This window comes from Polaribacter marinus (assembly GCF_022662535.1).
GTDB lineage: Bacteria > Bacteroidota > Bacteroidia > Flavobacteriales > Flavobacteriaceae > Polaribacter > Polaribacter marinus.
In genome coordinates this window covers 288,358-346,028 of sequence record NZ_JAKQYM010000003.1, presented here as the reverse complement: position 1 = coordinate 346,028, position 57,671 = coordinate 288,358, and the positions used below count along the sequence as shown (strand labels likewise).

The 57,671-nt window shown below is 29.7% G+C and carries 56 protein-coding genes and 1 pseudogene (2 of these 57 only partly in view); 36 read left to right on the top strand and 21 right to left on the bottom strand.

The window, feature by feature from the left end; translation table 11 throughout:
* From MC378_RS06605 to MC378_RS06580, 6 genes are all read left to right on the top strand, one after another.
* Positions 1-379 carry the 3' portion of a helix-turn-helix domain-containing protein gene (locus MC378_RS06605; RefSeq protein ID WP_242177958.1) on the top strand. The gene continues 191 nt to the left of window position 1, outside the view, so 379 of the gene's 570 nt are visible here — the last part of the coding sequence; its start codon lies off the left edge, out of view; it ends in the stop codon at positions 377-379.
* Between the two features lie 91 nt (positions 380-470).
* Positions 471-2,684 (top strand): heavy metal translocating P-type ATPase, encoded by a 2,214-nt coding sequence (locus tag MC378_RS06600; protein ID WP_242177957.1) that lies wholly within the window; start codon positions 471-473, stop codon positions 2,682-2,684.
* A gap of 12 nt (positions 2,685-2,696) precedes the next feature.
* Complete coding sequence (locus tag MC378_RS06595) at positions 2,697-2,906, top strand: heavy-metal-associated domain-containing protein (protein ID WP_242177956.1); 210 nt, start codon at positions 2,697-2,699, stop codon at positions 2,904-2,906.
* A 155-nt stretch (positions 2,907-3,061) separates the two neighbouring features.
* Positions 3,062-4,351, top strand: coding sequence for an APC family permease (locus MC378_RS06590; RefSeq protein ID WP_242177955.1), 1,290 nt, complete (start codon positions 3,062-3,064; stop codon positions 4,349-4,351).
* Entirely contained in the window at positions 4,339-4,956 is a 618-nt protein-coding gene (locus MC378_RS06585; RefSeq protein WP_242177954.1) for a MarC family protein, read from the top strand. Before MC378_RS06590 ends, MC378_RS06585 begins: the two co-directional genes overlap by 13 nt.
* A gap of 98 nt (positions 4,957-5,054) precedes the next feature.
* Positions 5,055-5,939: a sterol desaturase family protein gene (locus MC378_RS06580; RefSeq protein ID WP_242177953.1), complete on the top strand. Its 885-nt coding sequence runs from the start codon at positions 5,055-5,057 to the stop codon at positions 5,937-5,939.
* 48 nt (positions 5,940-5,987) lie between these two features.
* Here the strand turns inward: MC378_RS06580 and MC378_RS06575 are convergent, their stop codons facing one another.
* On the bottom strand, positions 5,988-6,821 hold the full coding sequence (locus tag MC378_RS06575; RefSeq protein ID WP_242177952.1) for a universal stress protein: 834 nt from the start codon (positions 6,819-6,821) through the stop codon (positions 5,988-5,990).
* A gap of 83 nt (positions 6,822-6,904) precedes the next feature.
* Positions 6,905-7,930 carry a glycoside hydrolase family 113 gene (locus tag MC378_RS06570; protein WP_242177951.1) on the bottom strand — a complete coding sequence of 342 codons (1,026 nt, stop codon included), beginning with the start codon at positions 7,928-7,930 and terminating at the stop codon, positions 6,905-6,907.
* 133 nt (positions 7,931-8,063) lie between these two features.
* On the opposite strand from MC378_RS06570, the gene MC378_RS06565 reads away from it, so the two are divergent.
* The 8 genes from MC378_RS06565 to MC378_RS06530 are packed head-to-tail and all read left to right on the top strand — an operon-like array spanning position 8,064 to position 16,974.
* The gene (locus tag MC378_RS06565) at positions 8,064-9,413 is read left to right on the top strand and encodes an NAD(P)/FAD-dependent oxidoreductase (RefSeq protein WP_242177950.1); all 1,350 of its coding nucleotides are present in this window, start codon (positions 8,064-8,066) and stop codon (positions 9,411-9,413) included.
* Between the two features lie 5 nt (positions 9,414-9,418).
* Complete coding sequence (locus tag MC378_RS06560; RefSeq protein WP_242177949.1) at positions 9,419-11,041, top strand: 4Fe-4S binding protein; 1,623 nt, start codon at positions 9,419-9,421, stop codon at positions 11,039-11,041.
* Positions 11,041-11,523: a toxin-antitoxin system YwqK family antitoxin gene (locus MC378_RS06555; protein WP_242177948.1), complete on the top strand. Its 483-nt coding sequence runs from the start codon at positions 11,041-11,043 to the stop codon at positions 11,521-11,523. The genes MC378_RS06560 and MC378_RS06555 overlap by 1 nt, the downstream gene beginning before the upstream one ends.
* A complete protein-coding gene (locus MC378_RS06550) occupies positions 11,520-12,212 on the top strand; it encodes a glycosyltransferase family 2 protein (protein WP_242177947.1) in 693 nt (230 codons plus the stop codon). Before MC378_RS06555 ends, MC378_RS06550 begins: the two co-directional genes overlap by 4 nt.
* On the top strand, positions 12,212-13,702 hold the full coding sequence (locus MC378_RS06545) for a cellulose synthase family protein (protein ID WP_242177946.1): 1,491 nt from the start codon (positions 12,212-12,214) through the stop codon (positions 13,700-13,702). The genes MC378_RS06550 and MC378_RS06545 overlap by 1 nt, the downstream gene beginning before the upstream one ends.
* Positions 13,702-15,084: an MptA/MptB family glycosyltransferase gene (locus MC378_RS06540; protein WP_242177945.1), complete on the top strand. Its 1,383-nt coding sequence runs from the start codon at positions 13,702-13,704 to the stop codon at positions 15,082-15,084. The genes MC378_RS06545 and MC378_RS06540 overlap by 1 nt, the downstream gene beginning before the upstream one ends.
* A 58-nt stretch (positions 15,085-15,142) precedes the next feature.
* Complete coding sequence (locus MC378_RS06535; protein WP_242177944.1) at positions 15,143-16,156, top strand: LacI family DNA-binding transcriptional regulator; 1,014 nt, start codon at positions 15,143-15,145, stop codon at positions 16,154-16,156.
* A 2-nt stretch (positions 16,157-16,158) separates the two neighbouring features.
* Positions 16,159-16,974: an HAD family hydrolase gene (locus MC378_RS06530; RefSeq protein WP_274704111.1), complete on the top strand. Its 816-nt coding sequence runs from the start codon at positions 16,159-16,161 to the stop codon at positions 16,972-16,974.
* Here the strand turns inward: MC378_RS06530 and MC378_RS06525 are convergent.
* Positions 16,971-17,762, bottom strand: coding sequence for a DUF2797 domain-containing protein (locus MC378_RS06525; RefSeq protein WP_242177943.1), 792 nt, complete (start codon positions 17,760-17,762; stop codon positions 16,971-16,973). The two genes, MC378_RS06530 and MC378_RS06525, sit on opposite strands and share 4 nt — an antisense overlap.
* 83 nt (positions 17,763-17,845) lie before the next feature.
* Between MC378_RS06525 and MC378_RS06520 the strand changes: the two genes are divergently transcribed.
* On the top strand, positions 17,846-19,354 hold the full coding sequence (locus MC378_RS06520) for a GH3 auxin-responsive promoter family protein (RefSeq protein ID WP_242177942.1): 1,509 nt from the start codon (positions 17,846-17,848) through the stop codon (positions 19,352-19,354).
* An 88-nt stretch (positions 19,355-19,442) separates the two neighbouring features.
* Positions 19,443-21,851: a TonB-dependent receptor gene (locus tag MC378_RS06515; protein WP_242177941.1), complete on the top strand. Its 2,409-nt coding sequence runs from the start codon at positions 19,443-19,445 to the stop codon at positions 21,849-21,851.
* Here MC378_RS06515 and MC378_RS06510 read toward each other — a convergent pair.
* From MC378_RS06510 to MC378_RS06475, 8 genes are all read right to left on the bottom strand, one after another.
* Positions 21,844-23,721, bottom strand: coding sequence for an OmpA family protein (locus tag MC378_RS06510; RefSeq protein WP_242177940.1), 1,878 nt, complete (start codon positions 23,719-23,721; stop codon positions 21,844-21,846). The genes MC378_RS06515 and MC378_RS06510 overlap by 8 nt on opposite strands.
* A gap of 64 nt (positions 23,722-23,785) precedes the next feature.
* Positions 23,786-24,763, bottom strand: a complete 978-nt coding sequence (locus MC378_RS06505) for a polyprenyl synthetase family protein (RefSeq protein ID WP_242177939.1) — start codon at positions 24,761-24,763, stop codon at positions 23,786-23,788.
* Between the two features lie 48 nt (positions 24,764-24,811).
* Positions 24,812-25,852, bottom strand: coding sequence for a dual-specificity RNA methyltransferase RlmN (rlmN, locus tag MC378_RS06500; protein ID WP_242177938.1), 1,041 nt, complete (start codon positions 25,850-25,852; stop codon positions 24,812-24,814).
* Between the two features lie 67 nt (positions 25,853-25,919).
* Positions 25,920-26,969 (bottom strand): tRNA preQ1(34) S-adenosylmethionine ribosyltransferase-isomerase QueA, encoded by a 1,050-nt coding sequence (gene queA, locus MC378_RS06495; RefSeq protein ID WP_242177937.1) that lies wholly within the window; start codon positions 26,967-26,969, stop codon positions 25,920-25,922.
* A 72-nt stretch (positions 26,970-27,041) separates the two neighbouring features.
* Positions 27,042-28,271, bottom strand: a complete 1,230-nt coding sequence (locus tag MC378_RS06490) for a 3-phosphoshikimate 1-carboxyvinyltransferase (RefSeq protein WP_242177936.1) — start codon at positions 28,269-28,271, stop codon at positions 27,042-27,044.
* A 195-nt stretch (positions 28,272-28,466) separates the two neighbouring features.
* Complete coding sequence (locus tag MC378_RS06485) at positions 28,467-28,715, bottom strand: hypothetical protein (RefSeq protein ID WP_242177935.1); 249 nt, start codon at positions 28,713-28,715, stop codon at positions 28,467-28,469.
* A complete protein-coding gene (locus MC378_RS06480; RefSeq protein ID WP_242177934.1) occupies positions 28,715-29,041 on the bottom strand; it encodes a nucleotide pyrophosphohydrolase in 327 nt (108 codons plus the stop codon). Before MC378_RS06480 ends, MC378_RS06485 begins: the two co-directional genes overlap by 1 nt.
* Positions 29,042-29,200: 159 nt before the next feature.
* Entirely contained in the window at positions 29,201-29,590 is a 390-nt protein-coding gene (locus MC378_RS06475) for an ankyrin repeat domain-containing protein (protein ID WP_242177933.1), read from the bottom strand.
* A 218-nt stretch (positions 29,591-29,808) separates the two neighbouring features.
* Here MC378_RS06475 and gpmI point away from each other — a divergent pair, with 218 nt between their 5' ends.
* The 5 genes from gpmI to MC378_RS06450 all read left to right on the top strand — a co-directional run bounded on the left by gpmI (position 29,809) and on the right by MC378_RS06450 (position 34,045).
* Positions 29,809-31,326 (top strand): 2,3-bisphosphoglycerate-independent phosphoglycerate mutase, encoded by a 1,518-nt coding sequence (gene gpmI / locus MC378_RS06470; RefSeq protein ID WP_242177932.1) that lies wholly within the window; start codon positions 29,809-29,811, stop codon positions 31,324-31,326.
* 16 nt (positions 31,327-31,342) lie between these two features.
* Positions 31,343-31,867, top strand: coding sequence for a thioredoxin family protein (locus MC378_RS06465; protein WP_242177931.1), 525 nt, complete (start codon positions 31,343-31,345; stop codon positions 31,865-31,867).
* Positions 31,868-31,870: 3 nt separating this feature from the next.
* Positions 31,871-32,272, top strand: coding sequence for a BT0820 family HAD-type phosphatase (locus MC378_RS06460; protein WP_242177930.1), 402 nt, complete (start codon positions 31,871-31,873; stop codon positions 32,270-32,272).
* A gap of 59 nt (positions 32,273-32,331) precedes the next feature.
* Positions 32,332-33,141 carry a type I methionyl aminopeptidase gene (map, locus tag MC378_RS06455; RefSeq protein ID WP_242177929.1) on the top strand — a complete coding sequence of 270 codons (810 nt, stop codon included), beginning with the start codon at positions 32,332-32,334 and terminating at the stop codon, positions 33,139-33,141.
* Positions 33,142-33,274: 133 nt separating this feature from the next.
* Complete coding sequence (locus MC378_RS06450) at positions 33,275-34,045, top strand: class I SAM-dependent methyltransferase (protein WP_242177928.1); 771 nt, start codon at positions 33,275-33,277, stop codon at positions 34,043-34,045.
* 3 nt (positions 34,046-34,048) lie between these two features.
* Here the strand turns inward: MC378_RS06450 and MC378_RS06445 are convergent, their stop codons facing one another.
* Both MC378_RS06445 and MC378_RS06440 read right to left on the bottom strand, forming a co-directional pair.
* Positions 34,049-35,329, bottom strand: coding sequence for a hypothetical protein (locus MC378_RS06445; protein WP_242177927.1), 1,281 nt, complete (start codon positions 35,327-35,329; stop codon positions 34,049-34,051).
* Between the two features lie 34 nt (positions 35,330-35,363).
* The gene (locus MC378_RS06440; protein WP_242177926.1) at positions 35,364-36,341 is read right to left on the bottom strand and encodes an FAD:protein FMN transferase; all 978 of its coding nucleotides are present in this window, start codon (positions 36,339-36,341) and stop codon (positions 35,364-35,366) included.
* A gap of 112 nt (positions 36,342-36,453) precedes the next feature.
* Here MC378_RS06440 and MC378_RS06435 point away from each other — a divergent pair, with 112 nt between their 5' ends.
* Positions 36,454-37,305 (top strand): OmpA family protein, encoded by an 852-nt coding sequence (locus MC378_RS06435; RefSeq protein ID WP_242177925.1) that lies wholly within the window; start codon positions 36,454-36,456, stop codon positions 37,303-37,305.
* Positions 37,306-37,426: 121 nt separating this feature from the next.
* Here MC378_RS06435 and MC378_RS06430 read toward each other — a convergent pair whose 3' ends face one another.
* A complete protein-coding gene (locus MC378_RS06430) occupies positions 37,427-37,792 on the bottom strand; it encodes a Na(+)-translocating NADH-quinone reductase subunit F (RefSeq protein WP_242177924.1) in 366 nt (121 codons plus the stop codon).
* On the bottom strand, positions 37,792-39,144 hold the full coding sequence (locus MC378_RS06425; RefSeq protein WP_242177923.1) for a DEAD/DEAH box helicase: 1,353 nt from the start codon (positions 39,142-39,144) through the stop codon (positions 37,792-37,794). The genes MC378_RS06430 and MC378_RS06425 overlap by 1 nt, the downstream gene beginning before the upstream one ends.
* 196 nt (positions 39,145-39,340) lie before the next feature.
* Here MC378_RS06425 and MC378_RS15445 point away from each other — a divergent pair.
* The 6 genes and pseudogenes from MC378_RS15445 to MC378_RS06400 all read left to right on the top strand — a co-directional run.
* Positions 39,341-39,502: pseudogene (locus tag MC378_RS15445) on the top strand (hypothetical protein); the annotation flags it as partial.
* 186 nt (positions 39,503-39,688) lie between these two features.
* A complete protein-coding gene (locus MC378_RS06420; RefSeq protein WP_242177922.1) occupies positions 39,689-40,927 on the top strand; it encodes a T9SS type A sorting domain-containing protein in 1,239 nt (412 codons plus the stop codon).
* 54 nt (positions 40,928-40,981) lie between these two features.
* Complete coding sequence (locus MC378_RS06415) at positions 40,982-41,746, top strand: TatD family hydrolase (RefSeq protein ID WP_242177921.1); 765 nt, start codon at positions 40,982-40,984, stop codon at positions 41,744-41,746.
* A 3-nt stretch (positions 41,747-41,749) separates the two neighbouring features.
* The gene (locus MC378_RS06410) at positions 41,750-42,229 is read left to right on the top strand and encodes a methylated-DNA--[protein]-cysteine S-methyltransferase (protein WP_242177920.1); all 480 of its coding nucleotides are present in this window, start codon (positions 41,750-41,752) and stop codon (positions 42,227-42,229) included.
* Positions 42,230-42,287: 58 nt separating this feature from the next.
* Positions 42,288-45,665 (top strand): hypothetical protein, encoded by a 3,378-nt coding sequence (locus MC378_RS06405; protein WP_242177919.1) that lies wholly within the window; start codon positions 42,288-42,290, stop codon positions 45,663-45,665.
* An 87-nt stretch (positions 45,666-45,752) separates the two neighbouring features.
* Positions 45,753-46,226 (top strand): hypothetical protein, encoded by a 474-nt coding sequence (locus tag MC378_RS06400; protein ID WP_242177918.1) that lies wholly within the window; start codon positions 45,753-45,755, stop codon positions 46,224-46,226.
* A 92-nt stretch (positions 46,227-46,318) separates the two neighbouring features.
* On the opposite strand, the gene MC378_RS06395 is transcribed toward MC378_RS06400, so the two are convergent.
* Both MC378_RS06395 and MC378_RS06390 read right to left on the bottom strand, forming a co-directional pair.
* On the bottom strand, positions 46,319-47,860 hold the full coding sequence (locus tag MC378_RS06395) for a glycine--tRNA ligase (RefSeq protein WP_242177917.1): 1,542 nt from the start codon (positions 47,858-47,860) through the stop codon (positions 46,319-46,321).
* Positions 47,861-47,905: 45 nt separating this feature from the next.
* On the bottom strand, positions 47,906-48,466 hold the full coding sequence (locus MC378_RS06390; protein WP_242177916.1) for a class I SAM-dependent methyltransferase: 561 nt from the start codon (positions 48,464-48,466) through the stop codon (positions 47,906-47,908).
* Between the two features lie 53 nt (positions 48,467-48,519).
* On the opposite strand from MC378_RS06390, the gene MC378_RS06385 reads away from it, so the two are divergent.
* From MC378_RS06385 to MC378_RS06375, 3 genes are all read left to right on the top strand, one after another.
* Positions 48,520-49,206 (top strand): ComF family protein, encoded by a 687-nt coding sequence (locus MC378_RS06385; protein ID WP_242177915.1) that lies wholly within the window; start codon positions 48,520-48,522, stop codon positions 49,204-49,206.
* 55 nt (positions 49,207-49,261) lie between these two features.
* A complete protein-coding gene (locus tag MC378_RS06380; RefSeq protein ID WP_242177914.1) occupies positions 49,262-50,878 on the top strand; it encodes an Ig-like domain-containing domain in 1,617 nt (538 codons plus the stop codon).
* Positions 50,879-50,941: 63 nt separating this feature from the next.
* A complete protein-coding gene (locus MC378_RS06375) occupies positions 50,942-51,733 on the top strand; it encodes a THC0290_0291 family protein (protein ID WP_242177913.1) in 792 nt (263 codons plus the stop codon).
* A gap of 67 nt (positions 51,734-51,800) precedes the next feature.
* On the opposite strand, the gene MC378_RS06370 is transcribed toward MC378_RS06375, so the two are convergent.
* The gene (locus MC378_RS06370; protein ID WP_242177912.1) at positions 51,801-52,946 is read right to left on the bottom strand and encodes a cystathionine gamma-synthase; all 1,146 of its coding nucleotides are present in this window, start codon (positions 52,944-52,946) and stop codon (positions 51,801-51,803) included.
* Positions 52,947-53,075: 129 nt separating this feature from the next.
* Positions 53,076-53,531 carry a DinB family protein gene (locus tag MC378_RS06365; protein ID WP_242177911.1) on the bottom strand — a complete coding sequence of 152 codons (456 nt, stop codon included), beginning with the start codon at positions 53,529-53,531 and terminating at the stop codon, positions 53,076-53,078.
* 41 nt (positions 53,532-53,572) lie between these two features.
* Between MC378_RS06365 and MC378_RS06360 the strand changes: the two genes are divergently transcribed.
* Positions 53,573-53,920 (top strand): arsenate reductase family protein, encoded by a 348-nt coding sequence (locus MC378_RS06360; RefSeq protein WP_242177910.1) that lies wholly within the window; start codon positions 53,573-53,575, stop codon positions 53,918-53,920.
* 21 nt (positions 53,921-53,941) lie between these two features.
* Here MC378_RS06360 and MC378_RS06355 read toward each other — a convergent pair whose 3' ends face one another.
* The gene (locus MC378_RS06355; protein ID WP_242177909.1) at positions 53,942-54,418 is read right to left on the bottom strand and encodes a DUF4252 domain-containing protein; all 477 of its coding nucleotides are present in this window, start codon (positions 54,416-54,418) and stop codon (positions 53,942-53,944) included.
* Positions 54,419-54,542: 124 nt separating this feature from the next.
* Between MC378_RS06355 and MC378_RS06350 the strand changes: the two genes are divergently transcribed.
* Both MC378_RS06350 and MC378_RS06345 read left to right on the top strand, forming a co-directional pair.
* Positions 54,543-55,151: a DUF4254 domain-containing protein gene (locus tag MC378_RS06350; RefSeq protein ID WP_242177908.1), complete on the top strand. Its 609-nt coding sequence runs from the start codon at positions 54,543-54,545 to the stop codon at positions 55,149-55,151.
* Positions 55,152-55,159: 8 nt separating this feature from the next.
* Complete coding sequence (locus MC378_RS06345; protein WP_338048440.1) at positions 55,160-56,170, top strand: glycosyltransferase family 9 protein; 1,011 nt, start codon at positions 55,160-55,162, stop codon at positions 56,168-56,170.
* Here the strand turns inward: MC378_RS06345 and MC378_RS06340 are convergent.
* Positions 56,167-56,946 (bottom strand): hypothetical protein, encoded by a 780-nt coding sequence (locus MC378_RS06340; protein WP_242177907.1) that lies wholly within the window; start codon positions 56,944-56,946, stop codon positions 56,167-56,169. The two genes, MC378_RS06345 and MC378_RS06340, sit on opposite strands and share 4 nt — an antisense overlap.
* Positions 56,947-57,046: 100 nt before the next feature.
* On the opposite strand from MC378_RS06340, the gene MC378_RS06335 reads away from it, so the two are divergent.
* On the top strand, positions 57,047-57,670 hold the full coding sequence (locus MC378_RS06335) for a thymidine kinase (protein WP_242177906.1): 624 nt from the start codon (positions 57,047-57,049) through the stop codon (positions 57,668-57,670).
* Positions 57,663-57,671, top strand: partial view of an alanine racemase gene (gene alr / locus MC378_RS06330; protein ID WP_242177905.1) — the 5' end (the start) only. Its footprint extends 1,089 nt past the window's final position; only the first 9 of its 1,098 coding nucleotides appear in the window; the start codon lies at positions 57,663-57,665; the stop codon falls past the right edge of the window. Before MC378_RS06335 ends, alr begins: the two co-directional genes overlap by 8 nt.

Here is a 57,671-nt window from a genome sequence, read left to right as displayed (position 1 = left end):
GCTAGAGGATAAAAATCAAAAAATAATAACGCAGATTAAAGCCTTAATAATTGCACAAGTACATCACTCAAAAGAACCTTTACATATCAATTTTTCAGATTATATTTCTGATGAATTACATCATGATTATGCTTCTCTTAGTAGGCTTTTTTCTTCTGTAGAAGGGATTACTATAGAACGTTTTATTTTAAAACAGAAAATAGAACATGTAAAAGAATTGCTTTTTTACAAAGAATATACGCTATCAGAAATTGCTTTTCAAATGAACTATAGCAGTATAGCACACCTTTCCTCTCAATTTAAAAAAGAAACCGGCATGTCACCATCTCAATTTAAAAAAAGGAAAGATCCCAATCATCAACCTTTAGATTTGCTTTAGGAAAAGCATAATTATGCAAATAATCGTCATAATTTTGTAATATAAACAGTAAAGTGTAGCTGTACTTTTGTAGTACAATAAAAGTGATAGCATGAAAGAACAATATAAAGTAGCAGGTATGACTTGTGCCTCTTGTGCCATTAGCATAGAGACGTATTTAAAGCCGCAGGAAGGAATTCTTGAAGTTGCTGTAAATTATCCCAATCAATCTGTAACGATAGCCTATCAAGAAAATATTATTTCGATTGAAAGCATCGAAAAAAAAGTAAAAGAAATTGGTTTTAAACTGATTATAGGAACAAAAGACGATACTAAAAAAGAGTTTGAGGCAATAGAAGTAAAAAGATTGACTGTACTTAAAAAGAAGTTGATTTTCGCCGCCATATTTTCGGTGCCTATTTTTATCATGTCTATGTTTTTAATGGGTAAAATACCTTATGAAAATTGGATTATGATGGCGCTTGCACTACCTGTTTTATTTTATAGTGGTGCAGAGTTTTACACCATTGCGTGGAAAAGGTTAAAGAGTTTTTCTACAAATATGGACACATTGGTGGCATTAAGTACCGGAATTGCCTTTTTGTTTAGTGTGTTTAATACCGTAAATCCGCAGTACTTTTTAAGCAAAGGTTTGGTGCCTCATGTGTATTTCGAATCGGCAGTAATTATTATTACTTTAATTTTATTAGGACGTTTTTTTGAAGAAAAAGCAAAAAGTAAAACCTCTTCTGCCATTAAGAAACTAATGGATTTAAAACCTAAAAAAGTAACCGCCATTAGAAATGGAGAGGAAAAAGTAATTTCTTATGATGAAATTCTAAAAGGAGAATTGATCATTTTAAAACCTGGAGATAAAATTCCTGTAGATGGAAAAGTAAAAAAAGGAACTTCTTTTATAGATGAAAGTATGATTTCTGGAGAACCGATTCCGGTTGAAAAAGTAAAAGGAAGTAAAGTTTTTGCAGGTACTATCAATCAGAAAGGATCTTTAAGAATTATTGCTACTAAAATTGGTGATGAAACTTTACTGTCTCAAATTATTAAATTGGTAGAAGAAGCACAATCTAGCAAGCCTGCTATTCAAAAATTGGCAGATAAAATTGCAGGTATATTTGTGCCTATTGTAATTGGTTTAGCCGTTGTAACTTCCGTTTTATGGTATTTCTTAGGGCCAGATCCTTCTATAACATATGCATTATTAACACCAATTACTGTTTTAATTATTGCTTGTCCGTGTGCTTTAGGTTTGGCAACTCCAACCGCTTTAATGGTGGGTATTGGTAAAGGAGCACAACAAGGAATTTTAATAAAAGACGCGCAAGCATTAGAAACTGCTTATAAAATTGATACTTTAATATTAGACAAAACAGGAACCATCACCGAAGGAAAACCAAAAGTAACCGATTTAATTTGGGATAAAAATACAGTTTCTCCCGAACTAGAAAAAGTAGTATTTGCTATAGAATCACAATCAGAGCACCCTATTGCAGAAGCAATTGTGGCACATTTAAAAACGATAGATACAGAAAAAGTTCCCATCGATTCTTTTACAAGTATTACCGGTTTGGGTGCAGAAGCAACCTTTAAAAACGAACTATATAGAATAGGGAATGAGCGTTTAATGATTCAAAAGGAAATTACAATTCCTACCCAATTGAGTTCGAAAGCAAATAGCTTAAAGTCAGAAGCAAAAACAGTAGTGTATGTAGCGCATAAAAACACCGTAGTCGGTCTTATTGCAGTAGCCGATAAAGTAAAAGAAACAACGCTTGCTGCGATTCAGAAACTACAACAAATGGGCATAGAAATACATATGTTAACTGGCGATAATGAGCAAACTGCAAAAGCAATTGCCAACAAAGTTGGGATAAAAAACTATCAAGCCAATGTAATGCCTGCAGATAAAGGTGCTTTTGTTAAAGAACTACAAGCAGAAGGAAAAGTAGTTGCCATGGCAGGAGACGGCATAAATGACTCGCATGCTTTGGCACAAGCAGATGTTGGTATTGCTATGGGAAGCGGAACAGATATTGCTATGGAAAGTGCAGGAATCACGTTAATGCATTCCGATTTAAAACAAATTTCTAAAGCGATTCAATTATCTAAAGCAACGATGAAAACCATCAAACAGAATTTATTCTGGGCATTTATTTACAACCTTATTGCCATTCCTATTGCTGCAGGAGCGCTGTATCCCATCAACGGCTTTTTATTAAACCCAATGATTGCTGGGGCAGCAATGTCTATGAGTTCTATATCTGTACTCTCTAACAGTTTAAGATTAAAAAATAAAAACATTCATTAAAAATAAAAAAAGATGACAACCGTAAAATACAAAACAAATATCCATTGTGGAAATTGCATTAAATCTGTAACGCCTGTATTAAATAATTTAGATAACGTAGATTTTTGGAAAGTAGATTTAGAGCATGAAGATAAAATTTTAGAAATCACATTAGACAATGAGGATAAAACAAGCGTAGTAAAAGCTGTAAAAAGTGCAGGTTTCGAAATTGAAGAAATTTAATAGAAACTAGATAAAGTACAAAGTAATTTCTACAAATTACACATTTTATAAGCTCAAAACACAATTACTTGGTGTTTTGAGTTTTCCTTTTTATAAGGATTTCTTAGTAGAAAATTATTAAATAAAATTTACCTTTATACTTTAAATTTCCATCAATGAATAAAAAAATAGGATTAAAAGAAGCCATTTCTATTGGTATTGGAGGAATGGTAGGGGGTGGAATTTTTGCAGTTCTTGGACTTGCTGTATCACTTGCAAAAGGAGGAACACCTATTGCTTTTTTATTAGCAGGAATTTTAGCTTTAATTACTTCTTACAGTTATGTAAAACTCTCAAAAACTTACCCTAATAGAGGCGGAACAGTAAAATTTATCAATCAAGGTTTTGGTAAAACCATTTTTAGCGGAGCCATTAGTAATCTTTTATGGGTTAGCTATATTATAATGCTTTCTCTGTATGCTTCTGCATTTGGTTCTTATGCCCCTAATTTATTAAAATTAACACATCATACAACCATCGATTTTCATATTTACGCTAGCGCTATAATTATATTAGCAACATTGATAAACTATTACAGTGTTGCTATTGTAGGAAAAATAGAAGCCTATGCTGTTATTATCAAACTCATTATTTTAATTGCTTTTATTTTTATTGGAGGCTATGGTTTAATTGGAAACCCTGATCTTTCTCAATTAGCTGTCTCCAATTGGGAAGCTCCTATTAAATTATTTGCAGGCGGAATGGTTATTTTTGTGGCTTATGAAGGCTTTGAGTTAATAGCAAATGCAGCGCCTGATATCATCAATCCAGAAAAAAATATTTCTAGAGCTTATTACATCTCGGTTATTTTTGTTATTATTTTGTACATTATTATTACCATTGTTACGGTGGGTTCACTTCCTTTTTCAAAAATTGCTACGGCAGAAGATTATGTTTTGGCAGAAGCCGCAAAACCAATGTTAGGACAAATTGGTTTTTCTATAATTACGGTGGCTGCTTTAATTTCTACCTTTTCGGCAATCAATGCTTCGTTGTTAGGCGGGAGTCGTGTAAACTATGAAATTGCAGAAGACGATGAACTTCCACATCACTTTCTTGCACAAGTTTGGAATCAACCTATCGGATTAATGATTACAGCAATTGCTACTTTAATATTAGTAAACATTCTCGATTTAGAAAGTATTTCAACAGCAGGTAGTGTTGGGTTTTTGCTTATTTTTGGTATTGTAAATTTTGTAGGTTATAAGTTATCAAACACTACCGGTAGTACTAAAATAATTCCTATCATTGGGTTTATATTATGTATGTTAGCCACCCTAATACTAATCAATCAACAGTATGAAACAAACACTACAGGTGTAATCATTTCTGTTGCCATCATAGGATTTTGCTTTTTAGCAGAATGGATTTATAAAAAGACAGAAAAAAATAAATGGACAACCTAGTAACCTTTTCAATTACCGTATTTACAGGCTTTTTTGCTATTATGAACCCGATTTCTAATATGCCTATTTTTTTAACATTATTAGAAGGAGCTGATGATCAAACAAAAAGAAGAGTAAACAAAAGAGCACTGCTCATTGCCTTTATAATTGTAACCACATTTGTAATTTTAGGAAAATTTATCTTTGAGTTGTTTGGAATAACGATACCAGCATTTAAAATAACAGGAGGAATTTTAATCTTTTTTGTTGGTTTTGAAATGTTACAATCAAAAAAATCTAATGTTAAACATCTACAAAACACAAATTTTGATGAAAACATTGCCGTTTCACCTTTAGCAATTCCCATTCTAGCAGGTCCAGGAACTATTGTTACCGCAATGAATTTTGTTTCTAACACCAATTATTTACACATTGCTATTGTTGTTTTAGTCTTTGGATTAATGTGTTTATTAACTTATTTGGTTTTTAGTTTTAGTGATTTTATTGCTAAAAAAATTGGAGAGAATGTAATTTCTGTAATTGGTAAAATTATGGGGCTAATCATTGCTATTATAGGAACAAGTATGATAATAGAGGGCATTAAAATTTCTTTTCTTTTAACATAACTTAATAACGATAAGCACAGCTAATTTTAATTCACTTACAAGCAAATACATCAAAAGTCAATTAAAATAACAGTATGTATTTGTAACTTTGCAAACAAATGGAAAAATACTTAAACATCATAAAAACTTCTTATTCTGATTATTGGAATTACATAAAACAATCTGTTTTAATGGAGTTGAATTGGGAGAACTATTTCTATGGATTGATTCTTATTTCTTTAGTTGTTTGGGGATTAGAGTTCCTTTTTCCTTGGCGAAAAAATCAACCAATTTTTAGAAAAGATTTTTGGTTAGACACCTTTTATATGTTCTTCAATTTCTTTTTATTAAATTTAATTGTTCTGATCGCTTTGTCTAATTCTGCTGCACAATTGTTTAATGACTTTTTAAGAATCGTAGGTTTATCTATTGATGATTTTCAGCTTTTTGATATTAATTCTTTTCCTTTTTGGGCAAGAATTTTAGTGTTTTTTATTGTGGTTGATTTTGTACAATGGTGGACACACAGATTGTTACATCAATTTGAATTTCTTTGGAACTTTCACAAAGTACATCACTCTGTAAAACAAATGGGATTTGCGGCACACCTTCGTTATCATTGGATGGAGCCTGTAGTTTACAACTCTATAAAATACATTCCTTTAGCAATTATTGGAGGTTTTTCTGCACAAGACGTTGCAATGGTCCACTTTTTTAATATTACCATTGGACACCTAAATCATGCAAATATCAATTGGGATTATGGCTTTTTAAAATACATTTTAAATAATCCCAAAATGCATATTTGGCATCATGTAAAAGTGTTACCAGAAGACCGAAAACATGGAGTTAATTTCGGAATTACATTAAGTATTTGGGATTATATTTTTAAAACCAATTACATTCCCTATTCAGGTAGAGACATCGAATTAGGTTTTGATGGTGATGAAAATTTTCCAAAAGATTTTATCTCCCAAGAAATTTACCCTTTAAATAAAAAGTAAGTTTCTTGGAAGAAATAAACCTTAGGAATACTTATTAACTCTTTCTTTTTAAATTTTAAAAGTCATAATTGGCAATGAAGTATGGTTTGAAATATCTTCTGAAATGCTTCCAGAAAAAATATGAGATAATCCTTTTCTACCATGTGTTAATAACACAACTAAATCTGCAGAAACAACTTTAGAAAAATCTAAAATACCATCTTCTATTGTTCTAGCAGCAACAAAATTAGTATCAAGTATTCTGTCTGTGTTCCCTTCTGCTTTCATTAAAAAATCCGTAGCCAAAGCATCCATTTCTGGAGTAGTTTTAAAATCCTCGTTTGGCAAATTTATATATAAAAGATGTTTTGTAGCCTCTAAAAATTCTAACGTACTTAATAGTTTTTGAAACGCTGGAATCGTTTTTTCTGAAAAATCTGTAGCTAAAACAATATTACTAAAATCTACACTTGTTAACTCGTTTTTTACAACCATAACAGGCACTTCAGAATATCTAATAACTTTTTCTGTATTAGAACCTATAAAAAATTCTTTTAAACCACTTACACCATGAGATCCCATTACTATTAAATCTGCATTGATTTCTTTAGCAATAGAATTTACCTCACTAAATACTTTGTAATGTTTAATAATAGGTACAACCTTAACCTCTTTTAAATAATCTTTATCTAAAAAGCTTTTCATTCTTTTTTCTGATAATTTTAAAAAGAAAACAGCTTTTTCTTGGCTAAATTCTGGACTTTGAGTTAGGTTAGCTTCCTGAATATCTAACATATGTAAAGCATAAATTTCTACATCTGTTTTTTTAGATAAAAGTGCTGCTGCTTTTAAAGCATATTCTGAATGATTAGAGAAATCTATAGGAACAATTATTTTTTTCATGATAAATATTTTATGAATCAACTACAAATTTAAGTTTGTTTTTAATTCTATTTTAAGATATTTATCATGTTTTTACTTTTTTTTTACTGAAGTTTAAATAGTTTTTGAAGTAAAATTTCTGCAGGTTTATTTTGAGGAGTAAATCTATTGTTTTTATCGCCTCCAACCCCATCATGTTTATGAAACCATTTCCAAACAAATCCACCAGCAAACCAATCTTCTTTCCAAAATTGATTATAAATTGCTTGTAAACCATTTGCTTGGGCTTCTAAATTCACACTACCTTCTACCCTATTAGCTTCCCAAGGTTTTTTTCCATTAAAATCAATGCTTCTATAACCAAATTCTGTAAACAAAACAGGTTTGTTAAATTGTTGCTGAATTTTAGTAATTTCTTCTTTATGAAGTTTCCAACCTAACTCAAAATCTTCTACAGATGGCGTTTTCTTGTCGCTTAAAGGAAAGTATGCATCAACTCCAATAAAATCTAATTGCTCCCAAAAAGTAACACGTTTAAATTCATCCCAATTGGCAGCATAAGTAAGTTTTCCTTTATATACTTTTTTAATATTTCTAATTAATTCTTTCCAATATTCAGGTCTGTTTGCTACAAATTTTTCTAATTCTGTACCAATACATAAAATATCTGCATTTACTTTTTGAGCTGCTTCTGCATAAGTTAAGATAAAAGTTGAATAAGATTCTTCTAGAACACCCCATTTTTCTTCTGAATCGGCTTCTATAGTACCAGTATACTCTCCGTTTCTAATCCAAATTTGTGGCTTCACCATTACCTTAATCCCCACTTTATGAAATTTCTCTGCATATTGTAATAATCCGTTTTTGGTTTCTCCAAACCATTGTCTATTTGTATTGTGGATTATTTTTGGAGTAGACAAGTCCCTTATAAAACCAAAAGGCATTAATGCAACATAATTACTTTGAACCTTTTTTACAGGATCTATATGTTTAGAAGTAACAGCTTCTCTAGAAGCAACAAAACTTACCCCATTAATTTTAGATTCTTTTATTTTCTCTTGACCGCTACAAGAAAGCAGTAAGAAAACAAATACAACAGATAAAATCTGTATTTTATTTTTTAATATCATAAAAGTAATTTACTAAAAACAAATAACTTAAAAATTATTTTCACCTAAAAGTTATTTATATCATTTTTAAATTAGTAATAATTTTTAAGTTTTTAACTTTATCTTCGACAGACAAGTAAGAACATCTAAATTTATGGAACATATTGTAATTATTGGTAATGGAATTTCCGGAGTTACTGCAGCAAGGCATATCAGAAAAAATTCTGATAAAAAAATAACCATAATCTCTGCAGAAGCTAAATACTTTTTCTCTAGAACAGCACTCATGTATGTCTATATGGGACATATGAAGTTTGAGCATACCCAACCTTATGAGAATTGGTTTTGGAAAAAAAATGACATCGAGTTAAAAGAGGGATTTGTAGGAAACATAGATACTGGTAAAAAAAATTTAGAACTTACAAATGGAGAAAACATTTCTTATGATAAATTAATTATTGCAACTGGTTCTAAACCAAATAAATTTGGTTGGCCAGGGCAAGATTTAAATGGTGTTATAGGCATGTATCATAAACAAGATTTAGAAAAATTAGAAAAATATGCTCCCAATAAAGAAACTTGCAATAGAGCGGTAATTGTTGGTGGCGGATTAATTGGGATTGAATTGGCTGAAATGCTCAGAAGCAGAGATATTCCGGTTACTTTTTTGGTTAGAGAATCTAGTTTTTGGAATGGAGTTTTACCCACTCAAGAATCAGAAATGATTAACAAACACATTAAAGAACATCATATAGATTTGCGCTTAAGCACTAATTTAAAAGAAATAAAATCTGATGAATTTGGACAAGTAAAATCAATCATTATAGAAGAAACAGGAGAAGAAATTTTCTGTAACGTAGTAGGTTTAACAGCTGGTGTTACACCCAATATCGATTTTTTAAAAGATTCAGAAATAGAAATCAAACGAGGCGTATTAGTAAATCGTTATTTAGAAACTAATATTGAAGGAGTTTATGCAATTGGAGATTGCGCAGAACAACAACAAGCCATTGGTCTACGTAGAAACATAGAAGCGGTTTGGTATACTGGAAGAATGATGGGAGAAACTTTAGCCCAAACCATTTGCGGCAATAGAACAGCTTACAAACCTGGGCATTGGTTTAATTCTGCAAAATTTTTAGACATCGAGTACCAAACTTATGGTTGGGTTTTTAGCGAAAAAAGTAAAAAGGATACTGAACAGTATTTTCAATGGAAACACCCAAAAGATAATAAGTGCATTACCATTTCTTTTGATAAAAATTCTCATCAATTTTTAGGAATTAACACATTTGGAATTCGAATGCGTCACGAAATTTTTGACAAATGGCTCACAGAAAATCAATCTATAGAACATGTTTTAGAATTTTTAGCAGATGCCAATTTTGACCCTGAATTTTACAAGCTTCATGAAACGGAGATTGTTGAAAAATTCAATCAAGAAAACAACAGCAACATCACATTAAAAAAGAAAAGCTGGAAACGAATATTTAGTAAAGCATAATTTACATGAAAGCAATAAAAAACACAGGTTTAATTATATTTTTAATCGGATTAACCCTTTTTATAGGTACTATTTTTACAGGTACTTTTAGTTTGTCTCAATCAGAATTAGACAACTTTATTAAAGAAAAAGGATATAAAAATACTGTAATTAAAGAGCAACTTCAAAAAGCAATAGTTACCAATGAAGAATTAAATATTTTTGAATTTTCTAGTAGAGCTAGAAATGCATTTGAGACTTCTAATAATTTTTACGACAACCTTATTGCAAAATATGATGCCGAAAAAAACTGGGATAAAAAGGGAGAACAATATCAATATAAAATCTATGGTAAACCACATAGTTTAAGTTTTACACTAGCTAAAAAAGCAGGTAAAGGTTATGCAAAAGACAACCCTGGTTTAATGTGGTTTTTAACTTTTGGTCTCGGTATTATTGGAGCATTATTGTTTATAGTTCCTAATTTAATTTTATTAGGAAAACCCGGTATAAAAAATGATGGCATTTATTTAGACTCTGCTACCAATCGTGGTTGGATTGCTTGGTTAGTACTTATCTATTTGGTAAGTTTCTATTTAGTGCTGTATTTTATGCCCGATTATATTGTAAACTGGACTTTTATTTTAGATCCTATTAGCCATTTTTTAAGTGGTGGAGCTGCTTCTCAATGGTTTGTCTATGGTTTCCTATATTGTACAATTATGCTTACAATGGGAGTAAGAATGTATATTAAATACAGACATAATAAATATCAAATTGTAAGAACAACTTCCGTTCTGTTTTTTCAAATTGTATTTGCTTTTTTAATTCCAGAAATTATGTCTAGCTTAAATATGCCTGGTTATGATTTTAAAAGTGCTTTTCCTCTAGATTATGACTTTTTCTTTGAATGGAATTTAGAAACACTAAGAAACAGTGGAGGTATTGGAATCTTTATTTTAGTTTGGGGAATTATTTTAACCTTAGTAATCGTACCAGTTATGGTCTATTTCTTCGGAAAAAGATGGTACTGTTCTTGGGTTTGTGGCTGTGGAGGATTGGCAGAAACTTTAGGAGACCCTTATAGGCAACATTCTAATAAAAGTTTAAACGCATGGAAATTAGAACGATGGTTGATTCACTCTGTTTTAATTTTCTCTTTAGTAATGACAATGGTCACTTTATATTGTTATTTTTCTGGTGCAGAATCTTTTATAGGCATAAAATCTCAATGGGTAAAAGACACTTATAGCTTCTTAATTGGCGCTTGGTTTGCAGGAGTGATAGGAACAGGATTTTATCCAATTTTTGGAAACCGTGTTTGGTGTCGATTTGGGTGTCCATTGGCCGCATACTTAGGCTTTGTACAACGTTTTAAATCTCGTTTTAGAATTACAACAAATGGGGGGCAATGTATTTCTTGTGGAAACTGCTCTACCTATTGCGAACAAGGAATAGACGTTAGAGCTTATGCTCAAAAAGGCGAAAACATTGTACGCTCTAGTTGTGTTGGTTGTGGAATTTGTTCTGCTGTTTGTCCAAGAGGTGTTTTAAAATTAGAAAACGGACCCGAAGACGGAAGGATAAATCCTACTGAAATCTTATTAGGAAATGATGTAGACTTAATGGATTTAGTGAACAATAAATAATGTTTAAAAAGCACTTTTATTTATTATTCTTTTTGGTAAAACTCAATCTATATTCACAACAAATATATCAAAAAACATTTTATAAAAACGGACAAATTAAAGAAGAAGGATGGCTTTTAAATACAGAAAAAACAAAGTATTGGAAGTTCTATTATAAAAACGGAAATCTTAAAAAAGAAGGTAGTTTTAATCATAATTTAGAAACGAAATATTGGTACTTTTACAGCTCAAATTCAGTTAAAGAAAAAGAAGGACATTTTAAAAGTGGCCAACAAAATAAATGGTGGTTATTTTATGACAAAAATGGTTTTATAAAACATAAGTGTCAATTGAAAAATAATCAAAAAAATGGTTATTGCTTGATATACAAAAAACAAAAATTGGTGAAAGCATCGAAGTACAAAAATGGAAAAAAAATAAAAGAATGGACAGATTTTTCTTCCTTTAAAGGAGAAAATAATCTAAATGATTTAAGGCAATGAACCCGATTATAAAAGTTATTATCCCTGCTTATAACGAGCAAGATTCCATTACTAATGTTATTAATGACATCCCTAAAACTGTTGATGAAATTATTGTTATTAGTAACAATTCTACAGACAGCACAGAAATTAATGCAAAAAAAGCAGGTGCAACTGTTTTAACCGAAAACAGAAAAGGTTATGGTTATGCTTGTTTAAAAGGTATAGATTACATTTCTAAACAAACAAATAAGCCAGAAATTATTGTTTTTTTAGATGGAGATTATTCTGATTACCCAGAACAACTAACAGAATTAATACAGCCAATTTTAAAAAACAACATCGATTTTACAATTGGTGCACGCGTAAAAGAACTAAGAGAAACAGGTTCTATGACACCACAGCAAGTTTTTGGAAATTGGTTGGCAACTTTCTTAATGAAGTTGTTTTTTAAAGCAAATTTCACAGACCTAGGGCCTTTTAGAGCGATTAAATACGATAAGTTATTAGCTTTAAAAATGGAAGATAAAACTTATGGCTGGACAGTAGAAATGCAATTAAAAGCCTTAAAACAAAAATTAACTTATGTAGAAATTCCAATGAAATACAGAAATAGAATTGGAGTTTCAAAAGTTTCTGGAACGGTAAAAGGTAGTATTTTAGCAGGTGTAAAAATTTTAGGTTGGATTTTTAAATACAGTTTTAAATAATGGTTTTAGAGTATATAATTATTACTATTTATTCAATTTCTTTATTGCTTATCTTTATGTATGCAATAGCACAATTAAATTTACTATTTAATTATTTAAAGCAAAAAAACAAAAAAGACACCTCTGTAAAATTCGATTTTAAGAACCCCGATGAAATTCCTTTTGTGACTATACAATTACCCGTTTACAATGAATTGTACGTTATGAAACGACTGTTAAAGAACATTGCCAAACTAGAATATCCTAGAGAAAAATTAGAAATTCAAGTTTTGGATGATTCTACAGATGAATCTGTACAAACTACTGCAAAACATATTCAAAGAATTCAAGAAAAAGGAATTGACATTCAACACATTCAAAGAACAAATAGAACAGGATTTAAAGCTGGTGCTTTAAAAGAAGGTTTAAAAATTGCAAAAGGAGAATTTATTGCCATTTTTGATGCCGATTTTTTACCTCAATCAGACTGGTTGTATAAAACTGTTCCGTATTTTAAAGACGAAAAAATTGGTGTGGTTCAAACAAGGTGGGGACATATCAATAGAAATTATTCAACGCTTACAAAAATTCAAGCTTTTGCTTTAGATGCCCATTTTACTTTAGAACAAGTTGGTAGAAATAGCAAGGGGCATTTTATCAATTTTAATGGTACTGCAGGTGTTTGGCGTAAAGCATGTATTTATGATGCAGGAAATTGGGAGGGAGACACCTTAACAGAAGATTTAGACTTAAGCTATAGAGCACAACTTAAAAAGTGGAAATTTAAATACTTAGAAAATGTGGTAACTCCCGCAGAATTACCTGTAGTTATTAGTGCAGCAAGATCGCAACAATTTAGATGGAACAAAGGTGGTGCCGAGAATTTTCAAAAAATGATGAGGCGAGTGATTACTAGTAAAAATATTCCTTTTAAAACCAAAATTCATAGTCTATTACACTTGCTAAACAGCTCTATGTTTACTTGTATTTTTTTAGTTGCAGTGCTAAGCATACCAATGTTGTATATTAAAAATGAATACGAGCATTTAAAAGTTTATTTTTATGTAATGAGCTTCTTTGTAATAAGCTCACTCATCTTCTTTATCTGTTATTGGTATATGTATAAAAACATTTATGGTGGTGGAATAAAAAACTTCTTTAAATATATTGGTGCTTTTTTCACCTTTTTTTCTATTGCAATGGGATTTTCTTTACACAATACTATTGCCGTTTTAGAAGGACATTTTGGTAAAAAAAGTGAATTTGTGAGAACACCTAAATTTAATATAAAAACCATTAAAGACGGATGGAAGAAAAACAAATACATTAAGAAAAAACCTTCTGTACATGTTATTATTGAAGGTGTTTTGGCAATTTATTTTGCCTTTGGAATGTACAGTGCTTTTATCGTTGGTGATCAAGGTGGCGATTTTGGATTATTCCCTTTTCACTTTATGTTATTCATTGGTTTTAGTTATGTGTTTTTTAAGTCAATATTCTCTAAAGCCTAATGTCTTTTATCAATAAATATAAAAACGTTTTATTGATTACATTAAGCACTGCTCTGTACTTTATTTTTGCCTATTTTTTGGAAAGAACAGCGTTTAACAAACTACTTCTTATATGGTTTTCGTTATTTGGTTGTTTTTATTTGCTACTAAAAAGTAAAACCATCAGTTTTTCAACTTTAATAGGGCTCACAATTCTTTTTAGATTGGTATTTTTGTTTGCAATACCTAATCTATCACAAGATTTTTACAGGTTTATTTGGGACGGAAGAATGATTCTAGAAGGTTTGAATCCTTATTTATCATTACCTGAAACATTTATTCAACAAGGATTAAAACCTTTTTCTGAAACAGCTGCATTATATAATGGAATGGGGCAACTTAACGGAAGCCACTATACAAATTACCCCCCAATAAATCAATTGTGTTTTTTAATTGCAGCCCTTTTTGCTAGTAAAAGTATTTTTGGTTCAATTATCGTTTTAAGAATTATAATTATTCTTGCAGATATTGGGATTCTCTATTTTGGAAAAAAATTACTTGAAAGATTAAACTTACCCATAAAAAATATTTTTTGGTATGTTTTAAATCCGTTTATTATTATAGAAATGACAGGAAATTTACATTTTGAGTCTGTTATGCTATTTTTCTTGATTTGGAGTTTCTATAAATTACATCAACAAAAATGGGTTTTTGCTGCCATTTTATTTGCCTGCTCTATTTCTGTTAAGTTAATTCCTTTGTTGTTTTTACCTCTATTTTTTCAATGGTTTACACAACCAATGAGCAAACACTCGTCAAAAGTAAAATGGATGGGTTTTAAATTTCAACCTAAAAAAATCATCAAATTATTATCTTTTTACGCCATCATTTTATCCATAACTACAATTCTATTTCTCCCCTTTTATTCTTCAGAATTAATTGCTAATTATTCTAATTCTGTTGGTCTATGGTTTAGAAATTTTGAATTTAACGCAAGTTTCTATTACCTTTTTAGAGAAATTGGCTACCTCTTTAGAGGCTGGAATGAAATTGCAATTATTGGAAAAATAACACCCATTTTAACAATCCTATTTCTTTTGTTCCTTACTTTTTTCAGAAAAAATAAAAGCTTAATTGAATTAATCACAGCAATTTTATTTTGCCTCTGTTTTTACTATTTTACAGCCACAACTGTGCATCCTTGGTATTTGGCCACTCCGCTAATTTTAACTGTTTTTACAAAATATAAATTCCCTATTGTTTGGAGTGTTGTAATTATATTAAGCTATCAAGCCTATGCAAATTTTCCTTGGAAAGAAAACTTATGGTTTGTAGGTGTAGAATATTTAATTGTTTTTGGGTTTTTAATCTATGAAATTCAAAAAAAAACTATTAAAATTTAATTCTTTCTTAAAATTAACTCGTTAGATTTTCCTTATCTTAGTGGCTAATTTTGTTTAGATGAAGAAGCTTACGATAAAAGATATTGCAAAAGAATTTAATGTTTCTATTTCTACCGTTTCAAAGGCTTTAAACGATAGTTATGAAATTAGTGATAACACTAAAGAAAAGATTCAAAAATACGCAAAAGAGAATAATTACAAACCGAACTTTAATGCCATTAGCTTAAAGAATAGAAGTACAAAAACTATTGGTGTAATTATACCTACAATGCTCAATTATTTCTTTGCTCAAGTTTTTAAAGGAATAGAAAATGCTGCCAATAAAAAAGGTTATAAAGTAATTACCTGTATCTCAAACCAATCGTACAGTAAAGAAGCAGAAATTATAGAAATGCTTTCTAACGGAAGTATTGATGGCTTTATTTTGTCTATGGCAAAGGAAACCGAATTAAAAAATAACTTTAGCCATTTTAATGAAACTATAGAAAACGGGACTCCAATTGTAATGTTTGATAGAGTTGCACAATCTGTTAATTGTGATAAAATAGTTTCTGATGATTTTAACGGAGCATTAAATACAGTTGAATTTTTACACAAAAAAGGACATAAAAAAATTGCTTTTGTTTCTACATTGAGTAATTTACATATTGGTAAACAGCGGTTTTTAGGATATAAAAAAGGATTAGAAAATGTTGGGTTGCCTTTTAATGATGATTTGGTTATTAACATCTTAGAAAGAGATTACAAAAAATACGAATCTATTTTAGCTCCTTTTTTAGCAAAAAACAATATAGACAGCGTAATTACCACAGGAGAATCTGCCGCTATAGCGACAATGAAAACCTTAGTGAAAAGTGGAAAAAAAATCCCAAAAGATGTTTCTGTTATTGCTTTTTCTAACGGAATTTTAGCAAGACACTCAAGCCCTAAACTAACGACTATTAGTCAACACGGAGAACAAATGGGAGAAAATGCTGCAGAAATTTTAATTGAAAAATTAGAAAAAAAACATACCGAAGTGATCACCAAAGTGATCAAAACAGATTTAGTTATTAGAGATTCTACAAATTAGAAATGATTGACTTCTCTAAAGTAAAATTGATTGTTTCTGACATGGATGGAACTTTACTAAATTCCAAAGGTCAAGTTAGCCCTCAGTTTTTTCAACTCTTTAAAAAGCTCCAAAAACACAACATCCATTTTGTTGCCGCAAGTGGCAGACAATACAACAGTATTGTTAGTAAACTCTCTTCTATACAAAACAATATTTTTGTAATTGCAGAAAACGGGGCTATTGCTAAAAAAAATGACACAATACTTTTAGAAAACGCTATCCCTGCAAAAAAAGTAATTGACATCATCCCTACTCTAAGGAAAATTCAAGATACTAATATTATTTTATGTGCTCATGACGCTGCTTTTATAGAAAGTAAAAATGAAAAGTTTATTTCTTTGTTTCAAGAATATTATCATAATTTTCATATTGTTGATGACTTAATTGAAACCGCCAAAACAACAACAATTTTAAAAATAGCAAACCATCATTTTAAATCTTCAGAAGAATTTATTTATCCTTCTATAAAACATTTAAAAACTCCTATTTTACTCAAAATATCTGGTCAAAATTGGTTAGACATCTCTGATCAAAAAGCCAACAAAGGCAATGCCTTAAGAGAAGTTCAGCAAATCTTAAAAATCACCAAAGAAGAAACAATGGTTTTTGGAGATTACCATAATGATCTTGAAATGCTACATGAAGCTAACTTTAGTTTTGCCATGAAAAATGCACATAAAGACATTTTAAAAGTAGCAAATTACTCGACAGAAAGTAATGATAATTTTGGAGTAGAACGCGTTTTAGAAAAACTGATTGAAGCTAAAAGGAATTAAATAGTTATTGCTACAACCAAGCCTTCATTAGCTCTTACATTAAAAACAGTTTCGTCTTCAAAAATTAAATACTGCCCTTTTATCCCTACTAATTTACCTGTATAATTTGGTGTTTTAATCAAGTTTAAACTTTTAGGTTTTACTGGATATTTTATTACCGGAAAATTTAAATGCGTTTCAGAATTATTTTCAATAAAATATTCTTTGGCTTCATCAGGAATAAACTTTTTTAACTTCTCTCTCCATGCTATCAAATTTTCATCTTCAATATCATTCTTTAACATTTTACGCCAATTCGTTTTGTCTCCAACGTATTCTTTTAATGCAACTTCAGTTATTCCTGCTAAATATCTGTTTGGTACTTCTACAATCTCAATGGCTTCATGTGCACCTTGATCTATCCATCGTGTTGGCACTTGTTGCTTTCTTGTAACACCTACTTTTACATTACTAGAATTTGCTAAATAAACAATGTGTGGTTTTAATTGCACCGATTTTTCATAGGCTAAATCTCTATCTTCAATCCCTAAATGTGCCGTACTTAATTCTGGTTTCATAATCCAATCTCCTGCATTTGGAGTATCAAAAAAACAAGATTTACAAAAGCCTTGTCTATAAATTGGCTTTTCTAAATGACAATTTAAACATTCATATTTTACAAAGGATATGGAAATCTCTTTATTTAGCAACTGATTTACATTTAAAAAATCTGAATTCATATCTAAATAATACTGAATTTGTTCAGCATTTTCTGTCATCATTTTTTTTAAAACTCCTTGGTAGGTCATAAAACAAAATTTAGTATTTTTAAACTTCGATTTTTAAGGTATCTTCGTATATAAAATCGAACAAAACAAATTTACGAATTTCTATGGCGTTTCAGATTATCAATTCAATAATTTCTTGGTTTCTAAAGAAACGAAAACATCAAATTGAGTTGTTTTTAAAGTATCCTGTAGATGTTCAAGAAGAATTATTATTACGACTAATTAACACTGCAAAAAAAACTGAATTTGGTAAAAAACACCATTTTTCTTCAATTAAAAATTATACAGAGTTTTCAGAGAAAGTACCCATTCAAAAATACGAAACCTTTGAACCATTAATAGAAAGATGTAGAAAAGGAGAACAAAATTTATTTTGGCCAACACCCATTAAGTGGTTTGCAAAAAGTAGCGGAACCACTAATGCAAAAAGTAAGTTTATTCCAGTAAGTGATGAAGCTTTAGAATATTGTCATTTAAAAGCAGGGAAAGACATGTTGTGTTTGTACATTAATAATAATGAAGACACACAACTTTTTACAGGGAAAGGGTTGCGCTTAGGAGGTAGTTCTGATGTATATAAAGACAATAATTCTTACTTTGGAGATCTCTCTGCAATTATTATAGAAAACATGCCTTTTTGGGCCGATTTTAGCTCTGCTCCAACTCAAGAAGTTGCTTTAATGTCGGAATGGGAAACCAAAATGGAAGCTATTATTGATGAAACTATTAACGAAAATATTACCAGTTTGGTTGGTGTTCCTTCTTGGATGCTGGTTTTGTTAAATAGAATTTTAGAAAAAACAGGGAAAGACAATATTTTAGAAGTTTGGCCTAACTTAGAAGTATATTTTCATGGAGGAGTAAACTTTAATCCTTACAGAGAACAGTATAAAAAACTAATTCCAAAAGCCGATTTTAAATATTACGAAACCTACAATGCTTCTGAAGGTTTTTTTGCAATTCAAGATAGAAACGGTTCTAAAGAATTATTACTAATGTTAGATTACGGAATTTTCTATGAGTTTATTCCAATGGATACTTATGACGGCGAAAACTCAAAAGCAATTCCACTTTCTAAAGTAAAAAAAGATATCAATTACGCTATTTTAATTACTACAAATGGTGGTTTGTGGCGTTATTTAATTGGTGATACAATTAAGTTTACATCTACAAATCCATACAGAATTAAAATTACAGGTCGCACAAAACATCATATCAATGTTTTTGGAGAAGAATTGATTATTGAAAATGCAGAAGAAGCATTAAAACTTGCTTGCGAAAAAACCAATGCAAATATTAAAGAATATACCGTAGGTCCTATTTTTATGAATGAAAAGAAAAATGGGGGTCATGAATGGATTATTGAGTTTGAAAAAGCTCCTAGAAGTATGGATTATTTTACCGAAATTTTAGACAACGCTTTAAAATCCATAAATTCAGATTATGAAGCCAAACGCTATCAAAATATGACTTTAGCTTTACCCAAAATTCACAAAGCAAGACCAGGTTTATTTTACGATTGGTTAAAGAAAAAGAAAAAATTAGGTGGTCAACACAAAGTACCACGCTTATCTAATTCTAGAGATTTTGTAGAAGAATTATTAAACTTCTAAACTTCTTGTAAAATATTTTTTATTCTTCTTGTTAAGGCACGATTTTTGATAAATAAACTTAAAATTTATCAACTCCAAAAAACCTATAATGATTAAAAAAATAGCATTTATTTTCTTACTCTTTTTACTTAGTTTTTCATCTAAAGCACAAATTACAACAGTAATTAATAAAGAAACCAAAGAACATTTAGATCAAGTAACTATTTTTAACAAATCAACCAACAACTACGTTACCACAAACGGAAAAGGACAAGCAGATATTAGTGCCTTTAAAAATGCTACATTATTAGAAATACGATTTCTAGGTTTTAAAACTCAATTTAAAAGTTATCACGATTTAGAAAAAAATAATTTTCTAATACAATTAACCTCTACAGTATTAAAAACTGACGAAATTGTAATTTCTGCTTCTAAATGGAAACAAAAAACTTCTGATTTAGCCACCAAAGTTTCTATAATTTCACCAAAGGATGTAGAATTAATAAACACACAAACAGCAGCAGATCTTCTTACCGTTTCTGGGAAAGTTTTTATACAGAAAAGTCAACAAGGTGGAGGAAGTCCTATGATTAGAGGTTTTGCTACCAACCGATTATTATATACCATTGACGGTGTTAGAATGAATAACGCCATTTTTAGAGCTGGTAATATTCAAAATGTGATTTCTATAGACCCTTTTTCTATAGAAGAAACAGAAATAATTTTTGGCCCAGGATCTGTAATTTATGGTAGTGATGCAATTGGTGCTGTTATGAGTTTTAAAACTTTAACACCTAATTTTTCCTTAGATGACGAAACCTTCATTACCGGAAATGCTTTTACTAGATTTTCATCTGCAAATGAAGAAAAAACTTATCATGCTGATTTTAATTTAGGATTTAAAAAATGGGCATTTATTACAAGTATCAGCTACAATGATTATGGTGATTTAAGAATGGGAAGTAACGGACCTGATGAGTATTTAAGAAACGTTTATGTAGAAAGACAAAACAATCAAGATGTTGTTATTACTAATAAAAATCCTAAAATTCAAAATCCTTCTGGGTATACGCAAACCAATTTAATGCAAAAGGTTCGATTTAAACCCAATAATAACTGGAACTTTGAATATGGTTTTCATTTTTCTGAAACCTCTAGCTACTCTAGATACGACAGACATTTAAGAACTAAAAATGGAAATCCACGTTATGGTGAATGGGATTACGGACCCCAAAAATGGTTGATGAATAATTTTGAAATCAATAAAAAAGGAAATACCTCTTTTTATGATGATGTAACTCTTAGAGTAACTTATCAAAAATTTGAAGAAAGCAGAATTAGTAGAGACTTTAATGATAATTTAAGGGAAACAAGAATAGAAAAAGTAGATGCCTATTCTACAAATTTAGATTTCACCAAATCTTTAAACTCAAAAAGCAAATTATTTTATGGGGCAGAATATGTTTTTAATGATGTAAATTCAACAGGAATTAACACTAATATTGACACAAATGTCTCTGAAAAAGGAGCTAGTAGATACCCAGATTCTAATTGGTCTTCACTAGGTTTTTATGTTTCAAATCAATATGATTTTTCTAAAAAATGGATTTTACAATCAGGTTTACGTTATAATTTTTATAGTTTAAACGCCACTTTTGACACTACTTTTTATCCCTTTCCTTTTACCGAAGCAGCTATAAAAGACGGAGCCTTAACAGGTAGCCTTGGTTTGGTTTTTAAGCCTAGAAAAGATTGGTACTTAAGTGCCAATTTCTCAACAGCATTTCGTTCTCCTAACGTAGATGATGTGGGTAAGGTTTTTGACTCAGAACCAGGTTCTGTAGTTGTTCCTAACCCTGATTTAAAAGCAGAATATGCTTATAATACAGACGTTTCTATTGCTAAAACTTTTGGCGACTTTTTAAAACTAGAAGTAACTGGTTTTTACACAAACCTTAAAGATGCTTTAGTTAGAAGAGATTATACTTTAAACGGATTAACTGAAATTGTATACGATGGAGAATTGAGTAATATACAAGCAATACAAAACGCAGCAAATGCAAATGTGTATGGTTTGCAAACAAGTTTTGAAATGGATCTTGGAGAAGGTTTAGGGCTATCATCAGACTTCAATTATCAAAAGGGAGAAGAAGAATTAGATAATGGAGATAAAAGTCCTTCTAGACATGCCGCTCCTTGGTTTGGGACAACTCGTTTATCTTACAATACTAATAAACTAAAAACACAACTCTACCTAAACTACAGTGGCTCTGTTGCTTTTGAAGATCTTCCGGACAGCGAAAAATCTAAAGATTATATATATGCTGTCGATGAAAATGGAAATCCATATTCACCTTCATGGTTGACTTTAAACATAAAAACTTCTTATCGATTTACAGATAATTTATTAATATCAACAGGATTAGAAAACTTAACCGATAAACGTTATTTACCTTATAGTTCTGGAATTGTTGCCCCAGGTAGAAATTTTGTGATTTCTCTAAAGGCAACTATTTAAGACAGCTTTCGCAATACGTATTGTTTAAATAGATATTATCTAATAATTGAAAAGTAACTCCTTCATTTAATGATGAATTAAATAATTTACAAAACCTCTTGGTGCTCATGTTAATTGCATTTAACATTATTGTTCTATAATTATCCGAGGCAACGTTAAATTTATTTGTAATTGTTAAATTTAAATAATAGAACAATAAATCTTCATCAACAGTTATTGTTCTAACTTTTTCATCTAATAAATCAGTAGCATCATCTATGTTAGAATAGTATGTTAAAAACTGCGCTAAGCTTAAATAATCATAATTAGAAAGATTAAAATTTTCGTAGGTATCTATTATAAATTCAACAGAATTATCTTTTTCATCATACTTTCTTGCTTTCATATTTTTTTCTGCTTTTACAATATGAAAATTTACCAGCATTCTATCAATTAGTTCTTGTTGAATGCCATATTTTTTAAGCTCTAATATTTCTTTTTCAAATGCTGATTCTTTTATTTGTTCCCAATTATACCTCCAAATAATAAATTTTACCACCACCAAATTGTACTTAATTCTTTTATTATTTGGATCAAGTTTCTCAAGTTTCTTTAATTCATCAAAAGCTATTTTTGAGTAACTTACATTTAACAAATAATAAAAAATACTATTTTTATTTAAAATTGGAATAAATTTGATTTGATTTGGCACCTTTAATTCTCTTAACTTGTTAGGAGATTTCTCTAATTTTAGTTTTTCGAAAATAGAATTTTGAACAACTAAAGCCTCTTCTAAATTATCCTCCTTTATTAAGTTCTTAAACTTAGAAATTAAAGTACTTGTTGTCATTTCTTTATATTTATCTTTCTTTTCTAAATCTAAAATTACAACTGCTTTTCTGTGGTATTTTAAATAGACTTCTAACTCATTAGAAACCGAACCTACAACTTGTTTCTTTATTTCCTGCTTGCTTAATTTTTTCAAATGTTTAAACTTACTTTTAGAAACATCATTTAAAAACTCTACCCAGTTTTCCGAAGAATAAACCTCTGTAATGATATCTGGCTTTTGAAAAGATTGTAACGATTTAGCAATACTATTTGCGCGCTGTTTTTGTAATTCTATGTTTCTTTCTAAACTTCCTTCGATAGACGAATATGCATTGATTTTAATCTTCTTGATATTAAAATCTGTCAATTTTAAAGAATCGTATAATGGTTTTATATCTTTAGGTAAATATTCTGATTTGTTTTTTTGAAAAGGGATGACAAACTTCATCCTTTTGTATTTGGTAATAAACTTATCTTTCGTATTCGTAATTTTCTTAGACTTATAGCTAAGTGAATCTAAATAAATCCCCATATCAAGTAAATCCCAAGGATAAGTTTCTAAATTATAAGTTTTTTGATACCTACAAAGAACTCTGTTATTCAAAAATAACAAGTTAAACTCTAACTCTTGATTTTTTAATTTTTCTGGAACTGTACCTACAAAAACCCTAAATCTATTTCCCTTACTTGGTTGAAACCCCCTTACCAATTGCTTAGCATAAATAGGTTTTAATAGCGTACCCCGAATTTGAGTTTCCTCTATACTTTCGCCACATTTATACCTAGATTTTGAAACAACATCAACTGCAATTCCATCTCCAGATTTTTTAAATAGCTTGAGTGCCCAAGCTTTATCTGTAACTTCTAAGTAAAGCTTATTTCCTTCTCTAGCAATAGAAAAGCGCACCTCTTTTGGCAATTTTTCGAAATAATTATTAAAATAAGTACATCTGTTGTCATGAATTGAGTTTTGAGAAAAAACAATATCAAAAGTACTTTGTGCTTGTAGAGATAAAAGAGGAAAAAATAAAATGACAATTAAGAAATAGTATTTTTTCATAGCATTTTGATTCATCAGGATTCATTAATCTCTCAAAAATACTAAAAAAAATATGTTTAGAAATCTAAATTTTACGCTCTACAACGTAATTTATCATTTGCAAAAGAGAGTTTTTGTAGGCTGATTTTGGATAGTTTTCTAAAATAGCAATTGCTTTCGTTTTGTAGTCATTCATTTTAATAGTTGTATACTCTATACCTCCATTTTGTTTTACAAAAGCAATAACTTCTTTAACGCGTTTTTTGTCTTTATTATGTTTTTTTATAGAGTTGATTAACCAAGCCTTTTCTTTTGAAGAACAATTATTTAAAGTATAAATTAAAGGCAGAGTCATTTTTTGTTCTTTAATATCAATACCTGTTGGTTTTCCAATTTTTTCATCAGAATAATCGAATAAATCATCTTTGATTTGAAAAGCAATACCAATATATTCTCCAAATTTTCTCATTTGCTGAATTGTTTCTTGGTTAGCTCCAACAGAAGCTGCTCCAATTCCGCAACAAGCAGCAATTAAAGTTGCTGTTTTCTGACGAATGATATCAAAATAAACATCTTCTGTAATATCTAATTTTCTAGCTTTTTCTATTTGAAGTAATTCACCTTCACTCATTTCGCGAACCGCAATTGAGATTAATTTTAGCAAATCAAAATCCTCATTATCTATTGATAAAAGCAATCCTTTAGACAATAAAAAATCGCCCACTAAAACTGCAATCTTATTCTTCCAAAGTGCATTTACAGAGAAAAAACCTCTTCTTCGATTACTTTCATCTACCACATCATCATGCACTAAAGTTGCAGTATGAATTAACTCTACTACAGAAGCTCCCCTATAAGTTCTTTCATCAAAACCTCCGTCAGAAACCATTTTTGCCACCAAAAAAACAAACATTGGTCGCATTTGTTTTCCTTTTCTACGAACAATATAATAAGTAATTCTGTTTAATAAAGGGACTTTAGAAAGCATAGAATCTTTGAATTTTTTTTCAAAGAGTTCCATTTCTGTTAAAATGGGAAGTTTTATTTGCTCTACTAAGTTCATTTATGCTGAAGTTGTTTCAGAAGCTGAAAGTCAAAAATACAAAATAAATTAAGATTTATTAGCCAATTGTCCACAAGCTGCATCAATATCTTTCCCCCTACTTCTTCTTACGTTTACAGTAATATCATGCATTTCTAGATTAGAAATATAATTGTTTATTGTAGATGGATTAGCTTGTTGAAATTCACCATCATCAATAGGGTTGTATTCTATTAAATTTACTTTACAAGGTACCGCCTTACAAAAGTCTACTAAGGCTTTTATATCTTCTTTTCTATCGTTAATTCCTCCCCAAACAATGTACTCATAAGTAATTGCTCGTTTTGTTTTTTCGTACCAATACTCTAAAGATTCGCGTAAATCTTTTAAAGGAAAGTTGGTGTTAAAAGGCATTATTGAAGTTCTAACCTCATCTATTGCAGAGTGTAAAGAAACCGCTAAGTTAAATTTCACTTCTTCATCTGCCATCATCTTTATCATTTTAGGTACACCAGAAGTAGAAACTGTAATTCTTTTTGACGACATCCCTAAGCCTTCTGGAGAGGTAATCATCTCTATAGATTTCATTACATTTTTATAGTTCATCAAAGGCTCTCCCATTCCCATAAAAACAATGTTTGTTAATTTATGATTATGATACAATCTACTTTGTTTGTCTATAACAACCACTTGATCGTAAATTTCATCAGGATTTAGATTTCGCATTCTTTTTAAACGTGCAGTTGCACAAAATTTGCAATCTAAACTACAACCAACTTGACTAGAAACACAGGCTGTTGTTCTTTTTTCTGTAGGAATTAAAACCGATTCAACAATTAAACCATCATGTAGTTTAATTCCGTTTTTTATGGTTCCATCATTACTTTTTTGCATAGAATCTACTTTGATATGATTAATAACAAAGTTTGCCTCTAACATTTCTCTGGTTTCTTTAGAAATGTTTGTCATGTCTTCAAAAGTATGTAAAGATTTGCTCCAAAGCCATTCATACACTTGATTTCCTCGAAAAGCTTTATCGCCATTTTCTACAAAAAAATCGCGTAATTGTTCTTTAGTTAAAGCTCTTATGTCTTTCTTTTTTGGTTTCATCTGTTTGCAAAAATACAAAACCTCACAAGAAACTTGCGAGGTTTTAAGTTTTCAATAAAAAATTGAATTATATAATTAACATTGCATCTCCGTAAGTAGAGAATTTATATCCTTCTTTAATAGCTTCTTTATAAGCTTCCATTACAAAGTCATATCCTCCAAATGCAGCTGCCTGCATCATTAATGTAGATTTTGGTGGGTGTAAATTTGTAATCATACAATTTGCAATACTAAATTCATAAGGAGGAAAAATAAATTTATTGGTCCATCCTTCAAAAGCATTTAATTCTTGTTTAGAAGAAACAGCAGATTCTACAGTTCTCATTACTGTGGTACCTACTGCACAAATTCTTCTTTTTTCTATTTTTGCTTTGTTAATTTTATCTGCGGTTGCTGCTGGTATTACAATTTGTTCTGAATCCATCTTATGTTTAGATAAGTCTTCAACCTCTACAGGGCTAAATGTACCTAAACCAACATGTAAAGTCATTTCTGCAAAATCTACTCCTTTAATTTCTAAACGTTTCATTAAGTGTTTAGAAAAATGCAAACCTGCTGTTGGTGCAGCTACTGCTCCTTCTTCTTTTGCAAAAATTGTTTGATAACGTTCTTCATCTGAAGCTTCTACTTCTCTATTAATAGATTTTGGCAATGGTGTTTCACCTAATTCTAATAATTTTGCTCTAAATTCTTCGTAAGAACCATCAAATAAGAAACGTAAAGTTCTTCCTCTAGATGTTGTGTTGTCTATAACCTCAGCTACTAAACTATCATCTTCTCCAAAAAACAATTTGTTACCAATTCTTATTTTTCTTGCAGGATCTACTAAAACATCCCACAATCTATTTTCTGCATTTAGTTCTCTTAATAAAAAAACTTCAATTCTTGCCCCTGTTTTTTCTTTGTTCCCAAACATTCTAGCAGGAAAAACCTTTGTATTGTTTAACATCATAACATCACCTTCTTCAAAGTAATCTATAACATCTTTAAACAATTTATGCTCTATAGTTTGTTCTTTTCTGTTTAATACCATCAAACGAGATTCATCTCTATGTTCTGCAGGATAAGTTGCTAACAATTCTTCTGGCAATTCAAATTCAAAGTGTGATAATTTCATATGTATATATCTTCTAAAAGCGGCAAAGATACGATATCGAAATAGGCGTTGTCAAGTGTTTAACTGTTTAATTTACAGTTCTTCAATTTTAATTCCTAATTGCTTCATGTCTTCCCAAAATTTTTGATACGACTTTGTAACCACTTCTGCATTTAAAATTTTAATAGGAACCCTTAAACACAAAGGCGCAAATGCCATTGCCATTCTATGGTCATTATAGGTTTTTATAGAAATATTAGGGTTTATTTTTACGGATTTCTCTAAGTGTAAACTTTTATCTGTCACAGAAATAGTTGCCCCTAAATTAGTCAATTCTTCTTTTAAGGCTTCTAATCTATCTGTTTCTTTAATCTTTAAGGTATGCAAACCTGTTAAGTTACACGCCACCTTTTCTGCAAAACAAGTTACAGCAATAGTTTGCGCTATATCAGGAGCATTTTTTAAATCGATTTCTAATGTTTCTCTCTTTGTTTGACGTACCTTTTTTAAGGTGACAAAATCTTGACCAAAACTAGTTTTTACTCCAAAATGTTGATAGATTTCTGCCAAACAAGAATCTCCTTGTAAACTTTCATTTTTATAGGCAGACAATTTAATTTCTGAGTCAATATCAGCCAAAGCAATTATTGAATAAAAATAACTAGCAGAAGACCAATCAGATTCTACAACTATTGTTTGTTTTTTAATCGTTTTCTTAGGATAAACTTTAATAATATTCTCTTTAAAACTTGTTTCAATCTTTAATTGATTTAACAAACTCAAGGTCATATTTATGTATGGAATAGAAGTAATTTTTCCGATTAATTCTAATTCTAATCCATTTTCTAATTTGGATGCAACTAACAATAAAGAAGAAATATATTGACTACTAACATTTCCATTAATTTGTACTTTATCCTTTACAATTTTTGTTCCTTTAATTCTAATTGGCGGATATCCTACTTTGGCTTCATAAGAAATAATTGCTCCTAAATCTTTTAAAGCATTTACCAAAATTTCTATGGGCCTGTTTTGCATTCTTTCAGATCCCGTAAGCACAACTTCTCTTCCTTCTTTTACAGCAAAATAAGAAGTTAAAAAACGCATTGCTGTACCAGCATGACCAATATTTATGACTTCATCTTTTGTAGAAAGTGCATGTTGCATGTGTACAGAATCATCAGAATCAGATAAATTTTCAATAGAAATTTCTGAAAATAAATTTTGTAAAATTAGTAATCGATTAGATTCACTTTTAGAACCAGATATGGTAATTTTTTCGTTTATTTTTTTATTTGATAAACCTTGTAATAATATATCCATTCTAAAATTGATTTTATTTTTTTAAATTTCTAATGACAACTAGTTAACCTAAAAAAATAACTTTTCTAACTATTTGCATATTTACATCTGTAAATGTCAAAGTTAATACACAAAAAAATGCTACCAAAGTTTCTCGCTAATATTTTAACCTTAAAAGAAGGAAAAAAACGAAAGTAATGAATGATTTTTAAGAAACTATTTCATGTTTTTATTGGTAACGTACAAACCATACACAAAACTTATAACCACTTTAATTCCAAAAAAACTCATCCACTTTCCTTCTTCAAAATTTACTTTAGAAACCGTTGCAAAATCACCTGCAAAAATTTCTCTCCAACTATTCATAAATAGAGAAATTAGGGTAACAATTATAAAAAAAGGAAGTGCAATTTTTAAAAAGTTAGGCCAAAATTCTGGCTTCTGTATTTTAGTTAATAAACTCATTATTTTAGTTTTTGATTATTATGATGACGATCATGATCTCGTTTTGTCTTGATATCTAATTTTTTTTCAAAAGCATCTTGCAAATTAATACCTGTTTGGTTTGCCAAACATAAAACCACAAACATAACATCGGCTAACTCTTCGCCTAAGTCTTTGTTCTTATCCGATTCTTTTTCGCTTTGCTCTCCATAACGTCTTGCAATAATACGTGCAACTTCTCCAACTTCTTCCGTTAGTTGTGCCATATTGGTGAGCTCATTAAAATAACGAACTCCGTGATTTTTAATCCAATCATCAACTTGTTTTTGTGCGTTTTCTATATTCATTTTTTATTCTTTTTAAGATTGAAAAAAATTAAAGGTACAAAGATAAAGGTTCTGAAGTTATTCAGTTTACTTCATTAACTTAGAAATGATAATAAATTAAAACAATAGAAGATCGCTTAAAAAGCGATCTTCTATTACATTCAATAAATATACTCTTAGTTAAAGCGCCGATTTAATTACTTTAAAAGCTTCTTTTGCTTTAGATCTTTTTGCTATTGTTAATGCTGTTAAATTTCCTTTATCCGATTTCACTTTTAATTTTGCACCGTTGTCTATTAAAAGTTTAGCTATTTTTGCTTGGTTATGCCTTGCTGCAAACATTAAAGGTGTTAAACCATTCGATTTTTTATTTACATTTTCCCCTGCTTCAATTAAAGATTTTACCGCTTCATAGTTTCCCATTTGAATCAGCTTACAAAAAGAACTTACATTAAAAGAGGAAGCAGTAATTGCTGTGTTATTTTCTTTGATTGGATTTTTTAAAGAATTAGCAGTTACAGTTGTAATCGCAAATAAACATGCGAACATTGGTAGAATTAATTTTTTCATGATTGTAAATTTTTAATTTATATAAATTGTTTGTTATATTTAATAGACCTTCATTAAATTTAAATGTTTCATTAACAACCCATTATTAACAAGTGTTTAACAAAATATCTTAAAAGGTTAATAAAATCATAATTAAAAACAGTTTTACGCTATCGGTTTCGTAAAATTATAAATAGAAGACAAAAATCTTTCTTATTTTTACTGAATAAAACAGAACAATGAGCAAGAAAGTTATCTTAATGATTTTAGATGGATGGGGAATTACACAAGACCCAAAAGTATCTGCTATATACAAAGCAAAAACACCATATATAAATTCTTTATATGATAAATATCCGCATGCACAATTAAGGACTGATGGAGAATATGTTGGCTTACCAGAAGGGCAAATGGGTAATTCTGAGGTTGGTCACATGAATTTAGGTGCAGGTAGAATTGTATATCAAAATTTAGCACGCATTAACAAAGCAGTAAAAGAAAAAACTTTAGGAAAAGAAAAAGCTTTAATAGATACTTTAAATTATGCCAAAGAAAACAACAAAGACGTTCACTTACTTGGCTTAGTTTCTAATGGTGGAATTCACTCTCATATCAATCATTTAAAAGGAATTTTAGATGTTGCTAAAGAAAATAATGTTCAAAATGTTTTCTTACATGCTTTTACAGATGGACGTGATTGCGACCCAAAATCTGGTGCTTATTTCATAAATGACATACAAGAATACATGCAACAAAGTACCGGAGAATTAGCCTCTGTTACCGGACGTTATTATGCCATGGATAGAGACAATCGTTGGGAGCGTATTAAAGAAGCCTACGATGGAATGGTAAATGGAATTGGAACAAAAACGACAGATCCAGTTGCAAGCATTAAGTCAAATTACGAAGCGGGTTTAACTGATGAATTTCACAAATCGATTATTGTAACCAATAAAGATGGATCACCTAAATCAAAAATTAAAGAAGGTGATGTTGTTTTATTTTTCAACTATAGAACAGACAGGGGAAGAGAATTAACAAATGCTTTAACTCAAAATGATTTTCCTGAATTTGGAATGAAAAAATTAGACTTATACTTTACAACCATTACTTTATATGATGAACGTTTTAAAGGAATACATGTAATTTACAATACCGCTAATATTAAAAATACTTTAGGAGAAGTTTTATCTGATGCAGGTAAAAAACAAATTAGAATTGCGGAAACAGAAAAGTATCCACACGTAACCTTTTTCTTTTCGGGTGGACAAGAGGCTCCTTTTAAGGGTGAAACTAGAATATTGAAAAACTCACCAAAAGTTGCCACATACGATTTAAAACCAGAGATGAGTGCAAACGAATTAGCAGAAGCTCTTTGTATAGAATTGAAAAAACAAGAAGCAGATTTTGTTTGTTTAAATTTTGCAAATGGAGACATGGTTGGGCATACCGGAATTATGGAAGCTGCCATAAAAGCTTGCGAAACTGTAGATAAATGTGCCAAAGAAGTAATAGAAACAGGTTTAGCAAATGGATATTCTACTTTATTAATTGCAGATCATGGTAATTGTGAAACAATGATGAATCCTGACGGAAGTCCTCATACTTCACACACAACAAATCCAGTACCTTTTATTTTAATTGACAAAGAAATCAAATCAATAAAAAATGGTATCTTGGGCGATATTGCTCCGACAATACTAGACTTAATGCAAGTTAAGCAACCTAAAGAAATGACACAAAAATCACTTTTATAATACAAAAACAAATAAAATGAAAAAATTAGTTTTAATAGCAATCTTAGGAGTCTTAACATCTTGTAATGCACAGCAAAAAGTAACTGCGACAAAAAACAAATCAGGAGATTTAGTTGGTATTGCAAACAAAGAATCGTTCTCTGATGATGCCTATAAAGGTTGGTTTAATAGAAATTACGAAAGCTACAAAACAGATCAAGCTACAATTAACTCTCTAAAAAAAGCACTTAAAGGATATAAAATAAAAGGTTTTATGGGTACTTGGTGTGGAGATAGTAAAAGAGAAACACCTCGCTTTTTCAAAGTTTTAGAAGAAGCTGGTTTTGATCTAAAAAATGTAGAATTAGTTACTGTAAATAGAAGTAAAAAAACTCCAGACAACTTACAAGAAGGCTTAGACATTAAAAGGGTTCCAACATTTATTTTTTACAAAAAAGGTAAAGAAGTTGGACGTTATGTAGAATATGCTCGTGAAAGTATAGAAAAAGACATCTTAAAAATTGTTTCAGGAAAAACATATAAACATTCTTACGACAAATAATTAATGCTCCCTAAAAACGCTTTCATTATTGCTGTAGATTTTGATGGAACCATTGTAGAAGATGCTTATCCGAGTATTGGAAAACCAATGCTATTTGCTTTTGATACATTAAAAAATCTACAATCTCAAGGGCATCGTTTAATTTTATGGACCTATAGAACAGGCTCTAAACTAGAGGAAGCTGTTGCTTTTTGCAAAAAAAATGGAATTGATTTTTATGCTGTAAACAAAAGTTTTCCAGAAGAAATCTTTAACGAAAAATATAGTAGAAAGATTCATGCAGACTTTTTTATTGACGATAGAAACATTGGTGGTTTTTTAGGTTGGACAAAAATTCACAAGCTAATCCTTAATTACGAACCAGAAATAAAAAAGAGGAAAGGATTTTTCTTTTTTTTCAAATAGCAATAACTAAGGGTTAATTCTATAAAATATAGTAACTTTGCACTTTAATTTTTTTTATAATGATTAAGGTAAAAACCAAAGAAGAAATAGAAATTATGCGCGAAAGTGCGTTAGTAGTTTCTAAAACATTAGGTATGCTTGCAAAAGAAGTAAAACCTGGTGTTACCACACTATTTTTAGACAAATTAGCAGAAGAATTTATTAGAGAGCAAAATGCAATTCCTGGTTTTTTAGGTTTGTACGATTTCCCTAATACACTTTGCATGAGCCCAAACTCACAAGTTGTTCACGGAATTCCAAATAAAAAACCACTTATAGAAGGAGATATTATTTCTATAGATTGTGGTGCTATAAAAAATGGCTTTTATGGTGATCATGCATATACATTTGCTGTTGGTGAAATTGATGCAGAAATTCAAAAATTATTAGACGTTACTAAAGAAAGTTTGTATGTTGGTATTAGAGAACTGAAAGTAGGAAACCGTGTTGGTGATGTTGGTTTTGCGATACAAAATTTTACAGAAAATCACGGATATGGTGTTGTAAGAGAACTAGTAGGTCATGGATTAGGACGCGAAATGCACGAAGACCCAGAAATGCCTAACTATGGAAGAAGAGGAAGAGGAAAGAAATTTGTAGAAGGAATGGTTGTTGCCATAGAACCTATGACAAACTTAGGAACTCATAAAATAAAACAACATTCGGACGGTTGGACAATTACAACCTTAGACAACAAACCTTCTGCTCATTTTGAGCATGATGTAGCTATTGTAAATGGTAAACCAGAACTTCTATCTACGTTTAAATACATTTATGACGCTTTCGGCATTGAAAGTAATGAAGAAGATGAGTTTAGAGCAAATAGTTAAAAAAATTTATAAATACTTTTAATTATTATTACAATAATTTGGAAGTCTTTTTAAATTAAACACCATAAATACGCCAAAGAATCAACAATCTTTGGCATATTTATCTAATAGAAGATTTAAATAATTACAACCGTTGTCTATATTCAAATCCATTTTAAATACAGTCCCAAGACCTTGGTTAATAAAGGTTAGTTATTGGGTACGCCCCATAATAGCACTGACTTTAAAAGGTGATAAATTTACAGATCCTATAGATGGAAAATCTTTTCGAAAATTTTTACCTTATGGTTATGGAAAACAACGTGAAAATGCACTTTCACCTTCAACCTTATCTTTAGAAAGACATCGATTAATGTGGTTATTCCTAAGAGATGAAACTACCTTTTTTACCTCAAAAAAAACATTAAAAACCTTACACATTGCTCCAGAACAATGTTTTTTAGACATTTTTAGAAAGCAAAAAAATTTAGAGTATATAACCTCCGATTTAGAATCTCCAATTGCCGATGTAAAAGCCGATATTTGTGATTTACCTTTTGATGAAAACTCTTTTGACATTGTTTTTTGCAATCATGTTTTAGAACATATTACAAATGACACAAAAGCAATGCAAGAACTATATCGTGTTTTAAAACCAGGAGGAATGGGGATTTTTCAAATCCCTCAAGATATATCAAGAGAAAAAACATTTGAAGACGATTCGATTACCGATGAAAAAGAACGCGCTAAAATTTTTGGACAATACGATCATGTTAGGGTTTATGGTCTTGATTATTTTGACAAACTAAGATCTATAGGTTTTAAGGTTGATGAGATAGATTACACAAAAAAAATCGCTCCAGAAGAATTAGAGCGATTTTGTTTAATGAAAGGAGAAATTCTCCCTGTTTGTTATAAAGAGTAATGATTATTCATTATGTCTCCTTAAAAACGCTTCTATAGTTTCTAATTCTTTATCTTCAAGAATAATTACATTATTTCTTTTAATTTGATATCTACCAGCAGCTATTTTAACAATTTTAGAATCTCCTTCATAGTCTTCATATTCATCTTTTAGATCATTAACTTTTGCTCCTTTATTATCAATCCAAATAGTTTCTCCATTCTTAATTAATTCTAACTTATTATTATCAAAAGAACCAATATATTCATAACCTAAACTTGTAGGTAATAGTTTGCCATTCGCAGAAAATAAAAATGAATGTACTTTGTAACTTTTATTGAAATATAAAGGATGGATTCCTCCTCCTAAATCACCTCCAAACTTATACCATTCTTTATTAATCTTAACCTCTCCTTCTTTATTATATCTATCAATTATATCATTTTTTTTCAATGTTTTTAACAACTCTTTTTGGTTAAAGATTCTTATTCTTTTCTTCAAATTTAAATCGTAAACCAAAGGTTCATAAGCATTGTTTGGGTAAGCAACCAATATCCCATTTTTTCTAGGCAGCATTATTTTACCATAATGAGTTGCTTTCGAGTTAAATCTTGAAACTTTTGGAAATGAATAACCCGTTTTATTATTTGTATTTAAGCAATATATTTTAGTTGGGTTTTCTTTTTTGTCTTTTAATAAGATAAAACCTTCATAACTTATGGCGTCTTTGTAATTAGAAGCTGCAATAATTATTTTACCTCTTTCATCTATGACTCCAAAACTGTTATTTTTTGTATAGAGTGCAAGATTGTTTTTATTAAACTTATAAATACTATCTACCTTAAGAGAAAGTTCTTCTGATTTGTTGTTCCAAACAGTTCTTAAAGAATCAATTTTTTGATATTCTTTTATTTCTTTAATTCGTATGGCTGCCTTCCTTTTTTCTTCAGCAATTTTAGCTTCTAATTCTTCATTTATATTTACAAAAAGCTCTAACATTTGAGTATATTCATCGGTTTCTCTATCTTCTACCAATACAAAATATTGTTTTGCGTAATTTTGAGCTTCTTCAAAAAAGTCTAACTTATAATGAATTTCGGCGCCTAACTTAGCAACATTAGAAGAAGAAATACTATCTGTATATTTCATTGCCTTTTTATAATATTCAAAAGATCTTTCTAACTCTAGATTATTTAAGCTATGTTGAGATCTTTTAATATAAACCCCTGCTATTTCATTATTAGATTGCGCATTAACAATAGAAAACATTAAAAAACATAAAAATGTTAACACTCTTTTTTTCATAGTTATTTTTGTTTTAAAGTTACAAATAAAGTTATTAATTAGAAGTATAGGTCGTATATTCTTGTAATGTACCGTCTTTTAAAGAATACAATAAAATTACCTCTAAGTCTTTATTCTTTTTTAAAAATGCTTTCGTTTGCTCTAATCCCATAGCCATAAAAGCAGTTGCATAAGCATCTACATTAGCACAATCTTTCTTGGCGATTACAGAAGCACTTAAAAGATTGCTTTCTGTTGCAAAACCCGTTTTAGGATTTAAAATGTGTACATACTTATTTCCCTTATCATCTACTCTGTATTTTCTGTAATTTCCAGAAGTAGCCATTGATTTATTAGAAAGATTCAATTTTCTAAATCCATTTCCAGTATCTGCTTTTAGAGGATTTACCAATTGTATTATCCATGGTTGTTGGTTGGCTTTTACTCCTTTTGCCCTAATTTCTCCACCAATTTCTATTAAATAATTATTTATGTTCTTAGATTCTAGGAAACGAGCTACAACATCTATTCCAAAACCTTTCGCAATAGAATTAAAATCTAAATACATTTCTGGTTGCGCTTTTTTAATTTTTCCATTGATTAAAGAAACCTTATCAAAACCAACAAATTGCATCAACTCTTTTACCTCTTTAGCCGATAAATTTTTTTTTTCTTTTTTAGGCCCAAAACCATAAGCATTTACCAAACCACCTACTGTTGGGTCAAAAAATCCATTTGTATTTTTATAAATCTCTTTAGATTTCAAAAAAACTTCTGCAAAAAGAGCATCAACTACAACAGTGGTATCTCCTTTATTAATTCTAGAAATATCTGAAGTGGGTATATAGGTAGAAAGCGATTTGTTAACTAAATAAAACAAACTATCTAAAGCTTTTTGATGATTTTCTGAATCCATGTAGGCAATCTTATAAGAGGTACCAAACACATACCCTTTTAGAACTGTTTCTTTTTTTGAACAAGAGCCAAAAACAATTAAAAGAGTAAAAAAGAGACTTAGGTTTTTGAGTTTCATCGAATTGTTAAATTTTAAACAAAAATAGTGCATAAAATTTTCACAAAAAATTGATAATCGTGTTATTTATCTTAGCTTTTTGTTAAATTTGTCTACTCAATTTAATTTTAAAATGATGAAAAAAATAACAATCCTTTTATTAACTGTGTTTATCGTTAGTTCTTGTGTGTCTAAAAAAGAATATTTAGCATTAGAAACTAAAAATCAACAAACAGAAAAAGAATTACTTGCAACAAAAACGAGTTTACAAAAATGTTTGATTGAAAGTGAAAAAGAAGACTCAAAAGTTTTTGCTTTAACAGAACAAGTTAAATCTTTAAAAGAAGACAAAAAAACAGCTTTAAAACAAGTAGAAAACTTAACCGTTTTAACGCAATCTTCTTCAGATAATATTAAAAACGTAATTTCTCAATTAAGTGAAAAAGATAAATATATTAATGGAGTAAGAAAAGCAATGACTCAAAAAGATTCATTAAACCTTGCCATTAAATATCACTTAACCAAGAATTTAACAAACGGAATTCAAGATGAAGATATTGAAGTAAACGTTGAAAAAACAGTTGTATTTATTTCTATCTCTGACAAGTTATTATTTAAAAGCGCTAGTTATAACGTAACAGAAAAAGCGCTTCCTATTTTAGAAAAAATTGCAAAAGTAATTAACGACCAACCAGAAATGGAAGTTATGATTGAAGGGCATACAGATTCTAAAACTATTAAGACTAAATTCTTACAAGACAACTGGGATTTATCTGCAATGAGAGCTACTTCTATTACAAGAATCTTACAATACAAATTTGGTGTAAAACCAGAAAGATTAATTGCTGCAGGAAGAAGTCAATATGTACCATTAGCACCTAATGATACTGATGCAAACAGAGCAAAAAACAGAAGAACTAAAATTATCATTATGCCTAAATTAAATCAATTCTTTGATTTATTAGAGCAAGATGCAACTAAATAGTCTCTTCATCTTTAAATAAAAAATAAAACCCAACTCTAAAGAGTTGGGTTTTATTTTTTATTTGAATCTATATAGAAAGTGATGTGAAATTGAATACTTGAAGTTCGGCTGTAAAAACGAACTATCTAATTATTTTTATAAAATCATCAAATGCCACATAGTAAGGCTGATCTTTAAAAACAGGACTTTCTACACTTTCTGCATTGGCTATCCCTACTCCTGCAAACCAAACTTTAGCATTTTGTTTTTTAGCATGTTCTTTAAAGGTTTCCATCCAAAGCACATCATATTCGATTGGGTTCTGTATATTATTTGTTGCTTTTACCAATACAAAAATAGTAGGTTCTCCTTTTTTAAATAAGACAAACTGAGGATGTCTTTTTAATTGACTATTAATTGCTTGAAATTCATAGCCCATTTCCTCTAACTTTTCACCAACAATGTTCATTGCCAAATTATGCAATTCTTGTACTGTTAAAATCTGCATTACTTTTTCTTATTACGTTTGTTGTAGTTTTTATCTCCTCTAGTTTTTGGCTTCTTATACTTTTTAGCAATTTCTCTTCTATAAGAACCTCCTTGATTGGTTTTACTATTCTTCTCGCTCTTTTCGTGAAACGCAGGACCCGGAACATATTCTAAACCTGTTCTGTTTTTAGAAATCCCTTGATCTTCTCTAGGTCGTTCATCTTCTGTGAGTAATTCAGAAATCTCTATTTCTTCTGGAATTTCTAGAACCGGAATCTCATAATCCATCAATGCTTCTATCTTCTCTTTTCCTTCTTGCTCTTTTTCTGTTGAAAATAAAATGGTTTTTCCTGCTTTTTCTGCACGTCCTGTTCTACCAATTCTGTGCATATAACTTTCTGGAAAATCCGGTGTATCAAAATTAATAACATGAGAAACTTCATCAAAATCTAAACCACGTGCCATTACATCTGTAGCTACCAAAATTCGATTGTTTCCTTCATCAAATTGTCTTATAGATCGTATTCTATAGTTCTGAGTTTTATTTGAATGGATAACGCAAGTTTCACTTCCAAAGACTTCTTCTAAGTGCTTAAAAAGCATGTCAGCTGTTCTTTTAAAAGACACAAATATTAAAACCTTATTAAAGGCTTCTTTATCTCTTAATAAATGATTTAATAAATTTACTTTTGTAAAGAAGTTAGGAACATTATAAGAAACTTGTTCTATATTGTCTAACGGAGTTCCACTAACTGCAACAGAAATTTTCTCTGGATATTTAAAGAAGTCGTAAATTAAATCATTAACATCTTCTGTCATTGTTGCAGAAAACAATATGTTTTGTCTTCTTTCAGGAATTACATCAAAAATATTCATCAACTGAAAGCGGAAACCTAAATCTAACATTACATCTACCTCATCAATTACTAATTTCTGAATAGATTTTAACTTAAGAGCATTACTTAACGCTAAATCATACAAACGTCCTGGAGTAGCAACAATAATATCTTGCCCTTGCAAAATAGCTTGCTTTTGTGTGTTGATATTGGCACCACCGTAGACACCTAAAACACGAACATTTATATATTTTGCTAATTTTTCTATTTCATCTACCACTTGTAAAACTAATTCTCGAGTGGGCACTAAAACTAAAATTCTTGGATGCTGTTGTTTAGAGTATTTTAAATCGCGTAAAATTGGCATCATATACGCAAAAGTTTTTCCTGTTCCTGTTTGCGCAATCCCTACTACATCTTTACCTGATCTAACTACAGAAAATGCTTGAGCTTGTATTGGCGTTGGTGTTTCAAAACCCAAGTCATCAATAGCATATTGTAATTGATTAGATAAACCTAATTCTTCAAAAGTCATTCTACTAATTTTTTTTGCAAAGGTACGTTTTATAAAATGCTGATACAATATCACTTTGCTAAAAAAAAGCAAACTAAAATACCATCTATATAAAAAAACAAACCGTCTATACATTTTCTAATCCAGAAAATTATTATCAGTATTATCTTTAAATCTAAAAAGGAACTATCATGAAAAAAAAAAACTACTTTATGTTATATTCGTCTTATTTATTGGGAATATAAACTCTCAAGATTGGGGAGAACAAATTTTAAACCAACCCAATACTGGTGCAGGTTATAGCTTCGGATTTAGCACTGATATAGATGGAAACTATGCTGTTATTGGTGCACTTGGTGAAAATGAAAGAACAGGTTCTGCACATATTTATAAAAAAGATGAGAATGGCACATGGAACTATCATCAAAAAATTGAAGCCTTTGTAGGTAAACAAATTGATGATTTTTTTGGATATACAGTTGCTATACAAGGAGATTACATCTTTATAGGTTCTGTTGGAGACCGATTAAATGAAGCTGATTTTGAAGGAATAGCTGGCTCTGTTTTGATTTATAAAAAAGATGCAAATGATGTATGGAATGGAGTTCAAAGATTGAGAGCATCAGATATCAGAATTGGAGATCGTTTTGGATCTGATGTTGCAGTTGATGGAGATTTTCTAGTTGTTGGCGCTAGATATCAAGATTATGATGAAAATAATACAAATCAAGTAAATAGTGCTGGAGCCGCATATGTTTATAAAAAAGGAGCTGATGATATTTGGACAGAAACACAAAAAATAGTACCATCTCATAGAGGCTATGGCGATGATATTGGAAAATCTGTTAGTATTCATGGAGATTATATTACTTTGGCAAGTAAAAGTGATACAGATGCTGCTAATGTAAATACTATTAACGGAAACGGATCTGTTTTTGTTTTTAAAAAAGATGCAGATGATTTTTGGGCGGAAGTACAAAAATTAAAACCTGGTAATGGAGTTCAATACTCAGAATTTGGATATGGGGATGTTAGTATTTCTGAAGATTATATTGCGGTTGGCGCAAAAAACTTAGATCTCTATGACGATAACTGGTATTACGGTCATGTCTATCTTTTTAAAAAAGATGGAGATGGAGTTTGGAATGAATCTCAAATAATAAGAACTCCCTATCCTGCATCTAATTTTGGCTCTGGAGTTTCTTTAGACAATAACCTATTATTAGTTTCTGCACCCAACTCTAGCGTTGAAAATAATGGATCAAATATTTCAAATGTTGGATTATCTTATTTGTTTCTAAAAAATGCAAATGACGAATGGGTTTTAGCAGAAACCATACAAGCTTCACAAGTTGTCGCTAACAGTTATATTGGTGGTGGTCAATATGATGCCACAGAAAGCACTTATGCCGTTGCTGTTGATAATAATCATTTTATTTTAGGAGCACAACCCACAACAAGAATTGTTGATAATACAACATATTATAATGCTGGGACTGCTTATATTTCTGGTAATGTAGAAGACTTGGGGCTATTAGATGTTTTAGATGTAGAGGACAACTTATTAGGTTCTGTAAAACTATATCCGAACCCAATAAAAAATAAACTAAATATTCATTTAACTAAAACCTACACAAATATTAAAGTTTATATATCTAATATTTTAGGTAAAACTTTTTTAGAAAAAGAATTTAAAAATTTGAATAATATTAAAATTGATTTTAATTTCCCTAAAGGGATTTATCTTACTAAAATAACTTTAGAAAACAAATCTGCAGAAGTTGTGAAATTGATTAAAAATTAAAGAAAAAGACTACCGATAAATCATTAGTTTTGTTGATAAAATCGATTTAAAATAATGATTACAGATACGCATACACATTTATATTCTAGTCAATTTAATGACGATAGAGCAGAAATGATACAACGAGCTAAAAACGCGGGTGTTTCACGCTTTTTTATTCCAGCAATAGATGCTTCATATACAGAAAGAATGCTTCGTTTAGAAAAAGAATATCCAAATGATATTTTTTTAATGATGGGCTTACATCCAACTTCTGTAAAAGAAAATTACTTAGAAGAATTAACCCATGTAAAAAAATGGATTGATCAAAGAGATTTTTATGCTATTGGAGAAATTGGTATGGATTTGTATTGGGACAAAACTTTTTTCAAAGAACAACAAGAGGCTTTTAAAACTCAAATACAGTGGGCAAAAGAGAAAAAAATGCCCATTAACATTCATTGTAGAGATGCTTTTGATGAAGTTTTTGAAGTCTTAGAGTCTGAAAAAAGTGATGATTTAAGAGGTATATTTCATTGCTTTACAGGAACTTTAGAACAAGCAAAACAAGCGATTTCTTACAATATGAAATTAGGAATTGGTGGTGTTGCTACTTTTAAAAATGGTAAGATTGATAAATTTCTCAATGAAATTGATTTACAACATATTGTTTTAGAAACTGATGCTCCTTATTTAGCACCAACACCATATAGAGGAAAAAGAAACGAAAGCGCTTATATTACTAAGGTTGTCGATAAATTAGTAGATATTTATGGGCTTTCTTTTGATGAAATTGCTGCAATTACAACACAAAATTCTAAAGATATTTTTGGGATTTAATTTATGAAGTTAGTCACTACATATTACAAAACACCTATTGGAAGCGCAAAAATTGTTGGTGATAAAAACGGAATTCAATCGGTTTCTGTTTTAAATGAAGATATAGAAACATCTGAAGAAATACCTAGTTGTCTACAAGAATGTGTTACACAATTAGAAGCTTATTTTTCTGGAAAAAGAAATAATTTTAACTTAAAATTAAATCCTCAGGGAACAGATTTTCAAAAGAAGGTTTGGGAAGAATTATTAAACATTCCTTTTAATAAAACAAGAACTTATTTAGAACAAAGCAAAGCTTTAGGAGATGTAAAAGCTATAAGAGCAGTTGCCTCTGCAAATGGTAAAAATCCAATTTGGATTATCATTCCTTGTCATAGAGTTATCGGTTCGGATGGGTCTTTAACAGGTTATGCAGGTGGTATTTGGCGAAAAAAATGGTTGCTTGCACACGAAAACCCTGTAAAACAACAATCTCTTTTTTAATTTTTAAAAGTAAAAGCATAAAAAAACTATTTTTACGTTATCTACTTGTAGTTAATTTATGCAAAAGAAAATTCTTTATTTATTATTTTTTCTTATTGGACTTTCTGTCCATTCTCAAACGATATCTAAAGATTTTCGAATCAAAAAAATCGCAGTAAAAAAGGATACCATTCTATTAGATTCAGTTGCAATTAACCCTGAAAAATTTGTTGTTAAAAATTCGCTTTTAAATAAGATTTTGGCATCAGAATATCAAATAGATTTTAGCAATGCTATTTTAATTATCAATGCTAAAAAATATCATGAAATTACTGTTGAATATTTTAGAATTCCAGATTTTGTTACAAAAACGTACAGTCCGTTTGATAAAAATTTAATTATCCCAAATTCAACAAATACAGGGAAACTATATAGTTTTACTACAAATAAAAAAACTTCAGACATTAAACTTTTTGAAGGCTTACAAACAAGAGGTTTTATCTCTAGAGGTATCACTTCTGGAAACAATCAAAATACAGTTACAAATGCTGCCTTAGATTTAGAAATCTCCGGAAAACTTTCTAAAAACGTAACATTAAGAGCTAATATATTTGATACCAACATTCCTATACAAGAGAATGGATACTCTCAAAATATTACAGATTTCGATAGAATTTTTATTGAGATGTTTAGTGAAAATTGGGGTGTAAAAGCGGGAGACATATCACTAGAAAACACCAAAAGTTACTTTTTAGCTTTTACAAAACAAGTTGCCGGCCTGCAAGTAAAAGCAGCTATTAACGATTCGTTTAAAGTTAGTGCTTCCGGAGCAGTTGTAAGAGGTAAATTTACTCGTTTTAATTTTACGGCAAAAGAAAGTAACCAAGGTCCGTATAAAATTTTAGGAGCAAATAATGAAGCTGCAATTATAATTATTGAAGGAAGTGAACAAGTTTATGTTAATGGCATTAAAATTACAGCTGGTGCTGATAAAGATTATATAATTGATTACAATCTTGGAGAGATAACATTCAACACCACTTATCCGGTAACAAACGACATGAGAATTACTGTTGAATTTCAATATTCTGACAGAAATTACACAAGATTTGTTACATACGATGAAGCTTCATATGAAGGCGAAAAATTTGACATTTCGGGTTATTTTTATTCAGAAAACGACGCTAAAAATCAGCCTTTACAACAAAGTTTAACTGATCCTCAAAAACAAATTTTAGCAAATGCTGGAAACAATACAGATTTAATGTTTGCAGAAAGTGCATTTGTAGATTCTTATAACGAGAATAAAATTTTGTACAAAAAAATAAATAATGGGAGTCAAGAATTCTTTGAACACTCTACCAATTCTACAGAAGAACTTTATATGGTTACTTTTACAAATGTTGGAACTAATAAAGGTGATTATGTTTTAGACAGAACTACAGCAATTGGAAATATTTTTCAGTTTGTAGGCACTAATTTAGGTGATTATCAACCCATAATTAAATTAATACCCCCAACAAAATCTCAGTTATTTGTAGTACAATCAAATTATACTCCATCAAAAAAAACAATAATAAATTCTGAATTTGCCATAAGTAATAACGACGCAAATCTATTTTCATCAATAGACAATAATCAAAACAAAGGTTATGCTGCAAAAGTGGGATGGCAACAAATTTTAATTGATAAAAAATGGCAATTAAAAAGTAATATTAATCATGAATTTGTTCAGCAGAAATTTAAAACCATACAGCGATGGGAATCAATAGAATTTAATAGGGATTGGAATTTACTTACTAATGACGCCACCAAAAATTATTTTCAATCAGAATTTACACTGCAAAACAAAGATGATGATTTTGTTTTATACAGCTACAAAAAACTAAATTACAAGGCAGTATTTTCTGGAAACAAACATGAACTCAAATCTAAAATAAACTTAAAAAACACTTCCTTATTTGTTGATGGTAGTTTGCTAAATAATACATCAACTTCAGAAGACAATTCCTTTTTTAGAGCAAAAGCTAAAGTAGAACACCATTTTACTAAAAAATGGTTTGGAGCCTTTATCAATTTTGAAACAAACAGCAGAAAAAATATTAACACAAAAAATTACATTAATACAAGTCATCGTTTTAAAGAATACGAAACTTATATTGGTTTTGGAGATTCTACGAAAGTTTTTGCTAAAATTGGATTTAATTATAGAAATAATGACAGCATAAAATCTAATAAATTCACAGAAATTAATCATAGAAAAACAATTTATGTCAATAGTAAATTAATCAAAAACAAAAACACCAATTTAAGTTTGTTTGCCAATTATAGAATTACTGAAAATAATTTTGCAGACAATGAAAAATCATTAAATTCTAAATTCGTTTTCAATCAGCGTTTGTTTGATGATTTTATAAATTTAGTAACCACCTATGAGACATCTTCTGGTAATGTTGCAAGGCAAGAATATATTTATGTAAAAACAGAACCTGGATTTGGTTATTATACTTGGATAGATTATAACAATGACGGAATTAAAGATTTTAATGAATTTGAAATTGCCCAGTATCAAGATCAAGCAGAATATTTAAGAGTACCAAAACCCAACTTGCGTTTTATAGCAACACAACGTGCTAAGTGGAAACAATCTTTAACAATTAATCTTTCTAAATGGAATTCAAAAACTGGAATTCAAAAAATACTTTCTCATTTTAACAATCAAAGTTTTTTATCAGTAGAAAACGAACAAGAACGAATAGAAAACTCCTTCAATTTAAATCCTTTTGATTTTGATGAAGATAAATTAATTGGGTTAAATCTTAGTTTTAGAAATAGCTTGTACTTTAATAAAAACCAACAACGTTACAGTGCCACTTACACTTATGGAGATTCTAAAATTAAACAACAATATTTTATTGGGACTCAAGAAAATACAATTGAATTACATCAGTTAGATTTTGCACATAAATTTGCCGATTTTTGGTTATTAGATTTTATGGGAAAACATTCTAATAACAATTTAGAAACCGAGAATTTTAACAATAGAAATTATAAAATAAGATCTAATGAAATTCAGCCAAAAGTTAGTTTTTTGTATAACGAAAATAATAGATTTACCGCTTTTTACCATTTTAAAGACAAACAAAATAAATTACAAGATTTCGAAAACTTACAGCAACATAAATTTGGCATAGAATACTTTTATATTAGTAAAAAGAAAAATCAAATCTCTGCAAATGTAAACGTCTTTTTAAATGATTTTACAGGTAACTCAAACACACCTGTTGCCTACCAAATGTTAGAAGGCTTACAAGCAGGAAAAAACTATACTTGGAACTTGATTTTTAATCAAAAAATAAATTCCTTTTTAAATCTTAATTTAAGTTATTTAGGTAGAAAAAGTAAAAACACAAAAACCATACACACAGGAAACATACAATTAAGAGCTATTTTTTAATTCTTTATCTATTTGAAGACTTATAAAATTACTATGTTTGCATCATAATTTTACCATTCATAAAACGTTATATACAAAAATAAAATCATGAAAAAATTACTTTTAGCTTTCGGGCTTTTAATCAGTTCTTTAGGATATGCACAACAAGAAATCAAATTAGATGTTGCGGATGCATTAATTATTAGAAGTTTAGAGTTTTCTTACGAAAATTATCTTTCTGAAAACTCTTCTTTTGGGGTTTCTGCTCTTTTTAATTTAGCCAAAGAAAGTGTAAATTTCAGATATCATGAAAACACAATGATAACACCTTATTATCGTCATTACTTTACTACAAATGACACTTGGAACTTTTTTGGTGAAGGTTTTGTGGGGATTAATTCAGGAAAAGAAGATGGTAAAAAATACACAGATGGTGCATTGGGAGTTGCTGTGGGTACAAAATATATTGCTAGTGGTGGTTTAGTTATTGATTTATACGGAGGTTTGGGTAGAAATTTATTTGGGACAAACTCTCCTGTAATTGTACCTAGAATTGGCTTAAATGTTGGTTGGAGATTTTAAAACCTATTATAATATAAAACACAAAAAAGCCTCATCGAATTGATGAGGCTTTTTTATGTTTATGATATATTAAACCCTTGGGGTAAATAAATTTACATTTTCTGTAACCAAGTTTTTACATCAACTTCTGCTTTAATAATATCTTTTAAATCTGCAATCGCAACACGTTTTTGTTCCATTGTGTCTCGATGTCTAATCGTTACAGAATTATCTTCTAAAGTATCGTGATCTACCGTAATACAAAAAGGAGTTCCTGCAGCATCTTGTCTTCTATAACGTTTTCCAACAGCATCTTTTTCATCGTAAAATACGTTGAAATCCCATTTCAAATCATCCATAATTTTACGGGCAACTTCTGGTAAACCATCCTTTTTTACTAAAGGAAAAATAGCCGCTTTAAAAGGTGCTAAAACAGCTGGTAATTTTAAAACCGTTCTTGTTGTTCCGTTTTCTAAAGCTTCTTCTTGTAAAGAATTAGAAAACACTGCTAAAAACATTCTGTCTAAACCAATAGAAGTTTCTACCACATAAGGCACATAACTTTTGTTTTCTTCATGGTCAAAATACTGTAATTTCTTACCAGAAAACTTTTCATGTGCTTTTAAATCGAAGTCTGTACGAGAGTGAATTCCTTCTAGTTCTTTAAATCCGAAAGGGAAATTAAACTCAATATCTGCTGCTGCATCTGCATAGTGAGCTAGTTTATCATGATCATGGAAACGATAGTTCTCTGCTCCCATTCCTAAAGATAAATGCCACTTCATTCTGGTTTCTTTCCAGTTTTCGTACCATTCTTTTTGAGTTCCTGGTTTTACAAAAAATTGCATTTCCATTTGTTCAAACTCACGCATTCTAAAAATAAATTGTCTTGCTACAATCTCGTTTCTAAAGGCTTTTCCTGTTTGTGCAATTCCAAAAGGAATTTTCATTCGACCCGTTTTTTGCACATTGAGAAAGTTTACAAAAATTCCTTGAGCTGTTTCCGGTCTTAAATATACTTGTGTAGCATTTTCTGCAGAAGCACCAATTTGAGTTCCAAACATTAAATTAAATTGCTTTACTTCTGTCCAATTACTTGAACCAGAAACTGGGCAATTAATTCCTAAATCTATAATCAATTGTCTAAAACCAACCAGATCATTTTCTTCTTGAACTCTTGTTAATTCAGCCGTAATTTCATCCATTTGTTTTTGACGACGAACAACATTTGGGTTGGTTGTTACAAATTCAGCTTCATTAAAGGCATCACCAAAACGTTTTTTTGCCTTTGCAATATCCTTCTTAATTTTATCAAGAATTTTCTCTCTAAAATCTTCTACTAAAACATCTGCTCTGTAACGTTTTTTAGAGTCTTTATTATCAATTAAAGGATCGTTAAAAGCATCTACGTGCCCAGAAGCTTTCCAAGTTGTTGGATGCATTAAAATTGCAGCATCAATACCCACAATGTTTTCGTGCATTTGCACCATTGCTTTCCACCAATAATCTCTAATATTTTTCTTTAGCTCAACTCCATTTTGAGCGTAATCATACACCGCACTTAATCCGTCATAAATTTCAGAAGACTGAAATACATAACCATATTCTTTTGCGTGCGATAATACTTTTTTAAACTGATCTTCTTGTTTTGCCATAATGAGCGCAAAGATACATCAATCTAAAAAGTTATCAAGAAAATTTTACTCTACTTTTTTACAATGGTAAACAAAAGCTGGCGGAATATTTAAAGGTTCAAATTCTAACGAGATAGATTGATTAAATACTTCTTTTAATTTCTTAAAATAAGTTAAACTATATTGAAATTGAATAAAATTACCGTTGTTTTCTAAAACTTGAAAAGACTTCTTTAAAATTTGGTTTGAAATTTCATCAGGAATAATTGTGAGCGGTAAACTAGAAATAATATGGTCTGTTTTTGTGAAATTTAATTTCTTTAATTCTTCTTCAATTTTTTCTGCAGAAGATTTAACAACAACAAGCTGAGAATTATTTATTTGCAGTAATTGATTATAAAAATTATCGTTGATTTCAAAGCAAATCAAAGTAGCTTTTGCTGGTAATTTCTTTAAAATATGTTTTGTTATCGCACCATTTCCGGGGCCTAATTCAACTAAAACATCAACCTTAGAAAAATCTATATTTTTTAACATTCTACCTGCTAAAAATCTAGAACTTGGTGTAATTGTGCCTAATGTTTTTAGGTTTTTAATTGATTCTTTTAAGAAATTTATTCTGCTCACCAAATCTAATTTATTAATTTTATAGTTTCTTTCTATAAAAAAGCTGTGTAAATATGCGATTTTTAAAAGACTTTTTTGATGTTTTTTATCCAAAATTATGTGCTAGTTGCGATAAACCATTGATAAATAATGAAATAACGTTATGTACTTTTTGTAGACACGATTTACCACTAACTAACTTTACTAATTATTCAGAAAATAAGATTGTTAAAATATTTTATGGTAGGGTAGCAATAGAAAAAGCAAATGCACTACTTTATTATAGGAAAAAAGGAATAACAAAAAAACTAATTCATGATCTTAAATATAAAGGAAACCAAGAAATTGGTGAATTCTTTGGAAATTGGTGGGGAAGTATTTTAAAAGAAAACAATGAGTTTTATGATGTAGATTTTATTATTCCTGTTCCTTTACACCCCAAAAAATTAAAAAAAAGAGGTTATAATCAAGTAACAAAATTTGGCAAAAAAATAAGTCAACATTTAAACATCCCTTTTAATCACAACACATTAACAAGGGTTTCAACTTCTAAAACACAAACTTTTAAATCTCGATTTGAGCGCTTTAGTAATATAGATACTAAGTTTTTTTTAAAAGACAATACTTTTTTTAAAGGCAAACACGTTCTATTAATTGATGACGTAATCACTACGGGGGCAACTTTAGAAGCTTGTATAAGAGAGCTACAAAAAACGCAAGAAATTAAAATCAGTATTCTAACAATGGCTTATACCGAGTAAAATTTATGATTTTTAAGTCAAAAATATATTGTTAATTTGTATAAAATTATTTTTCGTGAAACTTATTTTTAGATTCTTTTTTCTACTATTTTTAGTCATATTTATTTCTAATTGCGCCAGAACGGGAAGACCAGAAGGCGGCCCTAAAGATGAAGATGCACCATTATTTGTAACTTCAAGTCCGCCATACAATACCATCAATTTCAATAAAAAAGAAATTAAAATTGAATTTGATGAATACATCACTTTAAAAGATTTAAATAAGCAATTAGTGGTTTCTCCTCCTTTAAAAAACCCTCCATTAATTTCGCCTCAAGGAACACCTAGTAAATTTATTAAAATTGAAATTTTAGATACCTTAGTTAAAAACACTACCTATATTTTTAACTTTGGAAATGCTGTACGTGATAATAATGAAAGTAATATTTTAGAAAATTTCAAATACGTATTTTCTACTGGAAATTATATAGATTCTCTTACAAATTCAGGCTCGATTAAAGATGCAGTTTCATATAAAAGACCTTCAAAAGTAAATTTATTACTTTATAAAATAGATAGTTCCTATACAGATTCATTAGTTTACAAAAAGAAACCTAATTACGTTACAAGTGCTTTAGACACTACCAAATTTAATTTCACAAATCTTAAAGAAGGTAAATATTTTATAATTGCTCTAGAAGAAACTACTAGCGATTATTTATACAATCCAACAACAGATAAAATAGGTTTTTTATTAGACACTATTACTTTACCTAAAGACAGTATTTTAAAAAAACCAATTACTTTATTTAAAGAAAAACTTCCATATAGTTTTAAAAGAGGAAAAGAAATTACAAAAGGGAAAATTCAATTTGGGTTTAGTGGAGAAAATAAAGACATCGCGATAAAAATACTCTCTAAAACACCCGAAAATTTTAAAAGCATCTCTAAATTAGAAGTTGATAAAGACACCTTAAATTATTGGTTTACTCCTTTTGAAGCAGATTCGTTAAATTTTGAAGTTTCTAACGGAAAATTTTTAGATACATTAACAGTAAAACTTCGCAAGAAAAAAATTGACTCCCTTTTATTTAATTCATCGATATCGGGAACTTTACATTTTAGAGATACTCTTTTTATTCTGAGTAACAATCCTATTACAGCAATAGACACTTCTAAAGTGAGTATTATAGATAAAGATACTATAGATATAAAATACAATACAATAAATTCTATAAAAGAAAATAAAATAGGTTTTATTTTTGATAAAAAACCAAAACAACAATATCGATTTAAAGCCCTTCCAAATGCTTTTAATGATTTATTTTCTCAAACAAATGATACCATTCGTTACAACTTATCTACAAAAGACATAGATGATTATGGGAAAATCACTTTAAAAGTAGATAATATAAATTCTAAAAATTTAATTATTGAAATACTCACTGGTAAAAATCAAGATCAACTGATAGAGCGTAAGTTTATCAATACTTCTGAAACACTGGTATTTGACTTTTTAGAACCAAATAAATATACCATTAGAGCAATTGTTGATGAAAACAAAAACAATCAATGGGATACGGGTAATTTTCTAAAAAAATTACTTCCAGAAAAAATTATTTATTATAAAATAGAATTACAACTAAGAGCTAATCATTATCTAGAAGAAAATTTTAGCATTAATGATTTATAGCTAATCTTAATTATAAGATATTTTTATATATATTTGGCTCTTTTACTTATAAGCCCCCAAATATTGAAAACCCCCATAACAATTATTTTTATAATTGTATTTAGCATAGGAATTAAAGCGCAACATTATACACACGAAATCGGTGCATTTATTGGTACTACTAGTTTACAAAGCGATTACGGTGAAAAAGGGAACTTTGCAAGCGACTGGAATAACAATGGCATCTCTTTTTCTATAGCACATTATTTAAGTTTTTACAACAGAACCTTACGATGGGACCCTAATGATGTATTTCACAATCATTTGATGGTTAAAACTACCCTAAACTATGTAAGCTACTCTAAAATAAAGCATTATAGTAAATGGGCAGAGAGTCAGAGTTATTCTGGAGAGCAACTAAGAGCTATGGAAGGCTCTTTAAGTATGTTTAACATTGGTGTAAATTTAGAATATTTCCTGACTCCTCTTGAAGAATTTATTGCCCCATATTCTGATATTTCATTTAACCCTTATTTAGCTGTTGGTTTTAAATACTCCTTTTATAAAAACAGTTTAAATTCAACTCTAGGAGATTGGAGACAAGACATCACAGTACTTCCAGAAAAGTATACAACCCCAAATGCTTTGGCAATAGGCAAAGGAAATGCTCTTTCTCTAGATCTTGGACTGGGAACTAGGTATAAATTAACAGAAAAATTAGACTTAGCGGTTGAATTTGGTTTTCAATATTTTTTATCAGATAAAATTGATGGACTACAAGCCGATGTAACTGAAAATAAAAATAACGAATGGTTAATGAATTTACAATTTGGAATTGTTTATCATCTTAACTTTTATCGCCCTTTATTCTTATAAAAACATTTTTTTGAATAACCCTAATTGTTCAAAACAAAAAGAAGGAGAGCCAATTGCTCTCCTTTTTTTAATTTAAAGCTTGTGCTAAATCTTCAAGTATATCTTCGATATCTTCAATACCTACACTTAAGCGAATTAAAGAATCTGTAACACCTATTTTTATACGTTCTTCTTCTGGCATAGATGCATGCGACATGGTTGCTGAATGATTGACCATACTTTCAACACCACCTAAAGATTCTGCCAACGTAAAAAACTTAATATTTTCTAAAAATTTAAAAGTAGCCTCTTTGCTTTTATCTTTTAAACTGAAAGAAACTACGCCTCCAAAAGCTTTCATTTGTTTTTTTGCAATAGCATGGTTTGGATGGTCTTCTAAACCTGGATAATAAATAGCATCTACTTTTGATTGCTGTTTTAAGAAACGAGCTACTGCCATTGCATTCTCGCAATGACGTTGCATTCTAAGATGTAATGTTTTGATGCCTCTTAATGCTAAAAAAGAATCCATAGGACCTGCAATAGCACCTGCTGCAAACTGAATAAAATGCAACTCTTCTGCTAATTTTGCGTCTTTTACAATTAAAGCTCCCATGATTAGATCTGAATGTCCGCCTAAATATTTAGTAGCAGAATGCATAACAATATCAACTCCTAAATTTAAAGGTTGTTGTAAATAAGGTGTTGCAAACGTATTATCTACCGCTATTAAAATAGCGGAATCTACATCTTTTACCGTTTTAGAAATTGCTTGAATATCTGCAATTTTCATTAACGGATTTGTTGGTGTTTCTAACCAAACTAATTTGGTTTTTTTTGTAATTGCTTTCGCTACATTTTCTACAGAATCCGTATCTACATAAGTAAATTCTAATCCGTATTTTTCGAATAAACGTGTAAACATTCTATAGGTTCCACCATACAAATCGATTCCTGCAATAATTTCGTCTCCAGGGTTTAGTGTTCTTAGTACACAATCTATGGCTGCCAAACCAGATGAAAATGCAAAACCATGGGTTCCGTTTTCTATAGAAGCCAAACTATTTTCTAACGCCGTTCTTGTAGGGTTTGACCCTCTAGAATAATGGTATTCTTGGTCTGACCCCAAGCTAGATTGCGCATAGGTAGATGTTTGAAAAATAGGTGGCACTACTGCTCCTGTAGCTTTTTCTGGTTTTTGTCCACCGTGAATGGCTTTTGTATTGAATTTCATCTTTAAAGTTTTAATACAACTGTTCTATTTCTAAAAGTTAGCAAACTAGTTTAGCCCAGATTGAACGGTCTGTTTGAGCTCTTTTTTGTTTTTACAAAAAAAGCGAGTAGTGAAAGCTGGAAAAAGCTTCTATAAAAATTTCTTAATAGATCTAATAATTCCGTAATGAATTCCTTCGTGAAAATTGTTAAATACAATAGCCGAATCTATTGATTTTATTACAAAACCTGTACTGGTTGGATAATCAGAATAATTCTCAAAAATACCTGCGTTATAATCTTCTTCTAAAGTGTCTGGTAAGCCAACTAATAAATCTTTTACTTCATCAAATTCTTCTTCTGTAAATGTTTTTGTAGGACTTGTTCCTTTTTTATAAGCTTCTATTAAATCATCTGGACACAAACAATTTAAACCCGATAATTTATAATTCAAAGCTTGCTGTGTAACTACTATATGCGCCACATTCCAAGCAATATTATTTTTAAATCCTGTAGGAATTATATGAATTTGCTCTAATGTTAAACCTTCTAACTCTTTTAAAATTAACTCACGAGATTTTCTTAAAATATCGAATTGTGTCTTCATTTTTTATCTTTAAATTCGCAGTAAATATACAGATAAATATAATGAAGAAAGTCTACTTTTTACAAACTTGTGATACTTGCAGAAGAATTTTAAAAGAAGTAAATACCGATGGATTTGAACGACAAGAAATTAAAACAAACAATATTACAGCTGATCAATTAGAAGAAATGTACGCACTTTCTGGTAGTTATGAAGCGCTTTTTAACAAGCGTGCTAAGTTGTATAAATCTATGGATTTAAAAAACCAGGTTTTGTCTGAGACTGATTATAAACAATTTCTGTTGAATGAGTACACGTTTTTAAAGCGTCCGGTTTTTATTTTTGATAATGAAATTTTTATTGGAAACAGTAAAAAAGTAATAGAAGCATTGAAAGAGAAGATTGGTTAAACCTTCTCTTTTTATTGGTTTTTAATTTGATGAAATTTTTACATCTGAAGAAGAAATCAGGTCTGCTAATTCTTCATGTGTAATTTTAGTTTTTAAGCCAAACAGCACCATTTTATCTGAATTGCTATTGGTTCTAATAATTATTTCTCTGATAAAATTCCCTTTTTCAATAAAAAATAATTCAGCTTTACTTCCGTTTTCTTTTACACGTGCCAACGTTTTTAATTTGTTTTTTCTACTGAATTTTCTAAAATCCTTTGATATAACATTGTCTTGATTATCAAAAATCATCAATTTAAAATCGCTCGATTTTTTAATTAAATTCATTAAATCATCATCTTCTTCATCATCTAAAAAAGAGCCCGCTAAAGACGCTGATAAATTAATTGAAAAAGTAGATTTGTCTTTATTAACCTTAAAAAACTCTTGAAAGGCTGCTTCTTGGGCTGTGATATTACTAATAAAAAGTGAAAATAAAATTATTGCAAATTGTTTCATAATACTAAGTTTTATTTTAAGACGTTTCGCGGTTAACTTTGTTACAAATCATTGTTTTCTAAAAATATTTATACCCTAAAACCAAAATTTTATTTTGTAATTTTGCAGCTTAAATTTAAAATATATGTTTTCTAAAAAAGCCAATGCAATTTTTGATAATTGTATTAAAACTTATAAAAGTAAACCAGAAGTTGAACAAGTTTGTACAAATCCTTTTGATAAAAAAACTGATTTGATTGACTTCTTGCTTTTTGAAAAATGTTGGGTAGATACTACTCAATGGGCTTTCGAAGATATCATTAGAGACCCTCATATAAATGCTGAAGATGCTTTAATTTTAAAAAGAAAGATAGATGCCTCTAACCAAGTTAGAACAGACAATGTAGAATTTATAGACAGTTATTTTCTAGACAAATATAAAGATGTTACTGTTTCTAAAGATGCTAAAATAAATTCTGAAAGTCCTGCTTGGGCAATTGATAGATTATCTATTTTAGCTTTAAAAATTTATCACATGCATTTAGAAACGGTTAGAGAAGATGCTTCTGATGCACATAAAGCTAGTTGCTCTAAAAAATTAGCCGTTCTTTTAGAACAACGTAACGATTTATCTACTGCTATTGATGACTTACTAGAAGATATTGAAAATGGTAAAAAATACATGAAAGTTTACAAGCAGATGAAAATGTATAATGATGCAGAATTAAACCCTGTTTTAAGAGCGTCTAAATAATATCTTTCTTGTCTAACTCTGAGCAAAATATTTTAGTGATTCGTCTTTCAGCAATGGGAGACGTTGCTATTTTAGTACCCGTTTTAGAGGCTTTGTTCAAACAAAACAAAAATGTTAGAATTACTATTTTAACGCAACTTTTTTTTGCTCCTATCTTTAAAGATTTTAAAAATATTACTGTTTATCCGGTTGATAAAAAAGGAAAACACAAAGGTTTTTTAGGCTTATTTAAGTTATACAAAGAATTAAAACCACTTCAATTTACTGCAATTGCAGATATACACAATGTTTTAAGAAGCAATGTTTTAAAATTATTGTTCTTCAACAAAAAATGCATTCAGATTGATAAAGGTAGAAAAGAAAAAAAAGAGTTAATTTCTAAAAAAAACTTTAAACAGCTAAAAACTTCGCACGAACGTTATGCTGATGTTTTTAGAAAACTAGGTTTTACGATTGATTTATCTACGCCTGTTTTTTTAGAAAAAAAACCAATTCCGACTGCTTTTAAAAACCTTATTACTTCGGCACACAAAACAATAGGAATTGCGCCTTTTGCTGCTCATAAAAGTAAAATGTATCCTTTAGATCAAATGAAAATTGTTGTAGAACAACTTTCTAAAGACTATACCATATTGTTGTTTGGTGGTAAAAGTGATGTTATACAATTAGAAACACTACAAACAAACCAAAACATTTATTTAGCTGCAGGAAAATTAAGTTTTACAGAAGAATTAAATACGATTTCTAATTTAGATTGTATGATCTCTATGGATTCTGGTAACGCCCATTTGGCAGCAATGTATGGTATAAAAGTAATTACTATTTGGGGAGTAACGCATCCGTTTGCTGGTTTTGCCCCTTTTCATCAACCAACAGATTATGCAATGTTAGCTGATGCAGATCAATACCCTAAAATACCAACGTCCATTTATGGTAATAAATATCCGGAAGATTATTTAAATTGTTCAGAAAGTATCGCTCCTGAACAAATTATAGAAAAAGTAAAAAGTATTCTTTAAGCAAATCTGCGTTCTATAATTTCTATAAATCGCATTTCCAATTCTTCATGTTCTGTCCAATTATAATCTGGCTTTACCATTTTATTGATAAACTTCTTTGCTTCTTTTTCTGTTTTAAAAGTATTAAGTTGAGAAACTACTCTGTTAAAATCTTCTTGACTTCCATCAAATAAGTTTTTAACAAAAACAATTCTATCATTTAAACCAATTTGAATATTTGTAGAAAGTTTGTCGTTTAAAGATTTTGGCTGTGCATTTTCAAACAAATCTGCCATAATATCTACAGGAATTGTGTCTTGTAATTCTTCTTCTAAAGACAACGTTTTTCGTTCTCCAACATCTTTAACATCATCTTTAAAATTGGTTGCACTAGGGTTTTCAGAAAAAATAAGTTGTTCTAATTCGTCAAAAGGTTGCTCTATAACGTTTTCTTCTTGAGTTTCCGTTTTATTAACAACAACTTCAGCATCCTCATTTAGCTCCTCCTCTATTTGAGGTTCTTCTTCATTTTCCTCAATCAATTCATTTTCTATAATTACTGGTGCTACAATAGTTTTCTTTACTTCAAAAGCTTTTTCTATTTTTAAAGTCAGTTCATCTTTTGTTTCTTCTAAGTTTGGAGTTGTATTTACGTATTCTTCAACAAATGCTAAAACAGATAGTTTTTCATAAATCTCTTTCGACTTTTCTTTTAAAGCAAACACATCCTCTTTATTTTTCATCTGTAAAACACTGTGTGCTAAACTCATTAAATCGGTTTCTAATTTTTTGTGCATAAGTTGTTAATTGAAGTTATTTTTTACTCGTAAATATTCATAAATTTGTTGAAACTCAAAGTAACGTAAAATTACAAAATATAACGCTTAAAATTACAAAATGTTTCTTGAAAATACAGTAAATCACACAGAACAATTTGGTTGGATAGAAGTAATTTGTGGCTCTATGTTTTCCGGTAAAACAGAAGAATTGATTAGACGTTTAAAACGTTCACAATTTGCAAAACAACGAGTAGAAATTTTTAAACCTGCCGTAGATACACGTTATGATGATGAAGAAGTTGTCTCTCATAACGATAATAGGATTCGCTCTACACCAGTACCTGTATCATCTAATATTAGATTGTTAGCAAATGATGTAGATGTGGTTGGTATTGATGAAGCACAATTTTTTGATGATGAAATTGTGGCTGTTTGCAATGATTTAGCTAATCGAGGAATTAGAGTAATTGTTGCTGGTTTAGATATGGATTTTAAAGGGAATCCTTTTGGTCCTATGCCTGCTTTAATGGCAACTGCAGAATATGTAACAAAGGTACACGCGGTTTGTACACATACAGGTAATTTAGCTCATTACAGCTTTAGAAAAGCACAAAACGACAATATTGTAATGTTAGGTGAAATGCAAGAATATGAACCTTTAAGCAGAGCAGCTTATTACAAAGCTCTAAGAAAACAGCAAGAAGAGAACACCTCTAAAAAAGATAATTCTACGGATGAATAAT

What these genes read in the sequence shown, in the direction of transcription:
- MC378_RS06600 (WP_242177957.1), top strand. Translation starts at nt 471, where the DNA reads ATGAAAGAACAATATAAAGTAGCAGGTATGACTTGTGCCTCTTGTGCC.
- MC378_RS06595 (WP_242177956.1), top strand. Translation starts at nt 2,697, where the DNA reads ATGACAACCGTAAAATACAAAACAAATATCCATTGTGGAAATTGCATT.
- MC378_RS06590 (WP_242177955.1), top strand. Translation starts at nt 3,062, where the DNA reads ATGAATAAAAAAATAGGATTAAAAGAAGCCATTTCTATTGGTATTGGA.
- MC378_RS06585 (WP_242177954.1), top strand. Translation starts at nt 4,339, where the DNA reads ATGGACAACCTAGTAACCTTTTCAATTACCGTATTTACAGGCTTTTTT.
- MC378_RS06580 (WP_242177953.1), top strand. Translation starts at nt 5,055, where the DNA reads ATGGAAAAATACTTAAACATCATAAAAACTTCTTATTCTGATTATTGG.
- MC378_RS06575 (WP_242177952.1), bottom strand. Translation starts at nt 6,821, where the DNA reads ATGAAAAAAATAATTGTTCCTATAGATTTCTCTAATCATTCAGAATAT.
- MC378_RS06570 (WP_242177951.1), bottom strand. Translation starts at nt 7,930, where the DNA reads ATGATATTAAAAAATAAAATACAGATTTTATCTGTTGTATTTGTTTTC.
- MC378_RS06565 (WP_242177950.1), top strand. Translation starts at nt 8,064, where the DNA reads ATGGAACATATTGTAATTATTGGTAATGGAATTTCCGGAGTTACTGCA.
- MC378_RS06560 (WP_242177949.1), top strand. Translation starts at nt 9,419, where the DNA reads ATGAAAGCAATAAAAAACACAGGTTTAATTATATTTTTAATCGGATTA.
- MC378_RS06555 (WP_242177948.1), top strand. Translation starts at nt 11,041, where the DNA reads ATGTTTAAAAAGCACTTTTATTTATTATTCTTTTTGGTAAAACTCAAT.
- MC378_RS06550 (WP_242177947.1), top strand. Translation starts at nt 11,520, where the DNA reads ATGAACCCGATTATAAAAGTTATTATCCCTGCTTATAACGAGCAAGAT.
- MC378_RS06545 (WP_242177946.1), top strand. Translation starts at nt 12,212, where the DNA reads ATGGTTTTAGAGTATATAATTATTACTATTTATTCAATTTCTTTATTG.
- MC378_RS06540 (WP_242177945.1), top strand. Translation starts at nt 13,702, where the DNA reads ATGTCTTTTATCAATAAATATAAAAACGTTTTATTGATTACATTAAGC.
- MC378_RS06535 (WP_242177944.1), top strand. Translation starts at nt 15,143, where the DNA reads ATGAAGAAGCTTACGATAAAAGATATTGCAAAAGAATTTAATGTTTCT.
- MC378_RS06530 (WP_274704111.1), top strand. Translation starts at nt 16,159, where the DNA reads ATGATTGACTTCTCTAAAGTAAAATTGATTGTTTCTGACATGGATGGA.
- MC378_RS06525 (WP_242177943.1), bottom strand. Translation starts at nt 17,762, where the DNA reads ATGACCTACCAAGGAGTTTTAAAAAAAATGATGACAGAAAATGCTGAA.
- MC378_RS06520 (WP_242177942.1), top strand. Translation starts at nt 17,846, where the DNA reads ATGGCGTTTCAGATTATCAATTCAATAATTTCTTGGTTTCTAAAGAAA.
- MC378_RS06515 (WP_242177941.1), top strand. Translation starts at nt 19,443, where the DNA reads ATGATTAAAAAAATAGCATTTATTTTCTTACTCTTTTTACTTAGTTTT.
- MC378_RS06510 (WP_242177940.1), bottom strand. Translation starts at nt 23,721, where the DNA reads ATGAAAAAATACTATTTCTTAATTGTCATTTTATTTTTTCCTCTTTTA.
- MC378_RS06505 (WP_242177939.1), bottom strand. Translation starts at nt 24,763, where the DNA reads ATGAACTTAGTAGAGCAAATAAAACTTCCCATTTTAACAGAAATGGAA.
- rlmN (WP_242177938.1), bottom strand. Translation starts at nt 25,852, where the DNA reads ATGAAACCAAAAAAGAAAGACATAAGAGCTTTAACTAAAGAACAATTA.
- queA (WP_242177937.1), bottom strand. Translation starts at nt 26,969, where the DNA reads ATGAAATTATCACACTTTGAATTTGAATTGCCAGAAGAATTGTTAGCA.
- MC378_RS06490 (WP_242177936.1), bottom strand. Translation starts at nt 28,271, where the DNA reads ATGGATATATTATTACAAGGTTTATCAAATAAAAAAATAAACGAAAAA.
- MC378_RS06485 (WP_242177935.1), bottom strand. Translation starts at nt 28,715, where the DNA reads ATGAGTTTATTAACTAAAATACAGAAGCCAGAATTTTGGCCTAACTTT.
- MC378_RS06480 (WP_242177934.1), bottom strand. Translation starts at nt 29,041, where the DNA reads ATGAATATAGAAAACGCACAAAAACAAGTTGATGATTGGATTAAAAAT.
- MC378_RS06475 (WP_242177933.1), bottom strand. Translation starts at nt 29,590, where the DNA reads ATGAAAAAATTAATTCTACCAATGTTCGCATGTTTATTTGCGATTACA.
- gpmI (WP_242177932.1), top strand. Translation starts at nt 29,809, where the DNA reads ATGAGCAAGAAAGTTATCTTAATGATTTTAGATGGATGGGGAATTACA.
- MC378_RS06465 (WP_242177931.1), top strand. Translation starts at nt 31,343, where the DNA reads ATGAAAAAATTAGTTTTAATAGCAATCTTAGGAGTCTTAACATCTTGT.
- MC378_RS06460 (WP_242177930.1), top strand. Translation starts at nt 31,871, where the DNA reads ATGCTCCCTAAAAACGCTTTCATTATTGCTGTAGATTTTGATGGAACC.
- map (WP_242177929.1), top strand. Translation starts at nt 32,332, where the DNA reads ATGATTAAGGTAAAAACCAAAGAAGAAATAGAAATTATGCGCGAAAGT.
- MC378_RS06445 (WP_242177927.1), bottom strand. Translation starts at nt 35,329, where the DNA reads ATGAAAAAAAGAGTGTTAACATTTTTATGTTTTTTAATGTTTTCTATT.
- MC378_RS06440 (WP_242177926.1), bottom strand. Translation starts at nt 36,341, where the DNA reads ATGAAACTCAAAAACCTAAGTCTCTTTTTTACTCTTTTAATTGTTTTT.
- MC378_RS06435 (WP_242177925.1), top strand. Translation starts at nt 36,454, where the DNA reads ATGATGAAAAAAATAACAATCCTTTTATTAACTGTGTTTATCGTTAGT.
- MC378_RS06430 (WP_242177924.1), bottom strand. Translation starts at nt 37,792, where the DNA reads ATGCAGATTTTAACAGTACAAGAATTGCATAATTTGGCAATGAACATT.
- MC378_RS06425 (WP_242177923.1), bottom strand. Translation starts at nt 39,144, where the DNA reads ATGACTTTTGAAGAATTAGGTTTATCTAATCAATTACAATATGCTATT.
- MC378_RS06415 (WP_242177921.1), top strand. Translation starts at nt 40,982, where the DNA reads ATGATTACAGATACGCATACACATTTATATTCTAGTCAATTTAATGAC.
- MC378_RS06410 (WP_242177920.1), top strand. Translation starts at nt 41,750, where the DNA reads ATGAAGTTAGTCACTACATATTACAAAACACCTATTGGAAGCGCAAAA.
- MC378_RS06405 (WP_242177919.1), top strand. Translation starts at nt 42,288, where the DNA reads ATGCAAAAGAAAATTCTTTATTTATTATTTTTTCTTATTGGACTTTCT.
- MC378_RS06400 (WP_242177918.1), top strand. Translation starts at nt 45,753, where the DNA reads ATGAAAAAATTACTTTTAGCTTTCGGGCTTTTAATCAGTTCTTTAGGA.
- MC378_RS06395 (WP_242177917.1), bottom strand. Translation starts at nt 47,860, where the DNA reads ATGGCAAAACAAGAAGATCAGTTTAAAAAAGTATTATCGCACGCAAAA.
- MC378_RS06385 (WP_242177915.1), top strand. Translation starts at nt 48,520, where the DNA reads ATGCGATTTTTAAAAGACTTTTTTGATGTTTTTTATCCAAAATTATGT.
- MC378_RS06370 (WP_242177912.1), bottom strand. Translation starts at nt 52,946, where the DNA reads ATGAAATTCAATACAAAAGCCATTCACGGTGGACAAAAACCAGAAAAA.
- MC378_RS06365 (WP_242177911.1), bottom strand. Translation starts at nt 53,531, where the DNA reads ATGAAGACACAATTCGATATTTTAAGAAAATCTCGTGAGTTAATTTTA.
- MC378_RS06360 (WP_242177910.1), top strand. Translation starts at nt 53,573, where the DNA reads ATGAAGAAAGTCTACTTTTTACAAACTTGTGATACTTGCAGAAGAATT.
- MC378_RS06355 (WP_242177909.1), bottom strand. Translation starts at nt 54,418, where the DNA reads ATGAAACAATTTGCAATAATTTTATTTTCACTTTTTATTAGTAATATC.
- MC378_RS06350 (WP_242177908.1), top strand. Translation starts at nt 54,543, where the DNA reads ATGTTTTCTAAAAAAGCCAATGCAATTTTTGATAATTGTATTAAAACT.
- MC378_RS06340 (WP_242177907.1), bottom strand. Translation starts at nt 56,946, where the DNA reads ATGCACAAAAAATTAGAAACCGATTTAATGAGTTTAGCACACAGTGTT.
- MC378_RS06335 (WP_242177906.1), top strand. Translation starts at nt 57,047, where the DNA reads ATGTTTCTTGAAAATACAGTAAATCACACAGAACAATTTGGTTGGATA.